At 45.7% G+C, this 57,671-nt stretch carries 49 protein-coding genes (1 of these 49 running past the window's edge); 28 read left to right on the top strand and 21 right to left on the bottom strand.

The window, feature by feature from the left end; all coding sequences use genetic code 11:
* From QUA44_RS04610 to QUA44_RS04595, 4 genes are all read left to right on the top strand, one after another.
* Positions 1 to 685, top strand: the 3' portion of a protein-coding gene (locus tag QUA44_RS04610) for a DUF1997 domain-containing protein (protein ID WP_333248723.1). It extends 29 nt beyond the left edge of the window; 685 of the gene's 714 nt are visible here — the last part of the coding sequence; its start codon lies beyond the left edge, outside the window; it ends in the stop codon at positions 683 to 685.
* A 492-nt stretch (positions 686 to 1,177) separates the two neighbouring features.
* On the top strand, positions 1,178 to 1,441 hold the full coding sequence (locus QUA44_RS04605) for a hypothetical protein (protein ID WP_333248725.1): 264 nt from the start codon (positions 1,178 to 1,180) through the stop codon (positions 1,439 to 1,441).
* A gap of 169 nt (positions 1,442 to 1,610) precedes the next feature.
* The gene (locus QUA44_RS04600; RefSeq protein WP_333248727.1) at positions 1,611 to 3,824 is read left to right on the top strand and encodes an ATP-binding protein; all 2,214 of its coding nucleotides are present in this window, start codon (positions 1,611 to 1,613) and stop codon (positions 3,822 to 3,824) included.
* A gap of 223 nt (positions 3,825 to 4,047) precedes the next feature.
* Positions 4,048 to 5,520, top strand: a complete 1,473-nt coding sequence (locus tag QUA44_RS04595; protein WP_333248730.1) for a response regulator — start codon at positions 4,048 to 4,050, stop codon at positions 5,518 to 5,520.
* Between the two features lie 141 nt (positions 5,521 to 5,661).
* On the opposite strand, the gene hisG is transcribed toward QUA44_RS04595, so the two are convergent.
* Complete coding sequence (hisG, locus tag QUA44_RS04590; RefSeq protein ID WP_006633153.1) at positions 5,662 to 6,306, bottom strand: ATP phosphoribosyltransferase; 645 nt, start codon at positions 6,304 to 6,306, stop codon at positions 5,662 to 5,664.
* A 183-nt stretch (positions 6,307 to 6,489) separates the two neighbouring features.
* Between hisG and QUA44_RS04585 the strand changes: the two genes are divergently transcribed.
* The 3 genes from QUA44_RS04585 to rppA all read left to right on the top strand — a co-directional run bounded on the left by QUA44_RS04585 (position 6,490) and on the right by rppA (position 8,287).
* Complete coding sequence (locus QUA44_RS04585) at positions 6,490 to 6,753, top strand: hypothetical protein (RefSeq protein WP_333248732.1); 264 nt, start codon at positions 6,490 to 6,492, stop codon at positions 6,751 to 6,753.
* A gap of 137 nt (positions 6,754 to 6,890) precedes the next feature.
* Entirely contained in the window at positions 6,891 to 7,541 is a 651-nt protein-coding gene (locus QUA44_RS04580; RefSeq protein ID WP_333248734.1) for a glutathione S-transferase family protein, read from the top strand.
* Positions 7,542 to 7,600: 59 nt separating this feature from the next.
* Entirely contained in the window at positions 7,601 to 8,287 is a 687-nt protein-coding gene (gene rppA / locus QUA44_RS04575) for a two-component system response regulator RppA (protein WP_333248737.1), read from the top strand.
* Positions 8,288 to 8,408: 121 nt separating this feature from the next.
* Here rppA and QUA44_RS04570 read toward each other — a convergent pair whose 3' ends face one another.
* The 4 genes from QUA44_RS04570 to tmk form a co-directional block, all read right to left on the bottom strand.
* Positions 8,409 to 9,245 (bottom strand): metallophosphoesterase, encoded by an 837-nt coding sequence (locus tag QUA44_RS04570; RefSeq protein WP_333248739.1) that lies wholly within the window; start codon positions 9,243 to 9,245, stop codon positions 8,409 to 8,411.
* A 707-nt stretch (positions 9,246 to 9,952) separates the two neighbouring features.
* On the bottom strand, positions 9,953 to 10,426 hold the full coding sequence (gene msrA, locus QUA44_RS04565) for a peptide-methionine (S)-S-oxide reductase MsrA (protein ID WP_333248924.1): 474 nt from the start codon (positions 10,424 to 10,426) through the stop codon (positions 9,953 to 9,955).
* Between the two features lie 39 nt (positions 10,427 to 10,465).
* A complete protein-coding gene (locus QUA44_RS04560; protein WP_333248741.1) occupies positions 10,466 to 11,428 on the bottom strand; it encodes a DNA polymerase III subunit delta' in 963 nt (320 codons plus the stop codon).
* 345 nt (positions 11,429 to 11,773) lie between these two features.
* A complete protein-coding gene (gene tmk, locus QUA44_RS04555; protein ID WP_333248743.1) occupies positions 11,774 to 12,451 on the bottom strand; it encodes a dTMP kinase in 678 nt (225 codons plus the stop codon).
* 105 nt (positions 12,452 to 12,556) lie between these two features.
* Between tmk and QUA44_RS04550 the strand changes: the two genes are divergently transcribed.
* The gene (locus tag QUA44_RS04550) at positions 12,557 to 12,904 is read left to right on the top strand and encodes a hypothetical protein (RefSeq protein WP_190659999.1); all 348 of its coding nucleotides are present in this window, start codon (positions 12,557 to 12,559) and stop codon (positions 12,902 to 12,904) included.
* Positions 12,905 to 13,105: 201 nt separating this feature from the next.
* Here the strand turns inward: QUA44_RS04550 and QUA44_RS04545 are convergent, their stop codons facing one another.
* Complete coding sequence (locus QUA44_RS04545) at positions 13,106 to 15,739, bottom strand: heavy metal translocating P-type ATPase (RefSeq protein ID WP_333248746.1); 2,634 nt, start codon at positions 15,737 to 15,739, stop codon at positions 13,106 to 13,108.
* Between the two features lie 301 nt (positions 15,740 to 16,040).
* On the opposite strand from QUA44_RS04545, the gene QUA44_RS04540 reads away from it, so the two are divergent.
* Positions 16,041 to 16,247: a DDE transposase family protein gene (locus tag QUA44_RS04540; protein ID WP_333248749.1), complete on the top strand. Its 207-nt coding sequence runs from the start codon at positions 16,041 to 16,043 to the stop codon at positions 16,245 to 16,247.
* A gap of 134 nt (positions 16,248 to 16,381) precedes the next feature.
* On the opposite strand, the gene ctpC is transcribed toward QUA44_RS04540, so the two are convergent.
* The 4 genes from ctpC to QUA44_RS04520 form a co-directional block, all read right to left on the bottom strand.
* The gene (gene ctpC, locus QUA44_RS04535; RefSeq protein ID WP_333248751.1) at positions 16,382 to 17,737 is read right to left on the bottom strand and encodes a carboxyl-terminal processing protease CtpC; all 1,356 of its coding nucleotides are present in this window, start codon (positions 17,735 to 17,737) and stop codon (positions 16,382 to 16,384) included.
* A 414-nt stretch (positions 17,738 to 18,151) separates the two neighbouring features.
* On the bottom strand, positions 18,152 to 19,375 hold the full coding sequence (ispG, locus tag QUA44_RS04530) for a (E)-4-hydroxy-3-methylbut-2-enyl-diphosphate synthase (protein ID WP_333248754.1): 1,224 nt from the start codon (positions 19,373 to 19,375) through the stop codon (positions 18,152 to 18,154).
* 332 nt (positions 19,376 to 19,707) lie between these two features.
* A complete protein-coding gene (locus tag QUA44_RS04525; RefSeq protein WP_333248757.1) occupies positions 19,708 to 21,063 on the bottom strand; it encodes a response regulator in 1,356 nt (451 codons plus the stop codon).
* Between the two features lie 12 nt (positions 21,064 to 21,075).
* The gene (locus QUA44_RS04520) at positions 21,076 to 23,496 is read right to left on the bottom strand and encodes an MASE1 domain-containing protein (protein WP_333193951.1); all 2,421 of its coding nucleotides are present in this window, start codon (positions 23,494 to 23,496) and stop codon (positions 21,076 to 21,078) included.
* 620 nt (positions 23,497 to 24,116) lie between these two features.
* On the opposite strand from QUA44_RS04520, the gene QUA44_RS04515 reads away from it, so the two are divergent.
* The 7 genes from QUA44_RS04515 (at position 24,117) to QUA44_RS04485 (ending at position 26,744) form a co-directional block, all read left to right on the top strand.
* Entirely contained in the window at positions 24,117 to 24,455 is a 339-nt protein-coding gene (locus tag QUA44_RS04515) for a type II toxin-antitoxin system RelE/ParE family toxin (RefSeq protein ID WP_172192304.1), read from the top strand.
* Positions 24,448 to 24,798 (top strand): helix-turn-helix domain-containing transcriptional regulator, encoded by a 351-nt coding sequence (locus QUA44_RS04510; RefSeq protein WP_216670776.1) that lies wholly within the window; start codon positions 24,448 to 24,450, stop codon positions 24,796 to 24,798. The genes QUA44_RS04515 and QUA44_RS04510 overlap by 8 nt, the downstream gene beginning before the upstream one ends.
* A 47-nt stretch (positions 24,799 to 24,845) precedes the next feature.
* On the top strand, positions 24,846 to 25,139 hold the full coding sequence (locus QUA44_RS04505) for a hypothetical protein (protein WP_172192306.1): 294 nt from the start codon (positions 24,846 to 24,848) through the stop codon (positions 25,137 to 25,139).
* Positions 25,129 to 25,350 carry a hypothetical protein gene (locus QUA44_RS04500; protein WP_333248761.1) on the top strand — a complete coding sequence of 74 codons (222 nt, stop codon included), beginning with the start codon at positions 25,129 to 25,131 and terminating at the stop codon, positions 25,348 to 25,350. The genes QUA44_RS04505 and QUA44_RS04500 overlap by 11 nt, the downstream gene beginning before the upstream one ends.
* 121 nt (positions 25,351 to 25,471) lie before the next feature.
* Positions 25,472 to 25,720: a hypothetical protein gene (locus QUA44_RS04495; RefSeq protein WP_333248763.1), complete on the top strand. Its 249-nt coding sequence runs from the start codon at positions 25,472 to 25,474 to the stop codon at positions 25,718 to 25,720.
* Complete coding sequence (locus QUA44_RS04490; RefSeq protein WP_333248766.1) at positions 25,714 to 25,989, top strand: type II toxin-antitoxin system PemK/MazF family toxin; 276 nt, start codon at positions 25,714 to 25,716, stop codon at positions 25,987 to 25,989. The genes QUA44_RS04495 and QUA44_RS04490 overlap by 7 nt, the downstream gene beginning before the upstream one ends.
* Before the next feature lie 251 nt (positions 25,990 to 26,240).
* A complete protein-coding gene (locus tag QUA44_RS04485) occupies positions 26,241 to 26,744 on the top strand; it encodes a DUF2243 domain-containing protein (RefSeq protein ID WP_333248768.1) in 504 nt (167 codons plus the stop codon).
* 97 nt (positions 26,745 to 26,841) lie between these two features.
* Here the strand turns inward: QUA44_RS04485 and QUA44_RS04480 are convergent, their stop codons facing one another.
* From QUA44_RS04480 to QUA44_RS04470, 3 genes are all read right to left on the bottom strand, one after another.
* A complete protein-coding gene (locus QUA44_RS04480; RefSeq protein WP_333248769.1) occupies positions 26,842 to 27,813 on the bottom strand; it encodes an Rpn family recombination-promoting nuclease/putative transposase in 972 nt (323 codons plus the stop codon).
* Positions 27,814 to 27,955: 142 nt separating this feature from the next.
* Entirely contained in the window at positions 27,956 to 28,318 is a 363-nt protein-coding gene (locus QUA44_RS04475) for a hypothetical protein (protein WP_333248772.1), read from the bottom strand.
* 147 nt (positions 28,319 to 28,465) lie between these two features.
* Positions 28,466 to 35,149 (bottom strand): translocation/assembly module TamB domain-containing protein, encoded by a 6,684-nt coding sequence (locus QUA44_RS04470; RefSeq protein WP_333248774.1) that lies wholly within the window; start codon positions 35,147 to 35,149, stop codon positions 28,466 to 28,468.
* 453 nt (positions 35,150 to 35,602) lie between these two features.
* Between QUA44_RS04470 and QUA44_RS04465 the strand changes: the two genes are divergently transcribed.
* The 3 genes from QUA44_RS04465 (at position 35,603) to QUA44_RS04455 (ending at position 39,507) form a co-directional block, all read left to right on the top strand.
* Positions 35,603 to 35,989: a DUF3110 domain-containing protein gene (locus QUA44_RS04465; protein ID WP_333248775.1), complete on the top strand. Its 387-nt coding sequence runs from the start codon at positions 35,603 to 35,605 to the stop codon at positions 35,987 to 35,989.
* A gap of 243 nt (positions 35,990 to 36,232) precedes the next feature.
* The gene (murQ, locus tag QUA44_RS04460) at positions 36,233 to 37,147 is read left to right on the top strand and encodes an N-acetylmuramic acid 6-phosphate etherase (protein ID WP_333248777.1); all 915 of its coding nucleotides are present in this window, start codon (positions 36,233 to 36,235) and stop codon (positions 37,145 to 37,147) included.
* A gap of 638 nt (positions 37,148 to 37,785) precedes the next feature.
* Positions 37,786 to 39,507, top strand: coding sequence for an EAL domain-containing protein (locus QUA44_RS04455; RefSeq protein ID WP_333248779.1), 1,722 nt, complete (start codon positions 37,786 to 37,788; stop codon positions 39,505 to 39,507).
* 176 nt (positions 39,508 to 39,683) lie between these two features.
* Here QUA44_RS04455 and QUA44_RS04450 read toward each other — a convergent pair whose 3' ends face one another.
* The 3 genes from QUA44_RS04450 to QUA44_RS04440 all read right to left on the bottom strand — a co-directional run bounded on the left by QUA44_RS04450 (position 39,684) and on the right by QUA44_RS04440 (position 42,908).
* The gene (locus QUA44_RS04450) at positions 39,684 to 40,904 is read right to left on the bottom strand and encodes a CAP domain-containing protein (protein WP_333309519.1); all 1,221 of its coding nucleotides are present in this window, start codon (positions 40,902 to 40,904) and stop codon (positions 39,684 to 39,686) included.
* Between the two features lie 659 nt (positions 40,905 to 41,563).
* Positions 41,564 to 42,238: a phycobilisome degradation protein NblB gene (gene nblB / locus QUA44_RS04445; RefSeq protein WP_333248786.1), complete on the bottom strand. Its 675-nt coding sequence runs from the start codon at positions 42,236 to 42,238 to the stop codon at positions 41,564 to 41,566.
* Positions 42,239 to 42,446: 208 nt separating this feature from the next.
* Positions 42,447 to 42,908: a CBS domain-containing protein gene (locus QUA44_RS04440; RefSeq protein WP_333248926.1), complete on the bottom strand. Its 462-nt coding sequence runs from the start codon at positions 42,906 to 42,908 to the stop codon at positions 42,447 to 42,449.
* 244 nt (positions 42,909 to 43,152) lie between these two features.
* On the opposite strand from QUA44_RS04440, the gene QUA44_RS04435 reads away from it, so the two are divergent.
* The 3 genes from QUA44_RS04435 to QUA44_RS04425 all read left to right on the top strand — a co-directional run bounded on the left by QUA44_RS04435 (position 43,153) and on the right by QUA44_RS04425 (position 46,247).
* Positions 43,153 to 43,479, top strand: coding sequence for a (2Fe-2S) ferredoxin domain-containing protein (locus QUA44_RS04435; RefSeq protein WP_333248788.1), 327 nt, complete (start codon positions 43,153 to 43,155; stop codon positions 43,477 to 43,479).
* Between the two features lie 181 nt (positions 43,480 to 43,660).
* On the top strand, positions 43,661 to 45,133 hold the full coding sequence (gene dacB, locus QUA44_RS04430) for a D-alanyl-D-alanine carboxypeptidase/D-alanyl-D-alanine endopeptidase (RefSeq protein ID WP_333248928.1): 1,473 nt from the start codon (positions 43,661 to 43,663) through the stop codon (positions 45,131 to 45,133).
* A 217-nt stretch (positions 45,134 to 45,350) separates the two neighbouring features.
* Positions 45,351 to 46,247: an alpha/beta hydrolase gene (locus QUA44_RS04425; protein WP_333248791.1), complete on the top strand. Its 897-nt coding sequence runs from the start codon at positions 45,351 to 45,353 to the stop codon at positions 46,245 to 46,247.
* Between the two features lie 263 nt (positions 46,248 to 46,510).
* Here QUA44_RS04425 and QUA44_RS04420 read toward each other — a convergent pair whose 3' ends face one another.
* The gene (locus QUA44_RS04420; protein ID WP_333036912.1) at positions 46,511 to 46,735 is read right to left on the bottom strand and encodes a helix-turn-helix transcriptional regulator; all 225 of its coding nucleotides are present in this window, start codon (positions 46,733 to 46,735) and stop codon (positions 46,511 to 46,513) included.
* Between the two features lie 29 nt (positions 46,736 to 46,764).
* The gene (locus tag QUA44_RS04415) at positions 46,765 to 47,238 is read right to left on the bottom strand and encodes a Coq4 family protein (protein WP_333248793.1); all 474 of its coding nucleotides are present in this window, start codon (positions 47,236 to 47,238) and stop codon (positions 46,765 to 46,767) included.
* Positions 47,239 to 47,855: 617 nt separating this feature from the next.
* Here QUA44_RS04415 and QUA44_RS04410 point away from each other — a divergent pair.
* Positions 47,856 to 48,575, top strand: coding sequence for a hypothetical protein (locus tag QUA44_RS04410; protein ID WP_333248797.1), 720 nt, complete (start codon positions 47,856 to 47,858; stop codon positions 48,573 to 48,575).
* Positions 48,576 to 49,058: 483 nt separating this feature from the next.
* Here the strand turns inward: QUA44_RS04410 and recA are convergent, their stop codons facing one another.
* Positions 49,059 to 50,198: a recombinase RecA gene (recA, locus tag QUA44_RS04405; protein ID WP_333248799.1), complete on the bottom strand. Its 1,140-nt coding sequence runs from the start codon at positions 50,196 to 50,198 to the stop codon at positions 49,059 to 49,061.
* A gap of 295 nt (positions 50,199 to 50,493) precedes the next feature.
* On the opposite strand from recA, the gene QUA44_RS04400 reads away from it, so the two are divergent.
* Positions 50,494 to 52,110, top strand: a complete 1,617-nt coding sequence (locus tag QUA44_RS04400; RefSeq protein ID WP_333248801.1) for a glycosyltransferase family 39 protein — start codon at positions 50,494 to 50,496, stop codon at positions 52,108 to 52,110.
* A gap of 228 nt (positions 52,111 to 52,338) precedes the next feature.
* A complete protein-coding gene (locus QUA44_RS04395; RefSeq protein ID WP_333248804.1) occupies positions 52,339 to 53,865 on the top strand; it encodes a peptide ligase PGM1-related protein in 1,527 nt (508 codons plus the stop codon).
* A 396-nt stretch (positions 53,866 to 54,261) separates the two neighbouring features.
* Here QUA44_RS04395 and lepB read toward each other — a convergent pair whose 3' ends face one another.
* On the bottom strand, positions 54,262 to 54,870 hold the full coding sequence (lepB, locus tag QUA44_RS04390; protein ID WP_333248809.1) for a signal peptidase I: 609 nt from the start codon (positions 54,868 to 54,870) through the stop codon (positions 54,262 to 54,264).
* Positions 54,871 to 54,959: 89 nt separating this feature from the next.
* Between lepB and QUA44_RS04385 the strand changes: the two genes are divergently transcribed.
* The 3 genes from QUA44_RS04385 to QUA44_RS04375 all read left to right on the top strand — a co-directional run bounded on the left by QUA44_RS04385 (position 54,960) and on the right by QUA44_RS04375 (position 57,032).
* A complete protein-coding gene (locus QUA44_RS04385; protein ID WP_333248812.1) occupies positions 54,960 to 56,282 on the top strand; it encodes a dihydroorotase in 1,323 nt (440 codons plus the stop codon).
* Between the two features lie 61 nt (positions 56,283 to 56,343).
* Entirely contained in the window at positions 56,344 to 56,685 is a 342-nt protein-coding gene (locus QUA44_RS04380) for a DUF433 domain-containing protein (protein ID WP_333248815.1), read from the top strand.
* A gap of 53 nt (positions 56,686 to 56,738) precedes the next feature.
* A complete protein-coding gene (locus QUA44_RS04375; protein ID WP_445243631.1) occupies positions 56,739 to 57,032 on the top strand; it encodes a DUF5615 family PIN-like protein in 294 nt (97 codons plus the stop codon).
* 40 nt (positions 57,033 to 57,072) lie between these two features.
* Here QUA44_RS04375 and tsaE read toward each other — a convergent pair whose 3' ends face one another.
* Positions 57,073 to 57,522 (bottom strand): tRNA (adenosine(37)-N6)-threonylcarbamoyltransferase complex ATPase subunit type 1 TsaE, encoded by a 450-nt coding sequence (tsaE, locus tag QUA44_RS04370; RefSeq protein WP_333248930.1) that lies wholly within the window; start codon positions 57,520 to 57,522, stop codon positions 57,073 to 57,075.
* Positions 57,523 to 57,671: the final 149 nt, after the last annotated feature.

Below are 57,671 nucleotides of genomic sequence, written 5' to 3'. Positions count from 1 at the left end.
TTTTGAAGCTTCTGACGAAAATTACTACCCAGATGCGAGTTTCCGACAGCCCGAAAGTGGAAGCGCGGATGCAGGAGAGGAAGTTGAGCCGATTTGGTTTCACACGCATTTTGAAGACAGCATGGAGATGTACGCCGATGCGGAGACGGTGGCGAAGCATTTGAACAACCACAAGACTTGGTTTTGCCAGTGCGCTTCGCCGATGAAGGCCCAGCCGCTCGGCGAAAACGGCTACGATTTATTAATCGGGCGTTTTGGGGCTTTCGGCTACCGTGTTGAAGCGAGAATTGGTTTAGAGTTGCTGCCGCCTGACACTGAAGGCTGCTATTTGATTAAAACTATTCCGGTTCCGGATTATACCTCGCCTGGGTATGAAGTGGATTTTCGATCGGCAATGAAGCTAGTGGAGATACCGTCTCAGGAGTTTGCCGCCGATTGGCCGAGCTCGGAACGTGCTAAGCTGCCGCCTGCGATTACCAGTGCTACGTGGAAGCTGGATTTGGCTGTGGGAGTTTGCTTTCCCAAGTTTATTCGATCGATGTCTCAACCTTTAATAGTAAAAACCGGCGATGCGCTTTTGGAAAAAATCATCAAACAAGTCAACCGGCGCTTGACTTATAAAACTCAGCTTGTTTTTCACGAAAGTTTGGGCATTCCTTTTCCGAAAAATCCTAAGAAACATTAACAATACTTACGCTCTAACTCACATTTGTAGGGTGTGCACTGCACACCTTACTCATAAGTGCGATCGTAATAACTCATACCATTGTAGATTTTCGACTTCGGCGTGAGCCCTCAGTCGAACTATTTTAGATCAAAGAAGTGGGAATAACTGATTGTGTATGGGTTGGAAACACGGGTCTACAGTTGCTTTTTTGAAACTGATATCATATCAATTCCTGTTGCACGAGCGAGATGACTGTTGACTGTTGACTAAAATTATGGTTGCGGGAAAACTGACTGTTTGAACATTTGAACAATACCGATGCCACCCAAAACGAGAGCACTTCCTTCGCGTGCTTATGGCGCACCTTACCCCTGTTTTATTGAATGCAATATTTGCTTGACCAGTTAATCGAAATAACCAAGTTATTGCTAATACAGTTTAAGGGTAAGGTCTTAACAGTTGACAGTTGACAGTTGACAGCTTGCCCTGAGCTTGTCGAAGGGTTGACAGATGAGTGCGAAGTTTTTAGGCAGGGGATTTAAGCCCCTGCCTAAAAACAATCCACCTAAAGGTGGGGGATTAAATCCCCTGTGCTTTGGTTATTGCATTTTGAAATATGCTCTTTTATTATCACAAAAATTAGTTTTTATTATAGGTCAATTGAACACAGGGTTGGGCACAATAGTTTCAAGTCAGATGCCATCAACTTCGACAGCATTGTTATTGAAAAATTCTGCTTCTGTCATAATGCTTTCCATCCTTATTGCCTCATGATTAAGCAGTGTAGCCGATGCAGTTCAAAGGTTGCTCCGATCGCCCTCCGAAACCAGCAAGTGTCTCAGATCACAAGGCAGATAGATCGCTCTCACTGCCCAAAAACTTAAAATTATGTAACATTAAGTAAAGAGTTATCAAACAACTCTTGCCATATCCCTAGAAAGTTATGACAACAAAACTAAGAGCTACAGACACAGAAAAAATGGAGAGAGACTGGCAGCAGTTGAGGGCAGACCAAGAACTGATTCTCAATCAAGTAGACAATGCGATCGCTCTGTTCGACTCGTCTGACTGCTTAGTTTTGTTTAACAAAAAATTGGCCGGAATCTGGGAACTGTCCCCAGAATGGCTGGAAACAAAGCCGAAGTGCCACTTGCTGTTTGCGGAAATTGTCGATCGGGGTTACTTGTCCGTTCAGCAGTGGCAACAGTTTCAGCAAGCACTGGAAAAATCTCAGGATGAAAGTTTATCATTTTATTTCGAGCAATCCAATGGGGTTTGTTTGGAGGTGTGCGCCACAATTACCAACAGCGGCGGACGGCTGTTTACCTTTCGAGACGTTACGGTATACAAAAACTCCCAAGCTAGCTTGAACGCAGAAGTCCGGCGGCTGACATTTCTGTTAGGTTTAACGGAACGGCTGCAAAACTCTGACAGTTTGCAAGAAATAGGTCAGTTTGCCCTCACCTATCTTGTAGAGGCAATGAATGCAGCTTTCGGAGACGTGAAAGTGATTAGTGGCAAGGGAAATGACCGGCAAGCGACGGCGATTTACAACCAAGTTTCTACTCAATTTCTGGCTAGTTACGGGGAACCAGTCGCCGCAGGAATGCAAGAATTGCTCGACAAAGGTATTCCCTACGGCACCGGTTTGCTGTGGGAAGTGGTGGCAACGGGTCAAGCTTTGTTTGTCGAGGATTATGCCCAACATCCCAATGCCGTGCCGGAATTTCGCCATCCGGGAATCGGACAACTGGGCATTTTTCCGATCGCATCTACCGACGGCACGATTATCGGAGTCCTGACGCTGGAGTCCCGCAACGTCAAAAAACTGCAAGCCTCCGTCCACCAAGAAGTGCTCTCGGCTGCTTGTCGGACACTGGGGGCGGCGATCGAGCGGGCTCAGACACAAGAAAACCTGCGCCAAGTTAACGAACAATTAGAGTATTCTTCTCAGTTAAAATCGGAGTTTTTGGCCTCCATGTCCCACGAATTGCGGACGCCTCTCAACAGCATTCTCGGCTTTTCTGACTTGCTGCTGCGGCAAACAGCCGGACAGTTGAGCGATCGACAAATCAACTATGTAGAATTGATCGAAAAAAGCGGCCAGCACTTGTTGCAGCTAATCAACGATATTCTCGATCTTTCTAAAATTGAAGCGGGGAAAATAGAACTAAACTTACAGCCTGTTCGCGTTCAAGAACTCGCGACAGACTGTCTGAAGATGATGCAGCCACGGGCAGAAAAAAAGCGGATAGCTTTATCTTTAGAACTCGACTATCGCATTACTAAAGTTTGGCTCGACGAACGGCGAGTGCGACAAATTGTGATTAATTTACTTTCCAATGCCATCAAATTTACCCCCGAACAGGGACAAGTTAAACTCAGCGGGCGTCTAGTCTACGGCAGTGAAATAAACGGCGACTACCGGCCGGATTGTTCTCCTATAAATGCCAGCACTCCTTATTTTTGTTTTGAGGTACAAGACTCCGGCATCGGCATTCCTCAAGACCGCTGGCACTTGCTATTTCGACCTTTTCAACAGGTGGATTCTTCCCTGACTCGGCGGCATGAAGGTACAGGTTTGGGTTTGGCTTTAACTAAGCGTCTGGCAGAATTGCACGGGGGAACTGTTTCTTTTCAATCGGTTTGCGATCGGGGAAGTCTTTTCCGCGTTTTGCTGCCGTTGACGGAGATGCGTCAACAGTTGGGAAACTTTGCTTCTTGTGCTTTGGATACCAAGTTAGTTCCTGCTTCTGCGATCGCATTACCACTTGGCAGCAAGCGAATTTTGGTTGTCGAAGACCAGCCTTTTAACCAAATGTTAATTTCGGAGGTGATGGAATTGGAGGGGTTCGGGGTAGAGATTCTCGCGGATGGGAAGGCGATGGTCGATCGTATCCTTGCTGCCTCTACTGCGCCGGAGTTGCTGCCGGATTTGATTTTGATGGACATTCAATTGCCGGATGTTGACGGCTTTGAGTTGATGCGGCGAGTTAAGGCAGATCCTGTATGGGATTCGATACCGATGATTGCGGTGACGGCGATGGCGATGGCTGGCGATCGCGATCGATGTTTGGAAGCTGGCGCTTCGGCTTATTTGAGCAAGCCGCTGGATCTGAATTTGGCGATCGCTACTATCCGTTCTTTTCTCAGCTAACAATAATTATTTGCAGTTCCAGCACTGCCATTGATTACAGGTTATAACCAGAAAGGTTAAACTCAATAGTAGATAAATATCTATAGGACTTGCGTACACTTGCCTCCGAAACCCGGTTCCTAAGAAAAATATCGAATTTAATAACCAGAAATACACGAATCAACCAGGTTTCGAGCATCTACACGCGCCAGTCCACAGCTAAATTCAATATATATCATATTCCATGTCAAACAAGTCGCCCTGCATCATGTTGGTTGATGACGAGCCAGCTAATCTGATTTTACTGGAAGAGTTATTGCACCTGAATGGATACGCCACAGTATCGGCGCCATCTGGCGATGAAGCGCTCTCCCTCGCCCGCGCCTCTCGACCCGATTTAATTTTATTAGATATTATGATGCCGGATATGGACGGTTTTGATGTGTGCGATATCCTGCGGAAGGATACGGCATTGCAAACTGTACCAGTGATTTTTTTAACTGCCCTCGCTGACGATATGTCTCGCATCAAAGGGTTAGAAATGATGGCCGATGATTATTTAACAAAGCCTTTTAACAGTCGTTTGTTGCTGGCAAAAGTGGAAAATATTTTGCAGTTGAGTCAAATGCGATCGCAAGCTGTAACTTCCCAATTCCACCAGCAGGTAAAAGAGCAAAGCAAACGCCAAATCGCCGCAGCTTGGGAAGCCAACGAATATCTTTCAGAAAAATTTCAGCTATTTGTGCCAGAGCAACTTCTCGGACGAATTGCGCCACAGGGAATAGAATCTATTCAGTTGGGCAATGTCACACAAGAAGAGTTGACTATTTTGTTTTGCGACATTCGCGGGTTTACTACGATCGCAGAATCTCAAGCCGCACGCGAAACCTTTGAATGGTTAAACGCTTTTTTTACTAAAATGAACGAGTGCATAACGTCTCACGCCGGGTTTATTGATAAATACCTAGGCGATGCAATCATGGCAGTATTTGACAAGCCGAATTCTCACGCTATGGATGCGATCGAAGCCGCAGTAGCAATGCAAGAAACTTTGCAAGAATTTAATGCCAGTCGCCACCAATACAATTTAGAATCTCCAGTCAATATTGGTACGGGAATTAACACAGGTATCGGCATGATCGGCACTTTGGGTTCCGATCGCCGCATGGACTCTACAGTCATCGGCGATGTGGTAAATACAGCTTCTCGGTTAGAAAATTTAACTAAAATATACGGCTGCCAAATTATTGTTAGCGAAAATGCCATTGTTCATGCGAGAGAATTTCTAAATGGCATAAGTTCCAACTCCCACTCAAAAGAAAGTCTATTATTAAAGTGCGACTTGGAAGTGGACACACAGGAGAGTATTATTTCTACTTCTGGGGCGACTGCTGCTGACTCCCCTTTGCCCAGCAACAATTATTACTATCGCTGGATCGATCGAGTAATCCCCCGCGGCAAGCAGCAAGCTATTGAAATCTACGAAATCTGGGCTGCCTCCAGTCCCGACTCTGAAGCAAAGCAGCTTACCCAGGTTTTATTTGACAAAGGAATTCAAGGATGGCAATCCGAAAGATTTGTCGCCGCCTTGGGATATTTTCAGCAACTAATCGAACAAAACCCTGCCGATACAGTCGTCAGTTTTTATATAAACCGTTGCCAGGAAAAACTAGGTTTTCTACCTGCAAATACCAGCTCAGAAAGATTTAACTTTTAGGGCGGGCTAGAAGCCCACCCCACAATAGTTTAGATCTCTTAAAAAAGTCGCTAACTATCGTGCATTGTATCTGCGTTGCGTCTGTGCTTTCCCTATGAATGAAAGATTTATCCAATAAGTCTACTCTAATTGGAGTTAGCATCAAACAGTCGTCAAAACTTGCTCTCTCAACTTCCCGATCAACTCATTAACCCCCCCCGTATTCAAACGGTAACTCAGAGGATGACCGATTAAATAAGCTGAACTTTCAAACAAAACATCAATTTCCACCAAACCATTTTCTCGCAAAGTTTTGCCAGTCGAAACCAAATCCACAATGGCCTCCGACATACCCGTAATCGGCCCTAACTCCACAGAACCGTAAAGTGGCACAATTTCCACCGGCAAATTCAAATTGTGAAAATATTCCCTTGCACAGTGTACGAACTTAGAAGCAACTCTACCGTGAGGAGGCAAATCCACAGTTCGTCGATAAGAACTAGATTCCTTCACCGCCACCGACAGCCGACATTTCCCAAATTTTAAATCAATTAAATTGGCCACTTTCGGCTTTTTTTCCCGCAAAACATCATAGCCAGCAATCCCCAAATCTGCTTGACCGTATTCCACATAAACAGGTACATCATGCGTCCTTACTAGCAAAGCTTTGGCAGTGCCTGTCGGGTCATAAATTTGAAGTTGTCGGTTAGAGGAATCGAGAAAAGCACTGAAGTCTAATCCAACCGATTTAAACAGCCGAATACTATCTCCTAACAATCCGCCTTTGGGAAGTGCAACAGTAATCATGTCAATTCTTAGAGGGTAAATTTCTTAATTGGGGAAGGTGGCAATCGCGGTACAAGCAGAAACAGCTTTTACCAAACTCAGAATAACACATAGAGTTCATAACGAAAAATAAATTTCGGGTAGTGCTCGATCCTTTGTTTGGGTATATATTATATTTAGTCAGTTTTTTCAAGGGCGGTCAGTATGGAAAACAATCAAGAGTTTGAGAGTCAAGAATTTGACGGAGAATTTCACAGTGTAGACCCGGATTCCCTGAAAATTACAGTAGATGAAATCCTCTCAGGCCGTGGTGTAGAGGCCGAGGAAATGGATTATACAGTAGCCGTACCTACCGCTAACGATGTCAAACTCGACCGACACAGATCATTCAATGCCAAATCAGGTGTGTTCGATCAAGCCCCCCGATCGCCGTTTGCAGAAAAACGCGGAACGCTGGGAGGCTGTTAATGTAAAATGCTTGCAGAGGCTGGTGCTGAGAACTGGGCGATCCTCTTCGAGGATCGTCATTCAGTCTCACGTCTTTGTGTATTCAAATCTAAAACTTAAAATTGCACGGGCGATTGCAAATAGCTAACAGCTACATTATGACCAAATTGACTCTGGTAATCGGCAACAAAAATTATTCCTCTTGGTCGCTGCGCGCTTGGCTGGCGATGAAACAAGCTGGACTGGAATTTGCCGAGGTGAGAATCGCCTTAGACTGGCCTACAACGCATGAAGAAATTCGGCGCTATTCTCCCTCGGGAAAAGTGCCAGTTTTAATCGACGGCGACTTGAAAGTGTGGGAATCTTTAGCAATTTGCGAATACGTTGCCGATCGCTTTGCAAATGATTTGTGGCCGACAGATGTAGCGGAACGGGCGATCGCCCGTTCCATCTGCGCCGAAATACACGCGGGGTTCCAAAATTTGCGCCAAAATATGCCGATGGACTGCCGCAACCGCTATCCGGGAGAAGGGATGACTCCCGGTGTAGAAGCAGAGATCGATCGCATCTTTAGCATTTGGCGCGAATGCCGTCAAAAATTCGGAACAGGCGGCAATATGTTGTTCGGAAAATTCACAGTTGTTGATGCTATGTTTGCCCCAGTTGTGATGCGTTTGGTCACCTACGGAGTCAAATTAGATTCAGTAGCAAAAGCTTATGCGGATGCGATTTTTGCCTTGCCTGCAATCCAGGAATGGGTAGCAGCAGCTTGCAGCGAATCGGAAAGTATTGCCCACTTGAAAATTTAGCACAAATCAGTTTACTTAACTTGAGATCTCAAATTTCAAGTCTCAAATATGAAATCAGGATGCGGATTCTTTTAGTTGATGATGAAGTTGAATTGACTGACCCTTTGAGTCGAGTTTTAACCCGCGAAGGTTATATCGTTGATGTGGCATTCGATGGAGAAAGTGGCAGCAATTTAGCCATGCAGGGCAATTACGATTTGCTAATTTTGGATTGGATGCTGCCGACACAAACCGGACTAGCAATTTGCCAGAAGTTGCGATCGCAAGGACGGAGTACGCCAGTGCTATTTCTCACCGCCAAAGATACCGTAGACGATCGCGTACAAGGACTCGACGCCGGTGCAGACGACTATTTAGTCAAACCTTTTGAACTGCGAGAACTGCTAGCCAGAGTCCGCGCATTACTGCGGCGGCCTCCTACTTTTGATGCCGAGGTTGCTGTCGGGCGGCTGCAAGTTGCAGATTTACAGCTAGACTACGACAATCAATTAGCTTATCGGGGCGATCGCACAATTGATTTATCAGAAAAAGAATGTCAGTTATTAGAATACTTAATGCGCCATCCCGGTCAATTGCTAACACACGAACAAATCCACCAGTATTTGTGGAGTGAAGCAGAAAAACCCAGCAGCAATGTATTAGCAGCTCAAATTCGCCTGCTGCGCCGCAAAATAGAAGCACCGGGCGAATCTGTGCTAATTCACACAGTCTACGGCAGAGGCTATCGCTTTGGAGAAGCCAGCTAATAATAATAGAAATTGTACCCAATTCCTTTTTTTTACCCACTCGCGAAGCCGAAGCTCCTTCTTGCTTCTGCCCTCTGCTATATTATCTATTATCGGGAAAGTATGCACCCTAAACCAGCCTTTACGTATCTTGACAAACCAAAGTAATTACTGTCACCTCCGGGGGACAAAATAGCCTTCCCGGCGAATAAGTTCCCAAACCCCGATTCACGTACAGCAAATTACTCCCCACCTGATGCAAACCGCTAGCCCATTCCCAGTGAGTAACTACTCGATCGCCAGCCGACAGAAAAGGAATCAACTTTCGGATTGGTTGAGGAATCAAATAGCCAATTTTTCTGACCCAAGCGTACAAAGGCCCGATACCGGGAATAACAATTTGGCCGCCGTGAGTATGCCCAGACAACTGCAAATCAATCCGCCAATTTTGCAGCTTTTCAGCAGTATCAGGATTGTGAGACAATACAATCCGAGGAATCGCGGGATTTATTGATGCCATTACAGGTTGAGGCGCAAAATCGCCCGACCAAAAATCTGCCAACCCAACTAAAGCCAATTCTGACCCCAAGGGATAGATTGCTTCGTTGTACAAAACCCGAATCCCAACGCTATTTAAAGCATTAGCAACCTCTTTTTTTGCCCCCGGCCAATAGTGGTCGTGATTGCCCAAAACCGCGTAAATTCCTACTCGACTTTGCAAGTTTTTCAATCGCTGCACTAAGCCGTAAATAGGTGCGGGATCGTAGGTAATAAAGTCACCAGTTAAAAAAATCATGTCTGGTTCGGCTTCATTTGCCGCCGCAATCGCCTCTTCTAGCAACCATTCCGACAGCCGAACCCCGTCATAGTGAAAGTCAGTAAGCTGTACAATTTTAGTAGCGGATAAATTTGCTGGAAGATTAGCGATCGGTATTGTTAAATACTCTATTCGCAGTTTCCCAGTTAATAACCTGTGCATAAATCTAAGGTTTATTGATGACAGAGCGCCACCTCTAGCTTAGCAAATAAACAGGCAAGACTGCAAAAGTAGATATTCTTCCCTTTTCCTCCTGTCATCTGACTAATGACTAATAATTGCTGACTAATGACTACAATTATAGATGCAAAAACTGGGATTACGTCAATAGAATTTAAACATAAATTCCCGATCTTCATTTAGGATTGATTGCAAAATTGTTTGGGTTTTACGTCCCCAACTACTACAGCATTTTTATAATATTATGACTTGCGTAACAATCTGTTTAAAACGCTATCAATCCTCCTCAGACTGCGATTACCAAAAAAAATTGGTTTAAAGCCGGAACCCATAAGCGGGAGAAATTAAAAGAAGACTATTCATTACTCCAATCCTCTTCCTTCCAGGTAGAGGTCGCTATCTTGCGGTCAACTGTCAACTGTCAACTGTCAACTGAACCGCCCCGCATCTATATTCTTTTAGCGTCAAAGCTGAAATTTGTCTCGCATCCCCATCGCATAGGCTTACCACGGGGGGGGATTGCTCCTACCAAACACTATCTCATCACTAATGATTTATTACTGAGTAGGTGGAAATAAACATGGCTTGGGGGAGACCGGGTTTTGCATTAATAATAAACTGTGGCTAGTATATATTATTGCCTTAGCCGCCCCTAATATCTTTTATTTTTGGTCGCGTCTGCCTACTTGTTAACTAATAACTTTTGACGAATCTCGCTTCTTCTCAATATATTGCTGGTGGTAATCCTCTGCTATATAAAATTCAGCAGCAGGTTTGATTTCGGTGGCAATATCTTTGTCGTATTTACCGGAAATTTGCAATTTTTGTTTGGATGCGCGAGCGGCTTTTTCTTGTTCCCAATTGTGATAAAAAATCACAGACCTGTACTGTTCGCCTCTGTCGGGGCCTTGGCGATTGATTTGGGTTGGATCGTGACAGTTCCAGAATACATCTAGCAGTGCTTCGTAACTCACCTGCGATCGATCGTACTCCAAGAGCACAGATTCAGCGTGACCAGTGACTCTGGCGCAAACATCCAGGTAGCAGGGATTCGGCCAGTGACCTCCTGTGTAGCCCGCAGCAGTCGAGACGACACCCGCAACGGCGCGAAACTTGTGTTCCACTCCCCAAAAACAACCGGCGGCAAATGTGGCTTTTTCCATTGTGTTATTCATCGTATTGGGATAAAACTTGGCACTAAATTATGCTTGACATATTCCCATTAGTGTGCATTCCCAAACTAATCGCGGTTGTACGTAGTTTAGCAAATATTGTCGTGCTTTTTCCAAGGGTTCTAAGGGCGATCGGCTAATTCCCCCTGCCAAAAATTGCTGCCAGTAACAGTGTTGTAAATAATCGATTAACCACAACTGAGATTCAGTATCTAAAGTTTTATCAATTTCCTTGGCCAATTCCAAAGCAGACAGCAGATTTTGAGGCAACTGCTTCACCTTTTGCAGCAAATCATCGGGTATTGATTGCAGTTGCTGCCAAATAGCAATTGCCTCCCCAGGACTGCCCTGAGCCATCCCCAGTACCTCGGAATGATCCAAAATATCCGCGAATCCCGCTTGCTGTAAAACTTGTGCCATTGCTTCGGGATTCAGCCGAGAAAATTGGATTTTTTGACAACGGGAAATCAAAGTTGGTAGCAAATTTTCCACTGTCGGAGCAATTAAAATTAGCGCTGCTTTTCCCGGTTCTTCCAATGTCTTCAATAAGCCGTTAGCGGCTCCCTCACCCATTGTTTCTGCTTGTTCCAAAACTACGATAGAACGCGCCGCTTCTAGTGGCGGTCGGCTGAGAAAATTACCAATTTCTCGAACTTGTTCTAAACGAATTTGTGGTGGTGCTTTCCGCTTTAAACCGGCTTCCTCTGCTTCCTTTGGTGTAAGCCGTTTGCCTTGGTTCATATAAGTTGGTTCTACCCAAAGTAAGTCTGGATGATTGCGCTGCTGCACGCGATTTTGTACAGAGGCTATGAGTCTGGTTTCGGGAAGATTGGCTGAGAATAAAAGCTCGATGAAACACTGAGCAGCTAAACTTTTGCCGATGCCGTTAGAGCCGACGAATAAATAACCAGGAGCAATTCGGTTTTGCTCGACTGCTTGTGTTAGCAATTCTACTGGTCGCTCTTGTCCGATTAATGATGTGAAATAATCCATGTGACAGTTGACAGTTGATAGTTGACAGTTGATAGTTGACAGTTGACAGTTGATAGTTGACAGTTGACAGTTGATAGTTGACAGTTGACAGTTGATAGTTGACAGTTGACAGTTGACAGCTTGCCCGAAGAGCGCAGTCGAAGGGTTGATAGTTGACAGTATTCAGTTGACAGAAGGAAGTTATTGTAGGGTGCGTCAGGGGCGCTGAATGTAATGACTACCTATTCAAGAATTTTGCCCTGATCACTACCCTATGGTGAGTTATTTACAACGAAGAAACCGGGTTTTTCCTCGAAGTTGAGGATTTTTAGCAAATATTTCGTAAAAAACCCGGTTTCTGGCTATCTATGTAAGCTTATTTTCAGAATTGGTATTATTTAAATATCCCCAAGCTTCTAACCTACGAGTTACAATAGTTTGAATTTCCTGAGCGACTTCATATTCAGGCCGATCGCCATTTATGCGGACAATTCGAGATTTATTTGACTCGGCTAACTCCGCAAAACCTTGCTGCACAAGGTGGTGAAACTTCAAATCAGCTTGCTCGATCCGATCGCGCTCTCCCCTAGCCTTTACCCTCGCCAAACCCGCCTCCACATTAATATCCAGCCACAAAGTCAGATCGCTTTCCAAGCCGCCGGTGGCAATGTCATTCAACTGCTTAATTAAATTTAAGTTAAGACCGCGGCCGTAGCCCTGATAAGCGATCGTAGAATCAGTAAAGCGATCGCATAAAACAATCGTTCCCTTCGATAACTCGGGTTTGAGAAAAGTTTCGACGTGTTGAGCGCGATCGGCAGCATACATGAGTAATTCTGCTCGATCGGATACAGATTCGCCCCCATCTTGTTTCAGCAACAAATGTCGCAGTCCCCTTCCCAACTCAGTACCCCCCGGTTCGCGAGTAGCCACCAAGCGGACTGTCAAAAAGTAACTTGCTTGCAGGAACTGTATCAAGCGCTGCATTTGCGTAGTTTTACCCGCACCTTCTACCCCCTCAAATACGATAAGTTTGCCCTTCATTGCCCTAACTTTCCATCTAAATAAAATAAATCCATATTGTTCTGTTCATCTGTTCTAGGTTCGGTATGATAATAAAGTCTAAATGCCTCACGGCTGGAGTTTTTTATGGCTCGCTATACTGGTTTTTTTATCGTTGCCGTTCCGATCGACCGTCTCCGTCAATCCCTGATTGAAATTTTAGAGTCATGCAATCTTGATATTATCTACAATACAGGAGATTCCGTCATGGCTCGCGAGCTTCCAGGTCAAGTTTCGATTGCTAAACTTGTCACTGCAGAAGTCCTAATTGAGAAAAACACGGCCAGCGACTCAGAGGTTCGCATGAACTTCGTGATTAAAAACGAGGAACTACCGCTGCAAACCAATAACCACTGCCGTCAAATGTTCGAGCTAGTGAGTCGTTCAATTATGAACAACAATAACTGGCGACTCTTGGAAAGTATGGCACTCTAGCGATCGATCAGTCGATTTTAGATTGTAGATTTTAGATTGACTCTCGCATTGAATCAGGATCTTCTAACTAACGTCGAAACTTATGGGCTATCGACTCCTGGTGTGAGTGAGGGGCTGGTATCCGTATTGGGATGAGGTCATCTATCATTAGTTTCTCGCTAATGATAGATGACCTCCGACTTTTATCTGCAATCCCTAAATTTAAGCTCGAAATCCCCGGCGCAAAAACAAAGAATTTGTAACCACGCTAACAGAACTAAACGCCATAAATGCTCCGGCCGCCGCAGGACTGAGTAGAATTCCGGTTGCAGGCAGCAAGATACCCGCTGCAACCGGAATTCCCAGAGTATTGTAAGCAAAAGCCCAGAATAAATTTTGGCGAATCTTATTAAAAGTAGCGCGCCCCAGCTCGATCGACTCAACAACATCCATCAAAGCATTTCGCATCAACACAATTTGAGCCGTCTCAACCGCGACATCAGTGCCACAGTGCAAACCGATACCGACATCAGCTTGAGCCAAAGCCGGCGCATCATTGATACCATCTCCCACCACAGCCACTTTACAACCTTGCGCTTGCAAACTGGCGATCGTCCTCGCCTTCCCATCCGGGCGCACTTCGGCAAAAACGTCAGCCGTCGCCAAACCTAGCTGCTGCGCCGTCGCCGCCGCCGCAGACGCCGTATCCCCCGTCAGCATCATCACCCGCAATCCCATACCCCGCAAACGTTCCACCGCCGCCTTAGCATCCGGTCTCAGAGTATCTTTTAGCCCGATTACCCCCAGCAAAACGCCCCCAGAAGCCACGTAAACCGCCGTTTTGCCTTTGCAAGACCCCGACAATTCCGCAGCCACAGCGACCCCCTGCTGGCTCATCCACTCAGCATTCCCCGCGAACACCCGGCGGCCTTCCACCAAAGCAGAAACCCCGAATCCCGGTTCCGTGTAGAAATCTTCAGCAGCCAGCAGTGGCAAACCTTGCTGTTGCGCTTCCAGCAAAATCGCTGCGGCGATGGGATGACACGCGCCCCTTTCCACCGCCGCCGCAATTTGCAGCAGTTTTGAGTCAACCCTGCCAGAAACTCCATCAATTGTGGAACAAACATCTTGTTTGTCTCCAGAAACTCCATCAATTGTGGAACAGGCATCTTGCCTGCTGCCAGAAACTCCATCAATTGTGGAACAGGCATCTTGCCTGTTGCCAGAAACATCATCAATTGTGGAACAGGCATCTTGCCTGTTGCCAACATTAATATCCGAGTTCAAATCCAACTCAGAATTCTGGAAAATCGGCAAATAATCTGTGAGTGTGAGATTTCCGGTTGTCAGAGTGCCAGTCTTGTCAAAAACCACCGTATCTAATTGATGCACCCGTTCTAAAACATCACCACCGCGAATTAAAAGGCCGCGCTCCGCCCCGATGCCAGAACCCACTAAAATTGCAGTTGGGGTAGCCAGTCCTAAAGCGCAAGGACAAGCAATAACTAAAACTGCGATCGCCAATTTCAAACTTAACAGCAAAGGCGATTGATAATGAATAATTGGCAATTCATTTCCCATATTCATTGCCTCGTGTCCCATATTCATTGCCCCGTGTCCTAAAAGCACAGAAGGCCAAATATGAGTGCCGGCAAAATACCAAAATAGGAAAGTTAAAACCGATATCGCCATTACCCCATACACAAAATATCCCGCGACAGTATCAGCTAAATTTTGAATCGGCGCTTTGCGAGTTTGGGCTGCCTGCACCAAAGCCACCATTTGAGCTACAGTTGTTTCCTTACCGGTGCGAGTTGCGCGCATCACAACTGCCCCGGATTTATTGATAGTTCCCGCCGCCACTGTATCTCCTGGTTGCTTCAAAACCGGCATTGATTCGCCAGTCAGCATCGACTCATCTATCGTTGTTTTGCCTTCGCAGACTTCACCGTCTACTGGTATTTTTTCCCCGGGCAAAACTTGCAGCCATTCTCCGACTCGGACGCGATCGGCGGGAATTTCAATATATTGTGGATCGTAGACCTCTGATGTCGAGTTTAAAGGCAATTCTTGCGATCGCAAATCTAAACTCGGGAGTTTAAAATCAACTAAGCGGGCTTTCGCCGGTTGCAATGCGATTAAAGCTTGCAAAGCTGATGCAGCGCGCCGTCTGGCTTGCTGTTCCAGAGTTTTGCCCAACAAAATAAAGCCCAGCAGCATCACCGGTTCATCAAAAAAGCACTCCCATCCCATCCGTGGGAACAGCAGCGCCGCATTGCTAGCGGTGTAAGCTGTAACAGCGCCTAAAGCTACCAAAGTATTCATGTTGGGTGCATTTCGCCACAAACTGCGGCACCCGTCAACGATAATCGGGCGGCCCGGTACCAGCAAAGCTAGGGTGGCGAGTCCCCAGTGAAACCAAATATTGCTGAGAATTGGGGCTTTTGTGCCGAGTACGTGACCTAAACCGGATAGAATAATTAGGATCAGGGCGATCGTCAATTGCTTGATTTGCTGTCGAATTTCTTGCTGTCGCCGTTCAATTGTTGCCGCTTCTGCTTCCCGCTGATTTTCACCTGAACGAGACTGAGAGGGAAATCCATTATCAGTCAACTTTTTTGCTAAAGCCTCTGCATCGACAGCCCCCGGTTCACACTCAACCGTCGCGACTTCTACGGCCAAGTTAACGCAAGCTGAAATTACGCCTGAATACTGCATGAGTTGGCGTTCCACAGCTTTCGCGCAGCCGGCACATTTCATCCCCCCCACATCGAAAGTAACAAGTTCTGGCGGTGATTCTTTAACTGGTAGGATTTCTGGTTGAATTTCAGGGATTGTTTTGGGCAAAAATTGCATGGTTTTTTTTGGTATTGATTAGAATATTTCGGTGCTTGTGAAATGGTTTAATGCACTGTTTAGACAAATGTCTATATTTTTATCATAGATAAATATTGTGGCATCTTCCGAAAGTGTTAGTTTTTTTTAATTCTTATTAGTGGCAGGCAGTTAAATCCGCAGCCCGACAGGGGTTTCAGCCACTACTAAAATGCGAGTTTAACGCTAAGACACGTCTTGGACACGGCAGTGCCGTTTCCCTATTTGATATAATGAGCCAATTGCCTAGTTAGTATCCAGCTTTTATTTGACGAATTTAGCTATGACAGAAACACCCAAATTTTATATTGTCAAACGTCCTGCTGGTAATTGCGAAATTTTGCCGTTGGCGGAGCCCTCGCAGACGATCGCCCAACTCGAAGAACAAAACCCCAGTATTATTGAAAAGTGGGGCCCTTACGATTCGCCCGAAGATGCCATCGCCCGCCGCATCGGATTAATTCGCGCCGGCAAATGCCAGCCCCAATGAGGGATTGCGAAAGCTAAGGTGACTCGCAATGACGGATAGCAAAAAATAGCGAAGCATTCGAGTTTAAAATCTTGGCTTTTAGCCGTAAATCTTTCCCCGAATGCTTTTTTTAACTGAAACCCAACACCGGTTTTCTACTTAGATTTAGCCGGTGCCGGACTCGGTTTTGCCTGCGCCGCAGTCGGCTTAGGTGGCGCAGCATTCGGTTTCGACTCCGCCTTATCGTTCCCTGTTTTACCAGTAACTTGCTTTGTCAAAACTTCCATAGCTTTCGCGTACTGCGGATCGGCTGTGGTAGCAATTTTATCGCGATCGCGCCTCAATTCCTGTTTTTGAGCGTCGGTGAGTTCTACCTTAAAATCCGGTTCAATCCCGGCGTGGTTGATATCAGTGCCGTTGGGAGTAAAATACTTGGCAATTGTCACCGCCAAACCGGCACCATTTCCCACGCCGCGTACTGACTGAACTAAACCTTTACCAAATGTCTTTGTTCCCACCAAAACCGCGCGCTTGTTGTCTTGCAAAGCACCGGATAGAATCTCGCTAGCACTTGCTGAACCGCCGTCTACCAGTACAACTAACGGTTTGTCTGTGAGCTCTGCCTTATTTGCAGTTTGTTTATCGGCCTCACCGACTCGATCGACTGTCGAGACGATCGTACCTTCTTTGAGCCACATCCGAGCAATTTCAATACTTCCGTACAGCAACCCACCGGGATTGGAACGCAAGTCTAAAATATAGCCCGTTACCTTTTTCTGTTCCAAATCCTTAATTGCCGATCGCATTTCCGATGCAGCATTGGCACTGAACTGATTTAAGCGAATATAGCCGACTTCTCCGATCGGGCTTTTCTGCACTGACTGTCGCACCGGATGAATTTCAATTTTAGCGCGTTTTAGCTTAAAATCTATTTCCTTTTTGTCCCGCAAAATAGTCAGAGTCACCTCACTATTTACCGGGCCGCGAATCAAAGTTACCGCTTGATTCGTATCCATACCTTCAGTGGTTTTGCCGTCAATCTTAGTAATGATATCTTTTGCCAGAATACCGGCGGTAAAAGCAGGGGTATCTTCGATCGGCGAAATCACCACCAACTTCTTAGTTTCCTCATCTTGAGTCAACTGAATCCCAACTCCTGTCAGTTCCCCAGAAGTGTCAACCTGCATATTTCTGAACTCTTGAGGGTCCATAAACCGCGTATAAGGATCGTCCAGCTTCTTCAGCATTTCCCGAATTGCTTTGTAAGCTTCGTCGTCGCTGGTATAAGTCCGGTTCAAATATTCATTCCGCACCGCTTTCCAGTCAACCTGGTTAAAAGTGCCATCCACATAACTTTTGTCAATAATTTGCCAAACTTCATCAACTAACTCTTTAGGGCTTCCCCTAAAAGAAGCCAGAGATTTAGAACTGCAACCAGTGTTTGCAAGAGTTACGGCAGTGAGTACCACCGCTGCTGCACTTAGAACAAGCCCTCGTTTTGTTATAACCATTTGTGTGACGCGCGGGAGGAAAAGAGTTCAGAATAATCACGCCCAATCTAACACAGGCAAGGCTTGGTCGGATTTTGGATACATATTTATTCAACTTTGCCGAGTTTTGTTCCCGAAGCCGAGGCTGCCGCGCCTGAATGCGGACGCGGGTGTAGGAAGTTGATTTGCGAATGCCTAAATCCTTTGTATATCTGCTGCACAAGTCTCGATCCCCCTAAATCTCCCTTAAGAAGGGGGACTTTGAGAAGACTTTCTTGTCCCCCCTCTTCTTAAAGGGGGCTAGGGGGACTTCGATCGCTCTTGTCCCCCCCTTCTTAAGGGGGGCTAGGGGGGATCTGGCCTCAGATAGAAGCGAGATTTTTCAAAAGTTGCAGTCTCTGTGTTGACACCAATCCCATCGTGCCCGCCCCAAACCTATTCAGGTTCAAACCAGCGATCGTCCGACTTAATCAAATCAATCAATTCTGCCACACCTTCAGACTCAGGAACCTTCTTAATCTCATCCCGGCCGCGGTACAGAGAAATATAACCCGGTTGCTTCCCAACATAGCCATAATCAGCATCAGCCATTTCTCCAGGCCCATTGACAATACAGCCCATAACTGCAATATCCAAACCAGTGAGATGCTTCGTCGCCTCTCTCACTTGATGCAAGACTTCCTCTAAATTAAACAAAGTCCGGCCGCAGGAAGGACAAGCGACATACTCAACCATCGTTTTCCGCAATCCCAAGGCTTGCAGAATGCTGTAGCAAACGGGAATTTCCTTTTCTGGGGCCTCTGTCAGCGAGACGCGGATAGTGTCGCCGATGCCGTCAGCCAACAGCGGGGCGATGCCAGCCGTGGATTTAATGCGGCCGTATTCGCCATCGCCAGCTTCCGTGACACCCAAATGCAGCGGGTAATCCATGCCCAGTTCGTCCATCCGGTGCGCCATCAAGCGGTAAGCAGCCACCATCACGGGCGCGCGGGAGGCTTTCAGGGAAATCACGATGTTGCGGAAGTCGAGGGATTCGCAAATTCTGATAAATTCCAGGGCGGATTCTACCATGCCTTCGGGGGTGTCGCCGTAGGTAAACAGCATCCGTTCGGCGAGGGAACCGTGATTAACTCCGATTCGCAAAGCTTTACCTTGATCGCGCAGGGAAATCACCAGAGGTTCTAGGGTTTCGCGGATTTTTTCGCCAATTTCCGCGAATTCCGCGTCAGTGTATTCGCTTCTGTCGGCTTTCGGCTTCTCGAACACGTAAAGTCCGGGATTGATTCTCACTTTGTCTACGTGTTTGGCGACTTCCAGGGCAATTTTCATCCCGTTGTGGTGGACATCAGCAACCAGGGGCACGGCTTGGTAGGTTGCTTGCAATTTTTGCTTGATTTCGGCTAATGCTTTGGCGTGGGCCATGCTGGGCACGGTAACGCGGACGATTTCGCAGCCAATCTCGTGCAAGCGCCGAATTCCTGCGACTGAACCGTCGATGTCGAGAGTGTCTTCGTTAATCATCGATTGTACGACGACTGGGTTGCCTCCGCCGATGGTGATGCTGCCGACTTTGACGGGACGGGTTTTGCGGCGTTTGATGCTGGTGTCGAAAATCGGCTGAGGGTTGGGGGTTTTAGTTGGATTCGGCAGAGTTTGCATAGTTGATTGGTAGAGTTTTGTTACGAAGGTCTATAAAATTGTGTCTGCTGTTTTTTAGGTTGCCACAGAAAGGGTCTGTTTGGGTAATGAGGTTTTGGGATTTAGGATTCTTAATGAGATTGCTGCGAATTTGTCGATCGAATTATGTCGGAAAAGGGCGATCGAACTAAAAGCTAGCCATCACCGGGAAGGCGAACTGAAGTTGGGCCCGTGGAACTAAACCGAACTTACAAAATTAAGACGTTCTGAGTTTTTGAAATTCGCTGATTCTATTCCCTTCTTCCCCTAGCCTAAGCGCCCCTAAACCGCCCTGGCGGTTGCTATAATTTTGGTTAATTTTTGAGAATCGGCAATTCCAGTATAAACTCCGTTCCTTCTCCTGGAGTAGAGTTAACTGTAATTGTCCCTTGATGTTTTTCTACTATGATTTGACGCGCGATCGCCATTCCTAAACCCGTGCCTTTCCCTACGGATTTTGTAGTAAATAAATAATCAAAAATTTTTTGTTTTACCTCTTCTGTCATGCCGATGCCATTATCGCTAAAACGAATTAAAACTGACTCGCGATCGCTCGATAGTTCAGTTTCGATCGTAATCCGGTTTGGGTTGGCTTTAATATCGGCAAAAGTACGTCCGTGATTTGATTCTTCTATTGCCTCGATCCCATTAGCCAAAATATTCATAAATACTTGATTTAATTGGCCCAAGAAGCATTTTATTTCTGGGATATCCTCATAATTAGTAATAACTTCAATTTCCGGTCTAAATTCCGAAGCTTTGAGGCGATGTTTGAGAATTAAAATTGTGCTATCAATACCTTCATTCAGATTCGCCTTCACTGGAAAATCGCGATCGGCTCTGGAAAATGTTCGTAAACTCGTGCTGATACTTTTGATGCGATCGCACCCCACTTTCATTGAGTCTATCATCTTCGGCACATCTTCTAGGAGATAGTCTAGCTCGATTTCTGCGGCATGATTGTTAATATCTGTTTCAGTCGCGCGATCGCCATATAATTTCAGATGTTCGATCAAATCTTGTAATGCTTGCCCAGCTTGGTCGAGGTTGCCATAAATAAACCCCACAGGATTATTAATTTCATGGGCAACTCCAGCAACTAAATTACCTAATGCCGACATCTTTTCACTTTGAATTACTTGCAATTGCGCTTGCTGGAGTTGACTGTATTGTTCTTTCAACTCTTGATTAGCTTTCTCTAATGCTTCATTCATCTGCTGGAGTTGGCAATTTTGTTCCGCTAATTTTTGAGCCTGAAGAGAATTTTCCTGTTTCAGGAGTTTTTGTAAGCGACTGAGTTCTAAATGAGTAGAAATCCGAGCTAAAACTTCCTCTGCTTGAAATGGTTTTGTAATGTAGTCTACGCCACCTACAGTAAAAGCTTTTAGCTTATCCATCATTTCATCCAAAGCACTGATAAAAATTACTGGAATATCCCAAGTCAATTCGTTAGCTTTGAGATGTTTACAAACTTCGTAGCCATCCATCTGTGGCATTTGAATATCTAACAAAATCAAACTAGGAGATGATTGTTCAATAACTCCTAGAGCTAACTTGCCGCTCGGAAATGCTCGCGGCAGGTAGCCATTTTCCTTAAGAAGACTGACAAGCAGATGTAAGTTTGCGGGCGTATCATCAATAATAAAAATTTGACCTTGACTGTCGTTCATGTTTTACTCCTTTTATGCTATAGTAGCCGCAATTAAGTTCAAAACCTTTTCATATTCAAAGTTGTGTAGAGAAGTTGCGATCGCCTCAGCTAAAGGCTCATTGTAAGTAGCTATTTTTTTCACCACCGCAGCAATTAATTCAGAATCGGAATACATTACGGCCTCTTGGAGTTGAGCTAATAGATTCCTCGGAATTTCTGCCAGTGCTTCTGTGGTTAGAACCTCTCTTGTTTGTATTTTATCCGTATTTTTGGGTGTTAATTCTTCATAAACATATTTCACTCCAATATGCTTATTCATCCCATTAAATATTTCTTCCTCTCGGAAAGGTTTCCTCAAGAAATCATCACATCCCGCCGACAGAACCACCGCTTTTTCTTCTTCTAGTACGCTAGCTGTCAAAGCAATAATCGCCGTTGCTTGACCTTTTGTCTGAGATTTAATAGTTTGAGTAGCGGTGTAACCATCCATCACCGGCATCCTCATATCCATCCAAATTAAGTTTGGCTCCCACCTCTCCCAAATGTCAACTGCTTCTTGACCGTTACTGGCTTCCTGAAGCTCAAATCCCAAGGGAGATAGCAGTTTAATTAACAATTGGCGATTGAGAGGTTTATCGTCAACTATTAAAATGCGATATTTGGGTTGATTGGGTTCTAGAGCGATGACTCTGCGAGAGGGTTGGTGTGTAGCAATGTCGCTAGCTTCTACTTCATTAACTTGAATATTAAATAAGAAGATTGTGCATTGTCCCACTTGGCTTTTGACTGTAATATCGCCTCCCATAAGATGCACAAGTTGGCGGCTAATTGGCAAGCCTAAGCCCGTACCTTCCTGAGCTTGTTTTCCGGTTTCTGTTTGGGTGAAGGCTTCAAACAAATTCCCAATTTCTTCAGGGGCAATTCCAGATCCTGAATCTTCAATTTCAAAATGTATGGTGTATGAATTGGTATCAGCCGCTGCCGCTGTTTGTTGGGAATGGACAGGAGTTTCTAAAACGCTAACTCTTACTGAAACTCCTCCCTCTTGAGTAAATTTAAGAGCATTATTAATCAAGTTAATGAGAACTTGACGCAATTTAACATCATCGGTACGGACGTAATGAGGCAGATTGCGATCGTATTCCAAGAGTAACTGTAAACCTTTCTCTTCAGCTTTCATTTGAAACATATCGTGTATGTCGTCAAGTAAGCGATGGAGATCGAAGTTTTTAGGATTAAGGCTGGTTTTACCTGCTTCGATTTTAGAGAGGTCGAGAACGTTGTTAATGAGGGTTAGTAGGTGTTCGCCGCTGCGAGAGATAATGCCGACGCTTTCTTGATGTTCGCGAGGGAGGGTTTGAGAGCGAGTCATAATTTGAGAAAATCCCATAATTGCGTTGAGAGGAGAGCGTAATTCGTGGCTCATGTTGGCTAAAAATTCGCTTTTGGCACTGTTGGCAACTTCGGCTTTTTCTTTAGCATGGGCGAGTTCTGCTGTGCGTTCCTCGACTCTACTTTCTAACTCTTCATTTGCTCTTTTTAGTCGGGCTTCTGCTTCTGTGTTTTCTGTAATTACCGCCGATAAAATCAAAGTTGTAATAGCAACAACACTCATAAAGGATTGCAATAGTAACAATGACTCATTGAGTGACGGACGAACAAATGGCCCTAAACCCTTAGCAGTTCCCACCATAGAAATGACTGACACGATGACGATTAGTAATGTTGAACCCTGTTGTCCGAATCGAAAGGCTGACCAAACTAAGAGGGGAATCAACATATACACGACAGGATATCCACCGCCAAAACTAATCTGACTGATGATAATTACTAGGAATAGTAACAGTGCTGCTTCTACAAATCTTTGTTTAAATAGTAATTTAATTGGCTGAAGTTCCCGACTCCATGCTAATAAGACTGGTCCAAAAACAAGTGTTCCGATCGCCTCCCCTGTCCACCATGTCCACCAAATTACTCCATAGATTGTCCAAGGTGCTTTGCCAAGCAGACACATAGTTGTTACACAAATCGTAGCGTGCAAAGCAGGAGCCAGCAAAGCCGCGAATAGTACAAAGGAGAAAACATCTTGAGCGCGATCGAGCAAATGACGGTCTCTGATAGATCGGTTTATTAGATATACTGCTAAGAGTTGGCTTAATGCGTCGGCAATTCCAAAGATAAAACTGAGCAGGATACTCGTAGGTGTTAACTCTTGAGTAGAAATATTACTGATGAACTGACCTAAAAAGATACCGGGCAAGAGCGGATATCCTAATGACCAGATAGCGGCAAAACCAAGACCAGAACCTATCCAAATTGGTGTTGCAGCTCCAGGCAGGTAAGCCAGTGAGAGTGATATCTTAGAGACACCGAAGTAAATAATAGCAAGTAGAACTATTTGCAATATGGTTTTGCGATCTAATGCGGTTGGAAGTTTGTATATCCTGTTCATACTTCATCCTTTAAGGTGATTTACTTTTTTATGAAGTCTGTTAAACCAACACTTCGGACAGTTTTCAACCGCTAAGGGTATAATGAGGGTTTCAGGCTTTCGTCAAGCTCCGATACAAACGGTACAATGACACTTTCAGGCTCTCATTCACAAACTGTCCGAAGTATTAAGTTAAGAAGTATTGAGTTAATTTGAGTTAGAAATAGTTTTTGCCTAAGATGCGGTCAAATTAATTTTTCCAGCTTTTATCGCCCGATCGCACCCCTGACCTACTGAATCTTCCTAGATGCGCTAATTATAGTGCAATTAAGATTTATTTATTTTAAGAAAATCTTAAATTTTATTTAATTTTGATAAAAAATCGGCAAAAACCTGGGGGGGATGACAACCCGCCCGAAATGCTTATCCCTCCTTTGTCACTCTCGGATTGTCGCTACTTTCCTGACAGTCTCACAACTGACGCACCACGGAATAAATGCTGCGTCAGTTGTGAGTTTCAGTGATAATTGAGAATTACCACACTGACGCACCCTACCGCTTCGATCGCACGCCATGACATACAAAATCGCAGCTACCAGAAATGATATCATTTGACACTTAGGCTTTTACTACATAGAGTCATGGAAGTCCACAAGCGTGAAATTCAAACCTATGAAACCTTAGAAGGAAAAATCCCTTTTAAAGACTGGCTTGATGCTTTGCGCGATCGCGAAGGGAAAGCTAAAATAAAAGGTAGACTTCAGCGGGTTGCTCTTGGTAATTTAGGAGACTGTAAATCAGTAGGAGAGGGTGTTTCCGAATTGAAAATTGACTGGGGCCCCGGCTACCGGGTTTATTTCGCAGAAAGAGACTCAACTATTATACTCCTCCTTTGTGGTGGAGATAAAAGTACCCAAGATCGAGATATTCGCAAAGCCAAAGAATACTGGATAGAATTCAGGAGTAGAGACGATGCCTAAAACGCACAGTTACCATGATTATCTGATTAACTCGCTTCAAGATATTGAAGAAACTGCTGCTTATATTCAAGCAATTCTAGAAGAAACAGCACCGGAATCCGAACTGTTACTGACGGTACTCAGAGATGTAGTTAAAGCTCAAAGTCAAGTCTCTATTATAGCTGAAGACGATTTACAAAATTGGGATCAACTTCAGGAATTGCTGAAAGCATCAGGCGGAGAAGAGATTTACCGATTTATGGGTTTGCTGAAGGCTTTAGGATTAAAGACAGAGATTGCAGCAAGTCAAAGCAAAACACCAGAAGTATCAATAAATTCTCGTGAAGTAGGGTGCGTCAGCTAGGGACAAGGATTTGGCGTTTTATTTCATCCAGCGTGGAGGACTTGATAATGCAAAATTTAACTCAATTAACTCAGCTTGAATTAGTGCTTCTTGCATTAGTAGCTAGAGGTCGAGGAAAGTGCAATTGGTATCAACTGGAAAAGCAACTTTCCTGTCTAGATGTACCACGAGAACCTGGCATGATGGTTGTCTTAAAAAAACTGGCTGCTGATGGCTTGGCTAAACGATATACCGAAACAGATTCGTGGCGCGACAGATGGGAGTTGACGGCAGAAGGGTCGATTTTGATGACAGACGCAACCGTTTATGAACTCACTACTTTATCCGAATATGAAGTTTAACTTAGAAACCAGATTTGTAGTTTGCATTAATAATCAAGACTATCAAGCATCATTGGAAGTGCGAAAAATCTACCAAATAATACCGAATAATCGCGCTGCGGAACATCAATTTATCCGAGTTATTGATGAATCCGGCAAAGATTATTTGTATCCAGTCGCATATTTCGTGCCCATAGAATTGCCGAAAGCCGTAGAAGCAGTATTTGCATAGACAAAGGTTATGTAAGGGCGGGTTCACCAACCTCTATGTTTATAAACAGCAATCTCAATAAACCCGCCCCGCCCAATATTGTGTTACAATAAATAAACCTGAGTGTTAACATCGCAAATGTATGACAGCCAAAATACACATCAGCAAATTAGGTAATTCCTTGGCTTTGCCAATACCAGACTACATAGTAAAGTTTCTCAACCTTAAAGCCGAAGATTCAGTAATTTGCAGCATAGAAAATGGGAAACTGGTCATAGAGCCTGTAAATAATAAAATATCAAAGTATACCCTAGATGAATTATTGGCAGGCGAAATAGAATCTAGCGAAGAAGTCTGTTGGGGAAAACCAGAAGGAGAGGAAGTTTGGTAAACTATATCCCCGAACGAGGTCATTTTATTCGCCTCAATTTTGATCCTCAAGCAGGACACGAACAAATGGGGACTAGGCCTGCACTGGTGGTGAGTCAAACTAAATTTAACCGAAAAATGGGGTTTGTGTTCGTCTGTCCCATTAGCAACACACAACGCAAAAATCCGTTTTATGTTCCCATTCCCGAAGGTGAAGCGATAACAGGTGTAATTATGACGGATCAACTCCGTTATGCAAGATTATCGCGCAAGGCAAGCAAGTTTTCTTAGTGAATGTCGATCAGATATAATTGAGGAAGTTTTGAGGCGAATTCAACCTATTTTGTTTGAGAATATGAGGGTTGATGAATAGTTAATCAAATTATAAACTAGATTTGTAGTTGGCATTAAGCATCAAGAGTATCCAGAAATCTCTCTCGCGGATGATGCGATCGCCCCTCCTCCCCAGCAAAACTAAAAAATGTACTGGCAAATCCCTTCACAGACCCAGGCTCAGCAGTTAAATAATCTGAGGTTTTCCATTGGACGATCGCACAAACTCACCCGCCACCGCTGTAAACAACCGCCGACCTCTAATTATCGCAGGAATTCTCCTCGGTATCGGTCAATCCGGATTTTTTGACGGCATTGTGCTGCACCAACTCCTCCAGTGGCACCATATGTTTAGCAGCATTAAAACCGATGCTACTGTTGCCGGTTTAGAATTAAATACCCTCGGAGATGGATTGTTTCACGCTGCGGATTGGTTGGTAACAGTGGCGGGAATCTTCTGTTTGTGGAGTGCTGTGAAGCGCAAAGATGTTCCTTTGTCAACTCAAACTTTTTTCGGTTCAATATTAATTGGTGCTGGATTGTTTGACTTTGTTGAAGGCATCGTTGACCATCAAATTTTGGGAATCCACCACGTCAAACCTGGTATCAACGAGTTAGCTTGGGATTTAGGGTTTCTCGCTCTTGGCCTTATTTTAGCGCTGTTAGGTTGGATACTGGTACAGAGGGAAGTTCCCGCAGATACTAAAGTTTAAATGAATGCAGAGATTGAGAATTATACCAAATCCGGGTTAAAAATCCCCGATGAGACTCGACCGTTTCAACCGTTGAGTCTCTTTTTAACTCATCAGTTCATCCCGCCGACTCCAACCACGCAATCAAATCCTCTTGACTCCTAAAATCCAACAAAGCCTCTCCCAAATCATCTAACTGTTCGGCAGATAATCCCTGGATGCGAGTTTGAACTTCCGGTGTAACCTCACCCACCCGCCGCACGAGTAGACGCATAATTAATCCTATTTCCCCCTCTATTTTCCCCTTTTCGATTCCTTGTTCGATTCCTTGTTCGATTCCTTGTTCGATTCCTTGTTCAATCCCCTGTTGTATACCAATTTCTATCCCTTTCATCACAGACCCGATTTGGTCTTGGATAAACATTTCTCGCTTGTCTACATCATTCAATTCGTCTAGGGTCAAATTTGCTCGGTTGGCAATTTCCAGCGCGGTATTAATCTCTTCAACAGACTCCAATGTCTCTGGTACTGCTTCCAAAGAGGGCGCGTTTTTCATAAAGTAAATCCATTTTTCCGGCAAAGTTTCGAGTTCATTCAATTCTTTTTTGAATTTTGGTAACTCGACAAACACTAACTTTAACTCGCAGTTGGGATAGACGAATTTCTCTTCAGTTTCTGTGAATTCAAACTTTGAAATTAGTTTTTCGGTGTTTTCAAATAAGATAAAATCGGTGATGGTTAAAGCAATGACTGGATTTAATCTTAAGTAACCGTCTCCAGCTTTGAGTTGAGTTGAATAGGTTTTAGCTGCATTGTAAACTACTCGTTTTTCAAAAGCGGCTACATTGAGTACCTGCATTTCCACAATCACGGTTTTGTTTCCGGTAATCTTGGCTTTGACATCCAGGTAGGTGTCTTTCAATCCTGTGACGCTTCCGGCTGAATAAGGGTCAATGATTTCTATTTCTTGGATTGTGGGTTCTCCGTTATACACCATTGCATTTAGGAAGCTGATTAAAATTTCTGGATGTTCGGAAGAAGCGAATATTTTTTTGAATGCAAAATCTGTTTTGGGGCTAATGAAGCGCATATATTTTATAGGAGTTTTTTTATGAACCGCAGAGGGCGCTGAGGACACAGAGGAGGAGAAAAGAGAGGAAGATGGATATTGACAAATATGGGAAGGGTTGGGTTTTGTTGTCTCAACCCAACCTATTATCTCAATGCTTTTATCAGCCTGTGGCTTGAGTAGTGGCAGGCGACATAACTAGCTTTCCAGTTATATCCATTGTTGCTAGCTTCAGCACTTCATTAAAAGCTAAACCCCGAATTTTGAGTTCCCACCGAATGCCTTTTGCTTTCATTCGCTTGGCTTTCCGCATATCGACATCAGCAGCTTTTTGATGCAAGAGCAAATATTTCATTGCTGCTGTAGCTTCTACTTTTGTGGGAAATGCAATATAAGTGATAAATCCGCCGTCCCAGTGATTGGCGTTGCGGACGCTGCTGATAGTCGCAACTCTCGGACTAAAGCGGTTCCAGTAAAAGTCGCTGTAGCCGATCGACTGTGTTTTAACTTGGAGTTTGTTTGCCATTTGACTTAACTCCTATAATCTTGTGTGCGGGGCTTTGCAGTACCAATTTGCTGCTGTTACTATTATAGCAAATTTTTGGGAATTGGGAATTGGGAATTGGGAATTAGAAAAACAACAGACAACTGCCAACTGTCAACTGCCAACTGACTAAAACCTCAATTCATATTCAGCAGTGACGCGGTTGTCTCCTTGAAAATTACTCGAACCCCTGAGTAAAATTTTATCGCTCAATCGATAGCGCACAGTAAATTCTGTCGGTTGATTTGCTGACAAAACTCGAATGATTGAGGCTGAAATATTGCGCGTGATGTCAAACCCAACTTCTAAACCTAAACCGAGAGAACCCGCACCAGAACTGGAACTAGCAGTTTGTGCTTCGTTGCCTCTAATCCGAGTAGGAAATAAGCGAAATTCGCTCAATCCTGTGGCGTTAGTAATCGCAGATTGAATGTTGTTCAATAAACCCGCACCGGCTAAATTTGCGATCGCCAGTGTACTGTCTCCCTGTCCCAAAGTCTGCACGAAACTGCCGCCCAACAGCGCTACAATCTCTGTTTCCGATCGGCTTGGAGAGCTCCTCAACTCCAGACTTTCCGCCAACTGAGAAGCCCTTCCCTGCACTAACGCTTGAATTCTGACACTCCGCACGCTGCCGAAACTTGTCGGTTCATCGGCTATTTCAGAGGCGACAGATGTTCCCGGAGTGCGGAAGCGCGTTACTTCCTGTACCGAAGTTGCTAACCTCACATCCAGCGTCGGATCGAGTCCTTGTCCTGGTATAAAGGTAGCAGTCTGCGGGTATCCTCGATCGAGTCTAAACTGCGTCGTAAACAAATTCACCGACCCGGAAGTCAACCGAATCGTACCCTCCGGGCGAATATCGTCTAAAGTTCCGTTCACCGTCAAACCCCCAGTCGCCTGGAAACTCAATATCGGCGCACTTGTTACCCGAATTCCTCTGCCCAAATTCAGCCGCAAATCGTTCAATCCAACTTCAAAGGAAGGGGTAGTCGGAGTTGCAGGAGAAGGAGAAACCTCAGTTGTAGGGGAAGCAGAAACCTCAGTCGCAGGGGAAGCGGAAGATGTGGAAGGAGAATCAGAAGCAGAAGAGGAAGAAGCTAACTCTGTTGTGCCGCCGCCGGGACTCCGCAGAAATACTTCACCGTTGTACAGTTCAATATTACCGCTCAACTGCGGGCGCCTAGCCGTGCCCCTTGCCTGCACTTGACCGACTACGCCGCCGCGGTACAATCCTCTGAGATTTAGGGCCAACTTGTCTAAATTCACAGCCAAAGGATTAGCCGCATCGACATCGCCCTCCGCAAAAGGCACAGACAGCGGAATCACGCCAGCGGCCACAACTTGTCCCTGACTCAACTGTCCCCGAATTCCTTCTACCCGAATACGATCGCCCTCAAAGCGCATCGTCCCAGTCAGCCCTGTCAGCGGTTCTGGGAAAGCTTGCGCGCGGACAGTTGCATTTTCAAAATTTGCAATTCCTTGCGCTACAGGCTGTTCCAGCGTTCCTCCCACGCGAATTTGCACCTGTCCCTTGCCACTGACCCACGCAACTTGCGGAGTCAATACATTAATAATTGCCAAACCTTCATTTTGCAAATTCGCCCTCAAATCGATTTGATTGCTGTCAGCTTTCACGGCTGCAAACGGCAACTCAAAAGGCAAACTTCCCTGCACTTCAATCGGTTCGGTTTGAGTTACCAAAGCGCTGCCGCCAAAATTCAGGCGGGCGTTGCTGTAACTGAAACTACCGTCGGCTTGTTTAATCGGTTCTCCGTTTAGCGTACCCTCAACCAAACTCAATTCCCCGGTGGCCTGCGGATTTTCCAAACTGCCGGCTAAGTTCGCCCGCAAATTCAAATTTCCGGTGACATCGACAAAGGGCAATTCTACCAGTTCGGCTAACTTTTGCACCGGCACATTTTCGATTCGCAACTGCCCGGATTGAGCTTTTTGACTTAGTTGTCCCGAAAAGCCGATCGTACTTTTGCCCGATCGAATTTCCAGAGGTAAAATAGTTAAAACCCCGTCCTGAAAACCGCCCTCAATGCTGAACTTTTCAGCGACATATTGGCCCCACTGCCAATTATCGCCCTCAACATTAAATTTAGCTTGCACACCGGTTCGCAAAGAACCGGCAACAGCAATTTCTCCGCCAAAAGTCCCCTGCAATTGAGATAGCGGCGGCAATTTTTGCGATTGGGCCATCACCTCCTGCCGCTGCTGCAAAAGCACTTCAATTTCTGCCAAACGGCGCAACTGTTCGATTAACGGGGCTTCCGGTTCTCCGACTGCGACAGTTTGCACGTCGGCGGCGTTAGCGTAAACGGGAGGTTTGAGGCCTCTGGCTAAATCGCCTAAATTGAAATACTGCAAAGCGACTAAAATCTGCTGCAAGTTGCCCTGCTTGATGTTAACTTTCCCGGCAAATTCCGGGTTTGCGCCTGTTTTCACATTGCCGGAAATTAAGTATTCACCCGTACCTTGGCGGAAGATGCCGTTTGTCAGAGTGGCGCTGCCGTTAGCATAGCTAAATTCGGCTTGAAAACTATCACCTTTAATGTAGCCGATCGCCGGTTGCGCGATCGCAATTTGTCCGTTTGCTTGCAAAGTCTGCGGATTTAACGGCATCTTCCAGCCCGGTACATTCACCTGTCCCGAAACCGTACCAGTTATCGGCCCCAAACCGGCATCTTTACCGGGCGACAGATTCAAAGCAGCGAGGGGAAAATCGCTTAAATTCACTCGCAAAGTTTCTCCCTCAGTTTCGCCGCGGGCTACAGATTCCCCGCGTTTAACTAAGAAAGAAGTCGGCAGAAAAGATGAATTTAAAGCTAATTCAATTTTGTCGCTTGCGCCGGCCAAACGCAAGTTTACACTTTTATCGGAATTCGCACTCACAATCCCCGCCAGTACAGGATCGAATTCAACTTGATTTACTGCTAAATTCCGCACTTCCACATCGCCAACTAAACTGAGGGCGGAGAGATTTCCGGTGAGGCGGCCCGTGAAATCGACATTGCCGCGAACAGGCTGATTTGTTTCTGAAGCGTTGTTGACATTCCCTGCTTTCAAAAATGCCAACTGTTCAGTTGGTAAGGCTGCGAGGTTAAAATTGGAGAGTTTTATATCCAAATCCAAATTTTCAATTGATGGCAATCCTTTACCTTCGAGTTCGACATTCACAAAACCGCTGGCTGTCAAACCCGGAGTTGCAGCTTTTTCTATTTCTACCCGCTTTCCGTCCCAGTTAAATACTGCGTCAAAAGGTTGTTTCAAAAACGGCAATTCGGAGATGCGGAAAATGCCGCCGGCGCGAACATTTTGTAGGGGCGGTGCCCCCGAAGCAGCGGCTATCGGGCCGGATAAATTGACATTGCCGTTAAATATGCCTCGCAATAGCGGGAGATTTTGGGCTTGGGAGACTAAACCGCTGGCTTGCAAGCTTTGGCGCTGGGCTTCAAAGGCTTTCTGGAAGCGACTTAAGGCAATTTGGTCGCCTTCGATTGAGGCGCGCCAATTCCCGGAGGCGGCGCTACCTGTGGCGTTGACAACTCCGCCACCGTTGGCGAGTCGAATTTGTCCGTCGCCCTTGGCGGTGATGCCGTTGGCAGTTAAATTATCTACACTGCCCAAAATTCGGACTTTACCGTCGAGGGTGCCGGCTATTTCTGGCGGTAAATTGGCTGTCAGCAAACCTGTTTGTTTGAGGGTTTGTTCTAAGTTGCTGACTGTAACTCCGTTGGTTTCTAGCAATGCTTCTAAGTTGCCGTTTTCCAATGTGGCTGCAGTATCGATCGCCCCTAGTCGATCGACCAAAATCACTCCTTCTGCCTTAGCACTAATTCCCTTTGCTGTCAAGTTATTCAAACTGCCCGCTGCTTCCAGTTGGCCGTTAACTCTGCCGTCAAATCCTTTGGGCAAAGTCGCCGTCAGGGTAAATAGTTGGGTATCGCGGATTGTTTGTTCTAAGCGGCTGAGAATAACTCGATCGGCATCAGCGAAAACTTGCAACCGTCCACCATCTAATTTACCTTTAAAATCAACCGTACCGTCGGCAATATTGAGTTGGCCGCTGCTGTTGGCTGAAATATCGGCGGCGGTTGAATTATTCAGATTTCCTGACGCTTGAATTTGATTGGATATTTGTCCGTCTAGCGATTTTAGATTTTGGATTTTAGATTTTATATTGTTGAGATTGGCGACTGTTTGGGGGTTTTCAGCAACGAAGGCGGAAGCGACATCTAACAGCGGCAATCCTAAATCTACCAGGCGGGTGATGGAAGTGCGATCGGTTTCTGCGATTCCTTGCCAATTTCCCTCTGTCAATTCTCCTTTAAAATTGACATTACTGCCGGCAAGATTGAGTTGCCCTCTGCCGCTGGCATTGATGCTGCTAGCGGTCAAATTGTCAAGACTTCCCGATGCTGTAAATTGACTAGATAGCTGTCCGTCAATCGATTTTAGATTTTGGATTTTGGATTTTAGATTGTTGAGATTGGCAGATTGTTGATTTTCGGGATTGAAGGCGGAAGCGACATCTAACAGCGGCAATCCTAAATCTACCAAGCGACTGATGGAAGTGCGATCGGTTTCTGCGGTTGCTTGCCAATTTCCCTCTGTCAATTCTCCTTGCAAATTGACATTGCTGTCAGCAAAATTGAGTTTGCCGTTGGTCTTAATATTGATGCCGCTAGCGGTCAAATTGTCAACATTTCCCGTAGCTAAAACTTCACCTGTTAGCTGTCCGCCCAGGGACTTGAGATTTTGGATTTTGGATTTGATATTGTCGAGATTTGCTGAGGATTTTAGGTTGACAAACGGTAAACCAATATCAATTAATTGATTGACAGCAACTCGTTCTGTATTGCCATAAACTTGCCACCGGCCGGATTCCAGTTTGCCGCGAACATCTACAATACTGTCAGCAATATCTAGTGTTCCTTTGGCGTTAGCGGCGATCGCATTTAAACTCAAATCGTCCAGAGTTCCCGCAGCCTCGGCGGTTCCACTGAAGAAACCTGTTAATTGCGGAGGTAAATTAAGTTCTGGCAAGACTTGCTGCAAACTATTAATAGCTATGCGATCGCCCCCGATCAACGCTTCCCACTGACGATCTTTTACCGCTGCATCCACATTTACATTAGTGTCGCCAATTTTGACAACTGTATTTTGCAAATTCACCGTATTGCCTGCGGCGATAATTTCACCGCTTGCGGGAAAAGTTCCTTGCTGTGCTTGCCATTTAACTCTAGCTTGGATGTTGTCAAAAGGGCCGAAAAGTTGAGCTTTGGCGGAGATATTGCCAATTTTAACAGTAGCAGGAATCTGGACAGCGTAAATTTGGGCGATCGCATCTCCCGGTACATTTTCAGCTTGCAAATCAAACACCAAACCCGATCGCGAATTCCCGCTCGATAAAGCTATATCGACTTCACCTTTACCGCTAATTTTACCACCGGCAGCCGGCACTATCAACATATCGCTCAAAGCCAAACCTAGAGAGGAAAATGGGGGAATAGAAGATTGAGTTTTGGGAGTTGTGGTTTGAGCCATTCTCCTCGGTTCCAGCTTAAAATTAGTGCTAATATTGTTTAATTGCAGGCGATCGACCACAGCGGGTTTCGTGGAGGCGATCGTACCTATCAGCAGTGGATTTGCAACGGTTCCAGTCAGTTTAACATCGGCCTTAACTTCCCCCGCAACTGCGATCGGCAATACAACTTTCTTCCCTAACTCTGTTTCCACCGCACTGACAACATTTGCCACGGCTACCGGCTGCACGTTAGTTATTAGATTGAAGCTAGCTCGCTCTAGATTAAAATTTTCTCCTGTTGCCACTGTTCCAGCTATTTTAACTGGAATTATACCGTAATTAGCAGTCAAACTATCCACAATCAAATTAGTTCCCTGAAACCGCAATTGACCGCTGCTATTTTGGATTGTTTGTTTCAGCGGCTTGATATTTGCCTGCAATCCGGCAAAACTAGCAGTTCCAGTAAGTGCTGATAATTTATTATCTCGCAATTGCACGGTTAAATTGCCATTTGCTAGACCTTTTTGTAAAGAAATTCCCGGCAGTTTCAGCAAGCGGGCGAGGTCGGACAAAGGTAAGTTTTGACCTTGCAACTGCAGGTTAGTTTGAGCCGCAGGCAACAGAGAATCTGCCTTTACTGCAAAATTATCATTATTAGTAAACTGACCGTTTACTTCGTAGAGGATGCGCTGATTTTGCTCGCGAAATAAAGCACTGCCGTTGTTCAGACTTACAGAAATTGGAACCGATCTTGGCTGTCCGATGGGGGGATTTGGCACCAAAACTGCGCTGACATTTTCAACGCGCAGGGCATCAATTTCTGTTTTAAATAAACCTGGTTTTTTGGGTTCTGAGGTGGGAATATTAATCCAGCTACCCTGCTTGTCCTGTTCGATATAAACGCTGGGTTTAATTAAGGTAAGATCTAATTTTAGAGTGCGGTTGAACAGCAGTGGCAAAATTGAAAATTTTACTTCTACTGCTTCTGTAGATGCGTAATCTGGATCTGTAGGAGTTGCAGGTAAAGTCGATCGGCCAAACCGCAAACTTGTCGGAGAAAATCTCTCCAAACGTCCGATTTGCACAGGCCGCTTCAGCAACTGACTGACTTCAGTTTCCACCAAAGGAGCTAACTTTTCCCGCACCCACTGGTATCCTACCGCCGCCCCCACCAAAGCGAGAATACCCAATCCCGTACCGCTAAGCAGCAGCAGACGCCACCAGCGGCGGTGGGGACGGGGTGCGAGTTGATTTTTGTTATCGTCGGAGTTAGTCATGGGTGTTTCTCAGAAATCAGAGAATTCAGGAATTAAGGGAATCAGCCAATTTTAGACAGGTATAATTTCTGTGATTCGCCAGTGTGCCTTCTGCCTTTGGTAGACTCAGAAGTGAGGTCGGAAGTGCCGATCGCGCCCAACGAAGGCCGAAGGCACGCCCCACTCCAGGGTAGACTCCAGAAACCTTTACCGAACTTAATCAAAACACGCAACATCACCTAAAACCAAGTCCTCCAACTCCCCCAAATCCTCTGGGTTTCCCCCGCTGTGCAGGATCGGTGGTCAATCTAAAATCTAAAATATCAAACCAAGTCGTCCAAATACCCCAACTCCTTTCGATCGCGCCAGTGCAGGATCGGTGGTCAATCTAAAATCTAAAATATAAAATTTAAAATCGGTTGCCCGATCGCTCCTAAGATAAAAAAACGGTGGTTAAGAAGGTCTTTAAAACTTATGCGAGTGTTCGTCTTACTCTTCAATGCCCGCACCGAGAATGAGGGAATTCATACCATTCAACTCGGCGATCGCAACAAAGTTCTGATGTTTGAGTCAGAAGACGACGCGACACGCTTTGGCGTGATGTTGGAAGCCCAGGATTTCCCCGAACCCGCTGTCGAGGCGATCGACGATGAGGAAATTAAGGAGTTCTGCGACAGTGTTGATTATGATTGGGAACTGGTACCGGCGGGCGCGCTGGCGATCCCGCCAGAAGACAATGTAACACAGACTGAGTGGCAAGCAGAGGGGCAGTCGCAACCGGAGTCACAGCCGGAGTCGGATTCTGATGTTTCCCAAGACGAACTGGATTCTATGCGCCGCCGACTCGAAGGACTTTTGTGAGAGTCAGTTGACAGTTGACAGTTGACAGTTGACAGTTGGCAGTTGGCAGTTGGCAGTAGTCAGTTGACAGTTGACAGTTGACAGTTGACAGTTGACAGTTGACAGTTGGCAGTTGGCAGTTGGCAGTAGTCAGTTGACAGTTGACAGTTGGCAGTTGGCAGTTGGCAGTAGTCAGTAGTCAGCAGTCAGCAGTCAGTAGTCAGTAATCGGTACTCATTAGTAGATAGACTTGAATTGCAAAATATGAAGAATTTGGAAGAACGGGGGCATCTGCTGACGGAACAGGTGAATCCCAACAGCGAGAATTTAGACCAACTTAGCTCGATCGAATTAGTGGACTTGTTCAACCGGGAAGACGCCCAAACCTTAAGCGCGATCGCCCTGGCCCGCGAACAGTTAGCCCAGGCGATCGACATCGGCGCCGAATCTCTACGTCAAGGCGGTCGTCTGTTTTACGTCGGTGCGGGTACTTCCGGGCGTTTGGGGGTGCTGGATGCCGCCGAGTGTCCCCCCACCTTCTGCACGCCGCCAGAACTCGTACAGGGCATAATTGCCGGGGGTGCGGGGGCTTTGGTGCGGAGTTCGGAGGATTTGGAGGATCGGGCCCAGGATGGGGCGGAGTCGATCGCCCACCGTCACATTACCAACTTAGATGTGGTTGTCGGGATTACGGCTGGGGGCACAACGCCGTTTGTAGCGGGCGCTTTGCACGCAGCGCGCCAGCGGGGGGCGAAAACAGTGTTTATCGCCTGCGTACCAGTCGAACAGGTGAGTTTTGAGGCTGATGTGGATATTCGGTTGTTGGTTGGCCCGGAAATAGTCGCAGGTTCGACGCGCTTGAAAGCGGGCACGGTGACTAAAATGGCTTTGAATATTCTTTCGACTGGCGTAATGGTGAAGCTGGGGAAGGTTTACGGCAATCGGATGGTTGATGTGGCGGTTACTAATCAGAAATTGCGCGATCGGGCTATACGGATGTTACAAGACTTAACTGATTTGAGTCGGGATGAAGCGGGTTTTTTGCTGGAAAAAAGCGGCAAGTCTGTAAAGCTGGCTTTGATGATGCACTGGACTAATTTGGAGAAGGAAGAGTGCGATCGAATTTTGGGCGAGTTTCAAGGTAATTTGCGATCGGCTGTGGCATCAATTAGTCAGTAGTCAGCAGTCAACTGTCAACTGTCCACTGTCAACTGTCAACTGTCCACTGTCAACTGTCCACTGTCAACATCGATTCAAAAAATTGTGAAATCTCTTCAGTGGATCTGATGTGATAAACACTTTTGGTATTTTGAGCGCGATCGACATACTCGCGATCTTTGGGAGTCTAATACTTGTGACACAACCAAAGAACACGGTAACTATTAATGGAACTCTTCAAAATTGCGCTCTTTTCCTGCCAGCCTTCTGGCGGTTTAAAGCTACCTGCAATCATCCGTTTGGTAATTTAGTTATTAGTTATTAGTCATTAGTCATTAGTTATCAGTAGCGGACTAAAAGCTGAAGGTTGATCGAATTTGTAGCTTTAAAAAAGTCAATTTCGGTGATTTTTGACGTGGATCATTGACGTTTTTGAGAAATGCGATTAGCGTCAGTATATATATTTATTGTTTGGCGATCGCTTGGATATTTTATCAGACAAGCGAGCGCGGCCCGGTATTGTCTATCGATCGCTTTGTAAAATATCTGTCAAATCTAAGGCGATCGCTCCTTAGTTAAAAAAGCAGTTTCTGAAGCCAACGCACCTAGTACGAGACTGCTGGATACTCTACCCACCTTGAAAATTAAAACCGAGTCCTATGCAACCAAAACCTAACGTTAACCTATACTCATTCTTGGGGCATATCCCCTGGCTGAAAAAAAGCTACACTGCCAAAATTATGGTGGTTGCATTTTTAGGCACGCACGTTCCTTTGCTCACCTTAATGGTCTGGTTTCTCACCTCCAACGCTTACTCTATAGAGACATCAGTCCGGGTTCTGGTGATTGCTCTGCTGGCGACATTAGCGGGTACGGCAGCAACGCTTTATACGCTACGCCACCTCCTGGTTCCGGTAATCTTAACCTCGGAGGCTCTACAAAACTACCTCGATACCAGAACATTGCCGAACTTACCCACAGAGTTTACTGATGAAGTCGGTACGCTGATGGCAAATTCCTCACAAACGCTTTACAAACTAGATGAATTGATTCATTACATTACCCACTACGATGAACTGACTGGATTGCCAAATCGTGACTTATTCTGCGATCGCCTGAATGAAACCCGATCTCAAAATCACTCACCCTTGGTGGCAGTGCTGGTATTGGGTATCGATGATTTCACAGGGATGCGCCATGCGTTGGAGCCTCGGATATGCGACTTACTAATTAGAGCCGTTTCCCAACGGGTGGTACAGTGCATGGATCCGTCAGATGTGTTGGCGCGTTTGGGCGACGGTGAGTTTGCGATCGCTCGCAGCGAACTCCCCTCCCTGGAGAGTGTGGTCAAGCTATCCCAACTGCTGCTGAGTACGCTGATCAAACCTTTCTCTATCAAGGGCAACCCGATCCACATCACCGCCAGTCTTGGCATTACATTGAACCATCTAGAAAATACGAATTCTGTAGGGAAACTTCTTCAGCAAGCCGACTTCGCACTTCATCAGGCAAAGCAGCAAGGGCGGAGTCACTATCAGTTTTATTCACCCGAAATGAACGTTAATTTACAGGAGCGACTGGCCCTAGAAAATAGCCTGCGCGGAGCCCTGGAGCGCAACGAACTACTGGTTTACTATCAACCGCTGATCGACCTGCAGGGCGGACGGGTGACAGCAACGGAGGCGCTGGTTCGCTGGCAGCATTCTACAGAGGGTTTGGTCTCTCCGGTAAAATTTATTCCGATCGCCGAAGCCAATGGCGAGATCGTGCCCATTGGTGAATGGATCTTGCGAACGGCTTGCGCTCAAAACCGTCGCTGGCAACTGGCTGGGCTGCCAGCCCTGCGGATTTCGGTGAATCTGTCGGCTCGACAATTTGAGCAAACGAATCTGGTTGAGATGGTTCGCCAAATTTTGGCAGAGACCGAACTCGAAGCTGCCTATTTAGAACTGGAAGTGACTGAAAGTGCCTTGATGACTGACATTGAGCGATCGGTCACAACCTTAACGCAACTGCGAGAACTTGGCGTGTCCCTCGCCCTAGACGACTTTGGCACAGGTTATTGTTCCCTCAACTACCTGCAACGGTTTCCGGTTAATATGCTCAAGATCGATCGATCATTTGTCAAAGATGTACTGTCTAACCCGGACAGCGCCACCATTACTGATGCGATCATTGCTCTGGCAAAAAGTCTGCGGTTAACGATCACCGCAGAAGGCATTGAAACCAAGGAGCAGCGTGACTACCTGCAAGCGCGAGGCTGCGATGAAGGTCAAGGGTTTTACTTCAGTCGCCCTGCTAACGCTGATACAATCACCAAACTGCTAAAGGACTCGCTTGAGTCTGATGCAGAATCTATCGCTATTGCCACACACTTTTAACTTAATTGGCGTAAGTCCCACGCTGTAATTGTACTCAATTCAGCGCTGCGATATAAGCCAAACAAAGTCTGTGAATTTCTCACAAAAAGATGGTATTTCACGCTGAACCACTAAAGCGCTCTTGTTTTTAGATTCCCGACTTATCCAAAATGTCGGGAATCTCGATATGCTGTTTTTTAGGCGTTAACAAAAACAGCAGATGTAAGCTGACTTTGACTGACACCCTGCACGATTCCTAAATAATTACTACCAGACTTAATCGCCGTAGAAGCGATGCTTGCGCCTCCATCCAACTGCAAACTCACATCTTCAAAAGTCAAGTTTGCAAATCCGATACCGTCAGTCAAACCAATTTTATCCCCGATCGCAAAATCGGCGATCGCATCCGCACTTACTAAAGTAGCCGAAGCAGACACATCTCCTGCTAAGATAAACGTATCATTTCCAGCACCGCCGATCAGAATGTCTTGGCCGCGATCGCCCCCCAACAAATCGTCCCCGTTACCGCCAATCAAGATATCGTTTTCTTTACCGCCGCGAATAGTATCATTACCGTCAGATCCGATTAGTCGATCGTTATCGTTATTGCCGCTGATAAAATCATTGCCAACACCGCCATCAATTGAATCCGATTCTTTGCCACCCAATAAGCTGTCATTCCCACCTGCGCCATTAATTGTATCAGCACCTTGCATCCCATTAATAATGTCAACACCATCTCCACCGGTGAGATTATCTTTACCAGAAAGAGCAAAAATTGGCAATCCCGCAGCAGTTGCAGGTATTTGAGAATCCCCACTATCTGATAGGAAATAATTGCCGCCGCTGGCTGTATTCTTGGGTGCTGGCGTCGGGCTGCCGTCCCCTGTAGCATTGGGTATTGGGGAAGTAATTGCTACCAATGTGTTGGGAGTTGGTGTGGGAGTTGGTGTGGGAGTTGGTGTGGGTGCGGGATTGGTAGTACCGTCAAGAGAAGTCGCAAAAACCTGCGTCCAATAGTGATTCCAATTTTCAGTGCCAGTATCGTTGGCTAAGAAATAGTAACCGATCCCAATTTCTTTGAGATTGGGGTTAAGAATATTAGTGCGGTGGCCGGGACTGTTCATCCACCCTTCTATGACTTGTTCAGGTGTAGAATATCCTACACCAATATTTTCCGCTGCAGCTCCATCCGCAAATTTATAGCCCGTTGTAGTAATGCGACTGGTGAATGACGAACCATCTTTGCCGGTATGATCGAAGAAGTCTTGCAGTGCCATGTTTTGGCTGTGAGTTTCCGCCGCATTTAGTAACTGAGTATTTAAGGTTAGGGGGGACAAACCTAATTTGTTGCGTTCTATGTTGGTGAGTTCTAAAACTTTATAAATAAAGTTTTGATTGGTTGAAGTTGGTGCCACTTGAAATGCCGAGCGCTCTCCTATTAAAATGTCCAAGGACTGAGAACCTGAATTTTGTAGTTGTTCAAACATGGGGATGATAGATAGTTTTAAGACTTGGTTTTGCTGGTAGATGGCTTACCGTCTTAACGATAGTTTCCCCGATCGCTAGCTAGTTGGGGACAATTCAATAATTGTGTGAATCCCTGCTACTGCTGTATCTATTTTGATTATAGCTTTTGTCAAAGTGCGGATGTCAAGGGATCGGCTCTGATTGGGTAAGGGAAGAGTGCGATCGAATTTTAGAAGAGTTTCAATGGAATTTGCGATCGCCCGTGGCATCAATACAATTTTAGATTTTAGATTTTAGATTTTAGATTTTTCCTGATCAGTAAGGTTTGCGCTACGCAACCAGCCCGCTGGCTGGCTGGCTAGAAACCCGGTTTCTACAACTTTTGCAGAGAGGAACCAGAAATATAGGAAGAAACCGGGTTTCTGAATTATGTGTGCGATCGCGCGCCAACTCGCGGGGGCGAGAAACCCGGTTTCTACGATTTTTACGTTTGGTAACGAGAAATCTCGGAAGAAACCGGGTTTCTGATATTAGCAATCGCGAACGTAGTTTTTAGTAGAATCCTCAAAAAAAATTCTAAATTAATTCAAAATTCACACCTCAAAACTCACAACTTTAAAATATTTTCTTGTCCGGCTCTAGCCTCCTGAGCAACTTGCTCAACCTCATCTTTGGCGAGAATTTCCAAAGCCGCCTCTGCTTCTTTACCGCCCAACCGCCCGAGAGCTTGAGCTACTCTGTAACGGATCTGCCAATCTGCATTGGAAGCGTAGGGAAGCAGCAGCGGCAGCGCCCGTTTATCTCCCAATTCACCTAATGCGCTGATGGCAATGGTTTGGATCAATTCGTTTTCAGAAGTCAGGGCATTTTCTAACATCGGAAAGGCTTTCGGATCTCCCATTTCTCCCAAAGCCGCAACGATGCTCAGTTGCACCAGCCATTCAGAGGTACTGCTATAAACTTGCTGCAAATCTTCTAAAGCCTCGGTTAATTTCAATGCGCCCAAAGCATCGGCGGCTGCTGCTTGCACGTCGGGTTCGGGGTCGTTGTTCAAGCTGTTTCGCAGTACCTCTAAAGCGTTCGGCAGATTCTGCGTGCCGAGGGTTGACATTTGGCTGACTGCTGCGTACCGAACCCGGACGTTTTTGTCGCCGATCGCAATTTGAATCAGTTTATAGGCGATCGCGGGTTCTAGTTGCCGCAGTTGGTTGACTGCTCGCAGTCTTTCGCCAAAATCCTCGGAATTCAGCAATTGTTCGACAGACTCAGGGGTAATGCTCATTCGATTTTAAATTTGATAATTGGTAATTGGAAAGAAGGAAGAAGAAAGAGGGAAGAAGGAAGAAGAAGCAAGAAAGCAAAAATTGCTCTGCGTCTATTCCTGACTTCCGTGTCGTGAATCTAGATAATTGGTAATTGCAAAAAGTCAGCGAGATTGAAAGAGCGATCGACTCATTTTCTGATACAGTCCTGGAACTGCAACAGTTAATTTAAGATTCGGCAGCCATCGAGCGAATAATATCTCCCCTAGTGAGGATGCCAATTACTTTGCCGGCAGTATCAAGCACCGGCAATCGGTGGATGCTGCGATCGTGCATCAATTTTGCCGCTTCTGAGAGAGATTTGTCTGGTTCGATGGTAACTGGCTCTTTACTCATCGCTTCTCCTACTGTTTGCCCTAAAGCCTTATGGAGTTCTCGCTCGTAACGACCGGGATTTTCGAGGTAAATCACGCTGTCGAGCACCATGATGTAAGCGGGCGGAGTGACGCCGGTTTCCCGCCACATCAAGTCGGTTTCGGAGATGACTCCTACCAACAAGTCATTCTCATCTACGACGGGAAGACCGCTAATGCGTCGATCGGCTAAAATTTTAATCGCTTCGTTCAAGGGCATTTCGGGTCGCGCCAAAATCGGCTCGCGGCTCATTACATCGGCTACTGTTTTTGGCATGATTAGCGGTTGATTGAGTTGTTGCTCTAAATCGATCATATAGGGAAAGCGTGACACAGACTGAACAAAGGCAGCTCTGCTGAAGGGATTCGTTAGAAGGTAGAAGGAAGGAAAAAGTTTGAATGCCAGAATTTTGCTGTTTTTTTCGATCGCACTATAAAATTCTGCCGTTTGCCGGACTCCGGCGAGCGATCGACCTGACAAGATTGTTAAGATATCTTAAAGAGCGGATAAATCCTTACCAATGCCAGAATCTCCAGCCAGAGAACCAGACTCCCAACCAGAAGCGCGCTGTGTATTGGTTTGCCAGTATCAATCTTGCCTGAAAAATGGTTCAGCAGCAGTGCTAGCTGCTTTTGAAGCTCAACAAGTTACAGGGGTGAAAGTGGAGGCCTGTAGTTGTCAGGGACAGTGCACCACTGGCCCGACTGTACGAGTTACCCCGGACGAAATTTGGTATTGTCGAGTTAAACCGAGTGATGTACCGTTAATTGTGGAAGAGCACCTCAAAGGCGGAAAACCTGTAGAGGCGCTGTTCAATCCGAGAATTCATGCGCGTTATTATTATTAGTCTTGACTTTATTCGGTGAGACTTCCAAGCTCTAGCGCATCTAATAGACCTCTTGCCTTCATTCGCTTTCCAATCAGGAACTTATCTGCGTTAATCTGTGTTAATCTGCCTGAAATCTGCGGTTTTTGTATTAATCAAAAATTCATAAAATCTTATCTATTATGGAAATTACGCTTTGAAAATTAAACGAATTGCAGTTAGTTTGTTAGTGCTAATTATCGGATACACTCCGCAGGTAGTAGCTCAAACGCCTGCGGTGGCTGGGGATATTTGTCCTGGGGAATTGGGGGCGCAAGTAGATGCGATCGCCAATCGTCCCGAATTTAGTCGATCGCGCTGGGGCATTTTGATTCAACCTCTATCTTCTACTACTACTCTCTACAGCCGCGACGCCCAAAAATATTTTATTCCAGCATCAAATGCCAAGCTGCTAACTACAGCCGCTGCTTTGCAGAAACTCGGTGCAGATTTTCGGATTAAGACATCGGTTTACAGCGGCGAAAATGGAAGTTTGTACGTTGCCGGCAGGGGAGATCCCAGCATTGCTGAGGCTCAGTTGAAATCTTTAGCGCAGCAGTTGAAGCAGCGGGGAATCAGTCAAGTTAACCAGTTGATTGGCGATGACAGCTATTTTCTAGGCAGTGCAGTTAATCCGAATTGGGAATGGGAAGACGCCCAAGCGGGTTACGGAGCGCCGATTAACAGTTTAATTTTCAATCAAAACGCGATCGACCTTCTCTTGTCCCCACAGGCTCTTGGGCAACCTCTGAAAGTTACTTTTGCCGAACCAAAGCTGGCAAATCAGTGGCAACTTCAGAACAATTCAGTAACAGTCGCCCAAAGCGAATCTGAGTTTATTGAAGTTGGTCGGGAGTTTGATCGACCTATAATTCGAGTGAGCGGACAGTTGAACGTTGGTGGCGAACCTGAATCAGCTTATGTCGCAGTTGTCAACCCCGCTAATAATTTTTTGCAGTCTTTTCAACAAGCCCTGGCGACTGAGGGAATTCCTGTTAAACAGACTTTAGTTGCATCGGCTTCTCGCAATTCAAATCAAGAATTAGCAACCGTTGAATCGCCGCCGCTGGCTGAATTGGTGAGAGAAACTAATCGCGAAAGCAACAATCTTTATGCAGAAGTTTTATTGAGATTGCTGGGAAAAGTTACAGACAAGATCCCCCTGCCGCCAACACTCACAGGCAAGATGCCAGTGCCACAAGAGGATACAGGTGAAAGCGGTTTGAAAGAGCTAAAGACAGTTTTAACTCAATTAGGAGTAAATCCAAACAGCTACAGATTAGCCGACGGTTCCGGCTTGTCTCGGCACAATTTAATTACTCCAGAAGCCTTAGTGGAAACTTTGAGATTTATGGCCAATTCACCTGCTGCATCGATTTACCGCGCATCACTGCCGATCGCTGGCGAGAGCGGCACTTTGAAAAATCGCTTTAATATTACACCAAACCGCGTAAATTTGCAAGCAAAAACAGGAACTATGAGCGGAGTTTCGGCGCTGTCGGGATATATCGAAGTTCCGAATTACGAGCCGCTGGTGTTTAGCATTATCGTCAATCAATCTGACCTATCGACTGCAAAAATGCGATCGGCAACTGACGAAATTGTGCTATTATTGAATCGCCTGCGCCGCTGTTAAAACAACAGATTTAAGGTGAAAAACTTGAGCTCAGTAGTTACACCTAAAAAACAGGACACCGAAAAACCCTACAAGTTTTAAGTTTAATTAGATTGCAGCGACGGGGAGCGAAAAGCAGCTACAATAAAAGTAGAAAAATTAAAACCACGGGGCCGTTTCAGCCTGCTACCAGTCGGCGGGTTGTGTACTTCCCGAAAATAAGTCTAACTTTCCAACTATGAATTCTTTAGATTCCGAACAGCAACACATCTTTGTTGAAACCAACAACATCCGCCTGCACTGCGTTTCTCAAGGAGAAGGCGAGCTCGTTCTGCTCCTGCATGGGTTTCCAGAGTTTTGGTACTCTTGGCGTCATCAAATCCCTGCCTTAGCGCGTCATTTTAAGGTTGTGGTGCCGGATTTGCGGGGCTACAACGATTCCGACAAGCCGACAAGCGGCTATGATTTAGATACGCTGAGCGCCGATATTCGCGGTTTGATTGCGAGCCTCGGTTATACAAAAGCTCACGTTGTAGGTCACGATTGGGGAGGGGCGATCGCGTGGCACTTAGCTCAAAAATTCCCCGAACAACTCAACCGCTTGGCAATTTTAAACGCTCCGCACCCGCAGCGATTCGTGCAGGAAATGGCGAGCAATTTAGATCAAATCCGCCGCAGTTGGTACGTTTTGGCGTTTCAGGTTCCCGGCATTCCCGAATGGTTGATCCGGCAAAACTTGAAAGATTTTGTACACAATGTTTTCCAAGGACAAGCTGTTCGCAAAGGATCTTTTAGCGCTGAGGAAACTAAGATTTATCAGACTGCTTTAGAAAAGCCGGGAGTATTAGCTGCCGCTATCAATTATTACCGGCAGATGTTTCACCCGCAGAGGCTTTGGAATTTGGGGCAGAAATTAGAACCTGTGACAGTGCCTACTTTGGTGCTCTGGGGAGAAGAAGATGCGTTTTTGAGCCACAAACTTGTAGAAGGTTTAGACAGATTAATTACGGCTCCGTTTAAGTTAAAATTAGTCCCTAATTGCGGTCACTGGATTCAGCAGGAAGCGCCGCAAACGGTGAATCGAGAATTGCTGAGTTTTCTGAGAAATTCTTCTGGTTCTGTGGCTTTGGCATAGAAAAAAATTAACGCTTGTAAATAAGAACGGGCAAGATGCCCGTTCCACAAGAACATTGAATTTTTGTGGAACGGGCATCTTGCCCGTTCTTAATATCTGACGCACCCTACTTATTGATCAATACGCTTGGGTTAAAACTGTTTATTCCTCGGAGATCCCTCTAAATCCCCCTTAAGAAAGGGGACTTTGAGTAAGTTCTTGTTCCCCCCTTAAGAAGGGGGCTAGGGGGGATCGGGCTTAACTGAAGCGTATTGACTTATTGATCAGTCCCAGAGCAAATTTTCTTGGATCAGCAGTGCAATCATCGCAGTTCTGGAACAAACACCGAGTTTGATAAAAATCCGCCTCACGTAAGTAGCAACCGTCCAGTGACTGATATTTAAATTTTTGGCAATACATTTGTTTGGCAGGCCTTGGGCTACTAATTGCGCGATCGCTCTTTCCCGTGGGCTCAGGCTAATTTCCGGTTTGTAACTTTTGCTTTGCATACTTTTGCAATGAGGTAACGAGTTAATATCTAATCAATGAATGGTTGAATTCCGAGTTTTTCTCGAACTTCAGATAAAGGAGTTTCCCAATCAGATGCAACATCCCAGTCAATTAGCCTAGTGGCTAATTTTCCATGTTTTAAGCCTTTGATAATTTGTCCGATCGCGCATTTGCCGCTGATCAGTCCAACTAACACTAAAATCGCACAAGAAGGACGAAATACTTGAGCACGAGTAAACGCTTGAAGTATAAATTCATCTTCTGTTGAAGCTGAAAGACCAGTCAGAACGTGCCAAACGTCGTGGTTTCGCTGAATCCAGTCTCCCGATGCGATCGGCTCAAACCCTTGTTCGTCTAAAAATTGCGCCACTGAGCACCCTAATGTTCCTGCTGGCAGTTGGCGCAATTTCGCCAAGTCTATTTCAAAATGTCGATCGCTCTCAATTTGAGGATTAATTGTTTGAGCCATCTTTAATATAACTTCTAATTGACCGTCAGCCATGATTTATTCTCCCTTCAACAATGAATTAATTTTCTCGCAAATTAATTTGTGTTTGTCAAGTTCATTTTTGCGCTGAATCAAGACGACTTTTTTTACCGACTCAGCTTAAAAATCGTACTTTCTGTCAAACCAATCGGCGATCAGGAGCTTTTACATTTCTTTACAAACAGCCTCAGAGGTGAAATCTGCCAGTTGCCAAAATCTGGCTAGTGTTACTTGCGGCAACTTGACCCACCCGGAAGTAGCCGTAAAATCCACAGTATCTAGCGGTGATTTGAACTCCCTTACTTACGTATATAAATTTATTCTGCTGCCAATAATTGGAACTTGCAATGAGTCAGAAGTGGAAACTTGCAGGCATCGTGATGCAGGTGCAGAAAAGTGAAGAGAGTTGAAGGGAGCTGAAGCAAGGTGAAGTTATGCAGAGTTGATTTTTCGGAATTACGCAGTAGTGCCAATCCCCCGTGGTTGCCGAATTTGTAGTAGCAATCCTGGGCGATTGCCCCTATGTCGTTAGAATGTCGCTCAAATGAGTGACACTCATTTGAGCGACTGGCTAAATATCTTCACCAACAGCTATAAATAAAATAGAGATTCATATCATACAAGGTGTTGCTGTGAAAAAACTTTCCATTTTGTTATCCACAGGAGTTCTGTCATTAATTTGGTGCGGTGCTGCTAGCGCTACGACTTATGTTAATCCTAACGGTAAAACTACTTTAAACCTTTCAGAAAAAGCGAACAATCCCAGAGGTTTTTACTTGACAAAAGTAGGCAATCGGGAATTTTTGGGCAATATTCAAATTACCCGTTCCGAAGGAGCAGCAGGCTCTTACTATTACAATGGGACTTTCAAAGACAGTGCGACCGGCCCTGGCAGAAAAATTGTTTGTTCTGGGGATATTACCATTGTTAGGCGTCAAGTTGGAAGGAGCAGCCAATTGGGAGCCGAAGTTACTTGGAAGGTGAAAGGAGGAGAAAATTGTCCTTCTATTGGCCAGACATTTAAAGTAAATTTAGTCGAATCTTTACCGCGTCCTAATGCAAGTGGCGACTATACTTCTAGCAATTCTAATACTTGGTTGACTGAAACTGCTGGTTCTGCAACTTGGCCTGCTTGGCGAGTCACGTCGCGAGATGGACAACTCAACTGCCGCAAGACGCCAAACGGAGCAATTCAACAAGTTTACCGCGCGGATAGAGATACAATTGCTGCTGAACTCAGGGGAGTAAATGCGATTACGATGGCGAACGGTCAACCCTGGTTGCGGACAAGACAAAACTGTTATGTGCGCGCTAATTCTCAATACTTTCAGCCAGTTTCTATGCCTGAATAAGCGATCGTAAGCGATATCAGTTCCGGTCAATTACCCTTCAGTTGACAGTTGACAGTTGACAGTTGACAGTTGACAGTTGACAGCTACCTCTACCTAGAAGGAAGAGGATTGAAGTAATGAATCGTCTTCTTTTAATTTCTCGCCTTTAAGGGAGAGGCTTTAAACCAATTTTTTCTGGTAAAAAAAAGTGTTTGATCGTTCGGACTTTAGTCCTCATCAAATCTGAGGACTTTAGTCCTCACTACAAACCAAAGGCAAAGGTTTAAATATCACCGGGTAAGGTGTACTTGCGATCGCACCGGGAGATTGCTAATCTATTAGCATAGCTGTCTCTGCTAACCCTTTGCTTTGAGTAACCTTCGGCTCCTCGAAAGATAAAAGCACACAGGCAGCACACGATCGCAACAGCAATAATACAATAGTAGGTTGGGTTTCTGTATTGAAACCCAACCTACTATTGCCAATGACTAATCACTACAAAATTTAGATTTCTTCCATATCTCCTACATCTTGAGCGTCATCATCAACATTATCAACATCATCATCCTCAACATCATCATCAACATCTACCTCAACAGGAGCGACAGAATTAGCAGAAACCACAGCACCAGTCTCAAGTTTCTTTTTAACTAGCTCCTCAATTTCATTTTTGAAATCGATGTTTTTCTCCATGTGCTGGATCACTTTGTCTCGTCCTTGAGCTATGTTCTCTCCGTTGTAGCTATACCAAGAACCTTTTTTCAGAATTACTCCCATTTCGTCTGCCAAGTCAGTCAGACAGCCTAAAGTAGAAATGCCTTTGCCAAATACAATGTCAAATTCGGCAATGCGGAAAGGCGGAGCAACTTTATTTTTAGCAACTTTAACTTTCGTGCGGTTGCCGTATTCTTCTGTACCTTTTTTCAAGCTTTGAATGCGGCGAATGTCGAGCCGCACGCTGGCGTAGAATTTGAGTGCGTTGCCGCCGGTTGTGGTTTCGGGGTTGCCGTAAGTTATGCCGATTTTCTGCCGCAATTGGTTGAGGAAGATGACGGTACAGCCAGATTTGCCGATATTGCCGGTGATTTTCCGCAAAGCTTGACTCATCAAGCGCGCTTGCAAACCCATGTGGGAGTCGCCCATGTCGCCTTCGATTTCGGCGCGGGGGACGAGGGCGGCTACGGAGTCAATTACTACGATATCGACGGCGACGGAACGGACGAGTTGATCGACTATTTCTAGGCCCATTTCGCCGGTATCTGGCTGGGAAACTAAGAGATTTTCAATATCTACGCCTAATGCTGAGGCGTAGGTGGGATCGAGGGCGTGCTCGGCATCGACGAAGGCTGCGATTCCGCCGGATTTTTGGACTTCGGCGATCGCGTGGAGCGCTAGAGTGGTTTTACCGGAACTTTCGGGGCCATAAATTTCAATAACTCGACCTTTTGGCAAACCGCCGCCCAAAGCGATGTCCAGTGTCAGGGCTCCGGTGGGGATGGTTTCTACCCTCATGCGAGTGGAGTCTCCCAATCGGACGATCGCCCCTTTGCCAAAGCTGCGCTCGATTTGGGACAGTACGGAAGTTAGGGCTTTTTGCTTTTCTGTGTTTTCAGTAGTTTTTGTAGAAGCTTCTTTTTTTGCCATTTTCGGTACGCGGGTAGACCCCTTGCGGAGCTTGTTGATTAACTGTACAACACGTATGTTAGCAGTTATTTTTGGGCTCTGGAGCTTCTGGGATGATCTGGCTGAAGATTCTTGATTTTGGGGGTGGTTGAGCCTGAGCCAGCTTTCAGAAGGCTCTGGTCTAGAAGGTATTCGGCATCCGGCAGAGGGTAGAATTATTGTCGGTTGGGGTATGGAGTTGGTATCAAGAGCTCTCGGAGTGAGGTCTAGGATGATCTACAGTTCCTCTCGGACGATCGCCACAATAAGGACAAGCATGGCATCTACAACACCTCAAGACACATCTGTTAATCCTAAAAATTCCCGCTGGCTGATGAACCTATTGGCGCTCGGCATTTTACTAGGAATCGGATTTCGGTTCTTCGATCTCGATCGCAAACTGTACTGGCACGACGAAGTTTACACATCTATCCGCGCCGCTGGTTTCACCCGCCAAGAAATCGACGACGCACTATTCCAAAACCGGATTTTTCCCGCACCAGAATTGCAGAAATATCAGCGGATAAAACCGGGAAGTACAGCAGCAGACACAATTCGTTCTTTAGCACTAGAAGACCCACAACATCCGCCTTTGTACTTTCTCATGGCTCGTTTGTGGATGCAGCAATTTGGCAGCTCTCTAGCAGCATCCCGCAGTTTGCCAGCAATATTGAGTTTGCTGTCGCTGCCTTTGATGTACGCTTTAGCTCAGGAACTTTTCGCCTCAAAAAATGTGGCCTTAGTAGCAACAGCACTGTTAGCTTTATCTCCCTTTGACATCTTATTTGCCCAGACAGCAAGGCAGTACAGTTTGCTGACAGCCGCAGTTATTGGTAGCAGTTGGCTGCTGTTGAGAGCAGTGCGGTTGCGGGGCTGGCAAAATTGGGTCTATTACTCGCTGGCGATCGCGATCGGCTTCTACACTCACCCTTTTTTCAGTTTAACACTCATCGGACACGGAGTTTTTATAATTTCTTGCTGGGTGTTTGTTAAAAAAAGAAAATTGCGAAGTCATCTCACTAATTCTCAATTTTTTTTAGCAGTAACAGCAGCTTTAATCTTGTATCTGCCGTGGATTTACGTGCTGGCAACCAACCTGGGACGAGCCTCAGCGACGACAGATTGGACGCGAGTATCTCCGGGTTGGCTGTATCTAGCAAAACTGTGGACGCTCAGCTTTACAGCCTTATTTTTTGACTTCGACTTCGGGTTTGATAATATTTGGACTTATCTGCTGAGATGGCCATTTTTGCTGTTAATTGCGGCAGCCCTTTACAAAATATGCCGCCTGGTTAGCACTTCTACTTGGCTGTTTATTTTAACATCAATTTTTGTGCCTTTTTTGATACTGGCATTACCGGATCTAATCCTAGGTGGCAAACGTTCCGCCGTCAGCCGCTATCTGATTTCTTGCTTTCCGGGAGTGCAGCTAGCAGTTGCTTACTTGCTCGCCAGTAACGTGAGAACTCAGCAGCGGTTTTGGCAAGTCATTTTAGCCTTGGTATTTACAGCAAGTGTATCATCCTGTACGGTCAGCGCTTTTTCTGATACTTGGTGGAGCAAAGACTTGAGCTATTTAAATGCTGAAGTTGCGAAAATTATTAACAAAGAGGCGATAGCTAACCGGTCGATTAAAGATACAATTGTAATTAGCGATCGCGGTAACGATTTTACTAACATGGGAGATTTGCTTTCTCTGAGTTATTTGCTTGACAAAGATGTACGGCTGATGCTGCTGAGCCAGTCGCCAGAGATGGAAATGCTGAACAAATATTCGGCTCCTCTGGTGTTCCGCCCTTCGGAAAAATTGCGATCGGCAATCAAGCAAAATCAACGCCGCTTAGAGCCTATATTGGAATATGCCAGACTTTTTCGAGTGCGGCGAGCTTCTTAAAGTAACTTGACAGAAATTTCCGAGCATCCCCGGTAGCGTGTCCCGGAAAAAACTGTTTGAGTTGCCTCAAATATTTGATCTGACGCACCTTAAGTCACTATTTGGACATTTTTGTCAATATTCCCGGTAAGGTACCCCGGAAAAAAATGTTTGAGTTGTCTCAGATATCTGGGCTGACGCACGCTACCTCATCAGCAATAATTATTTGAATACTTAGGATAAAACGCAATGCAAGAGTTAAATAATTCATCTTCCGAATCGGCGCAGAAGTTTCGCAATCTTCAGACAGAATTACGCGAACGTTGGCGAGCAATAGAAGAATTCGACAGCGGAGATTGTGACATTATTATTATTCCCTCTCTCAGCTTAGATCAGCAAGAAATGCAGAAAGTGGAGGGTGCTTACCACTACGAAGAGCGGCATTTATTTTCATTGATTCGCCTGCGAAATCCCCGCACGCGCTTAATTTACATTACTTCGGAACCGTTGCACCCGATGATTGTGGATTATTACCTGCAATTGCTGCCGGGAATACCATTTTCTCACGCGCGCGATCGGCTTTTGCTGTTCAGTGCTTACGATGCTTCTGCCAAATCCCTCACCCAGAAAATTTTAGATCGTCCCCGCTTGATGGAGCGCATTCGTCAAGCAGTGCGGCCGACAAAATCTTATATGGTTTGTTATAACTCGACGCCATTAGAACGCGAGTTATCTGTTAAATTGGGGATTCCTTTGTGGGCCAGCGATCCCGATCTGTTATACTGGGGAACAAAAAGCGGTAGCAGGCAAATTTTTAAAGAATGTGGCGTGCCTTATCCTGACGGTTCCGAGTTGGTTTGGAATGCGGAAGATTTAGCGGAAGCTGCGGCCGAGTTGTGGGCACGGCAGCCACATTTGCAACGGATCGTAATTAAGTTAAATGAAGGTTTTTCGGGGGAAGGGAATGCAATTCTAGATCTGCGTTCCCTGACAGGCAAAGCGCCTCAAGAAAGAGCGAAGGCAATTGGGGATTGCTTCCATAATTTGCGCTTTCAATCCACAGGCGAAACCTGGGAAAATTTTAGCAGCCGGATTCCCGAATTAGGGGCAATTGCCGAAGCATTTATCGAAGGAGAAGAAAAGTTCTCGCCCAGCGTTCAAGGCAGAATTGTTCCCAGCGGCGAAGTAGAAATTCTCTCCACTCACGACCAAATTTTAGGAGGCCCAGACGGTCAAATTTTCTTGGGTTGCCGATTTCCTGCGGACGAATCTTACCGGCTGGCGTTGCAAGAATTGGGATGGAAAGTGGGGCAAAACTTAGCCGGAAAAGGGGCTTTAGAGCGATTTGGAGTAGATTTTCTCGCTGTAAAGCAATCCGATGGGAAATGGGATATGCAAGCAATAGAAATTAACTTGCGGAAAGGAGGCACAACTCATCCGTTTATGGCGCTTAAACTGTTAACAAACGGTCGGTACGAGCGAACTACTGGATTATTTTACAGCCAGCAGGGTCGTCCGAAATATTATGTTGCTTCGGACAATTTAAAAAAAGAGCGCTATCGGGGATTGTTACCGAATGATTTGATGGATATTATTGCTGACAATCAACTGCACTTTGACAGCGGTACTGAGACGGGGAGTGTGTTTCATTTAATGGGCTGTTTGTCGGAGTTTGGCAAATTGGGATTGACGAGTATCGGCAACTCGCAGCAAGAAGCAGAGGATATGTACAACAAAGTTGTGAAAGTGCTCGATCGCGAAACTTCATTCAGTTGACAGTTGACTGTTGACTGTTGACTGTTGACTGTTGACAGATGAGGGCGACCTCTACCTCGAAGGAAGAGGATTGGAGTAATGAATAGTCTTCTCTTAATTTCTATCTACAATGGAGAGGCTTTCAACCAATTATTTCTGGTAAGTCGATTTCAGATTTTCCATTTTTTCCATTTGAGATTTACGGGCGAGAAACTCGGTTTCTACGAGTTTTGCTTTTGCGTTTGATAGGTAGAAATTTAGGAATAAACCGGGTTTATGAGGTCATAAATTTGTGAAAGTTCTCCCGAAATCTCCTATTAAATCTCGTTTAACCGTTGATTAGTTGATCGTGGGAAATGGGAATTGGTCATTTAAGCTGACAACCGCAGGTGGAAATCTGCGGGTTGTGCGTGGTAGCTAATTTTTAGCGGGATAAAGGGGCGTGGGGTCGATCGACCCTGTGCGGTTGAGTGGCCAAAAACGGACGATCGCCCTACCGATGATATTTTCTTTGGGTACAAAGCCCCAGTAATGACTGTCACAGCTTGCGTTGCGGTTGTCGCCGAGCACCAAGTAAGAATTTGGAGCTACAACTACAGGCCCGTAGGGATACTGCGGAATTTCTTCAATATATTTTTCCTGTAGCGGCTGCTTGTTAATAAAAACTTTTCCCTCTCTGACTTCCACACTGTCCCCCGGCAGTCCGATCACTCGCTTGATATAGGCATCTTTGATCGGTGGCGGCTGTCCCGTGCACAAACTAGCCGGGTCAGGAGGCATAAATACGATAATATCTCCTCGCTGGGGCTCTTGGAATCGATAGCTGACCTTATCTATAATTAATCGATCGTTAATTTGTAAGGTTGGGAGCATCGAGCCGGTGGGAATGTAGCGTGCTTCGGCAACCAGGGTGCGGATACCAAAGGCTAAAAATGCTGCTAAGCCGATCGTCTTAATTCCTTCGATCCAAGGATTTTCCGTGTCTTGCGGAGGTTTTTCGTCGGCTGACTTGTCTAGACGAGTCATAGGGTATTGTAGTGACTGAGCTGGATACGAATTATAAACTTAATAATGCTTCCATGCTAGCACGCTGTTTACTCAATTAATGATATCTTATGACTCCCAAATCAAGTTTGTTAATCCGTCGCGCTCGCATTCTTTTGCCCAATGGTGAGTTTTTGGTAGGAGATGTGCAAATCTGCGATCGCCAAATTGTCAAGGTTGCTGCGGAAATTGCCGAATCTGGCGATCGAGAAATAGATGCCAAAGGCTTAACTCTGTTACCCGGAGTAATTGATCCCCAGGTACACTTCCGGGAACCGGGTTTAGAACACAAGGAAGACTTGTTTACGGCTAGCTGTGCTTGCGCTAAAGGCGGCGTGACATCGTTTCTGGAAATGCCGAATACCCGACCTCTGACCACAACCCAAGCTGCCTTAGATGATAAACTAAGTCGCGCTGCCGAGAAGTGTTTGGTGAATTACGGCTTTTTTATTGGTGCAACGCCCGAGAATTTGCCGGATTTGTTGAGTGCGAATCCGACGCCGGGAATTAAGGTGTTTATGGGTTCGATGCACGGTCAGTTGTTGGTGGATGGAGAGGAAAATTTAGAGCGAGTTTTCTCAAAGGGCGATCGGCTAATTGCAGTACACGCCGAAGATCAAACTAGAATCAATCAGCGCCGTCAGGAATTTGCCGGCATTTCCGATGTTGCCGTGCACTCACAAATTCAAGACAATCAAGCAGCGTTGTTAGCAACTAAACTAGCCGTAAAACTTTCTAAAAAATATCAACGCCGACTGCACATCCTGCATCTTTCAACTGGCGATGAAGCCGAGTTTTTGCGCCAGGAAAAACCGACTTGGGTAACGGCGGAAGTGACGCCGCAGCATTTGTTGTTAAATACCAGCGCTTATGAAACCATTGGCAGTTTAGCTCAGATGAATCCGCCTTTGCGGGATACCCGCGATAACGAAATACTTTGGCAAGCTTTACTCGACGGCGTAATTGATTTTATCGCCACCGATCACGCGCCGCACACATTAGCAGAAAAAGCTCAAGAATATCCAAATACGCCGTCGGGAATGCCCGGAGTCGAAACTTCTTTGCCTTTGATGCTGACGCAAGCAGTAGAGGGAAGATGTACAGTGGCACAAGTTGCTAATTGGATGTCGGCGGCAGTTGCTAAGGCTTATAGAATTCCCAATAAAGGGAAAATTGCTCCGGGTTTTGATGCCGATTTGGTATTAGTAGATTTGGAGAAGTATCGCCCGGTTGTCGGAGCAGAAATGGCGAGTAAGTGCGGCTGGAGTTCCTTTGAAGGTTGGAGTTTGACTGGATGGCCAGTTGTGACTGTTGTTGGAGGAAAAGTTGTTTTTGAAAATGGGAAATTGGATACAACGGTTAGGGGGGAAGCTTTGACATTTGACGCTGAGTAAGCATGAATTTAACTCAAGTGTTATAATTGGGTATTCCTGCATCGCAAAGGCGATTTTACCCATGCTTCTCCAAGAACTAGAAACACAACTCCTGGCCTTAACTCCGACTGAGAAAGCTGAAGCCATCCGGCTTTTAACCCAAAGTTTAAACAATAGCTGGCCAGGAATTACCAAAACTCCCGACCTGTGTGGCGGCGATGCTTGCATTGCCAAAACTCGACTTCCCGTTTGGCTGTTCGTGAGTTGGCGCCGTCAAGGTTCAAGTGATGCTGAACTTCTACAATTTTATCCCCAGTTGAATGCTGCAAACTTAGTAAATGTCTGGACTTATGCGGAGGCTAACTCCGAAGAAATTGAAACAGCACTCCGAGAAGAAGCAGCAGCAATGATGCAGGAAGTATAATTTATGGCACGTCTCTATGCAGATGAACAGATGAACAGTTCCCGTTTCCTGTTGTGGCATTGCTGCGAAATTTAGGTCACGATGCCCTGACTATTCAAGAGGCAGGAAATGCCGGAGATGATGACCCCGAAGTATTAGCCTTTGCTGTGAATAACGATCGGGCGGTTATGACGCAAAATCGTCGGCATTTCATTCGCTTGCACACTCAACAACCAAATCATGCTGGTATTATCGTGTGTACAGACGAGAAAAATCTAGAAAGGTTGGCAACACGCATTAATGATGCTATTGCTGGTGAAGAAACTTTGAGGGAAAAATTGATTCGAGTCAACCGCCCGCCGCAGTAAGTTCGTGAAGCGTAGCTATCCCGTAGGGAATCGCCCTTTCTCAATTTTCCCATTGCCAATCCAATAACTCGCCATTACCAATTACTTCAGCTTGCCGCCCGTTATCGAGATAACTCAAAGAAATTTGCAAATAATTTTCTGGTTTGTACAGCAATCTTTCCGCCCATTCGATCGCCACAATTCCCAAATCCCTTTCTAACCCGTCCCAATAACTCTCTAAGTGCAAAGCCTCGGCTTCTTCGGGTTCCAGTCGATACAAATCTAGATGATACAGCGGAACTCGCCCTGCAAAATACTCGTTAATCAGGGTAAAAGTAGGACTTTCCACAGGTTCGGAGATTCCCAAACCTTCGGCGATACCTTGAACTAAGGTAGTTTTGCCCGCACCTAAATCTCCTTGTAATAAGATTACAGTGCCGGCGGGGAGCGATCGACCTAACGCCATACCAAACTTGCGCGTAGCCTCAAAATCTGGCAGTAAAGTTTTCATTTCATTCATTAGTCAGTAGTCATTAGTCATTAGTTATTAGCCTCCCCATCTCCCCATCTCCCACTCTCCCCATCTCCCCATCTCCCCATCTCCCCATCTCCCCATCTCCCCATCTCCCCATCTCCCCATCTCCCCATCTCCCCATCTCC

Source organism: Microcoleus sp. N9_A2 (genome assembly GCF_036701775.1).
Classification (GTDB): domain Bacteria; phylum Cyanobacteriota; class Cyanobacteriia; order Cyanobacteriales; family Microcoleaceae; genus Microcoleus.
The sequence above is the reverse complement of the archived record's forward strand: the minus strand, read 5'-3'. Positions and strand labels throughout refer to the sequence as shown.

Excerpts from the sequence above, each read along its gene's own strand:
- msrA (WP_333248924.1), bottom strand. The coding sequence starts at position 10,426 with ATGGAAAAAGCCACATTTGCCGCCGGTTGTTTTTGGGGAGTGGAACAC.
- recA (WP_333248799.1), bottom strand. The coding sequence starts at position 50,198 with ATGGCAAAAAAAGAAGCTTCTACAAAAACTACTGAAAACACAGAAAAG.
- QUA44_RS04395 (WP_333248804.1), top strand. The coding sequence starts at position 52,339 with ATGCAAGAGTTAAATAATTCATCTTCCGAATCGGCGCAGAAGTTTCGC.
- QUA44_RS04540 (WP_333248749.1), top strand. The coding sequence starts at position 16,041 with ATGACAGAAACACCCAAATTTTATATTGTCAAACGTCCTGCTGGTAAT.
- ispG (WP_333248754.1), bottom strand. The coding sequence starts at position 19,375 with ATGCAAACTCTGCCGAATCCAACTAAAACCCCCAACCCTCAGCCGATT.
- QUA44_RS04455 (WP_333248779.1), top strand. The coding sequence starts at position 37,786 with ATGCAACCAAAACCTAACGTTAACCTATACTCATTCTTGGGGCATATC.
- QUA44_RS04505 (WP_172192306.1), top strand. The coding sequence starts at position 24,846 with ATGCAAAATTTAACTCAATTAACTCAGCTTGAATTAGTGCTTCTTGCA.
- QUA44_RS04400 (WP_333248801.1), top strand. The coding sequence starts at position 50,494 with ATGGCATCTACAACACCTCAAGACACATCTGTTAATCCTAAAAATTCC.
- QUA44_RS04475 (WP_333248772.1), bottom strand. The coding sequence starts at position 28,318 with ATGGCAAACAAACTCCAAGTTAAAACACAGTCGATCGGCTACAGCGAC.
- murQ (WP_333248777.1), top strand. The coding sequence starts at position 36,233 with ATGAAGAATTTGGAAGAACGGGGGCATCTGCTGACGGAACAGGTGAAT.
- QUA44_RS04515 (WP_172192304.1), top strand. The coding sequence starts at position 24,117 with ATGGAAGTCCACAAGCGTGAAATTCAAACCTATGAAACCTTAGAAGGA.
- lepB (WP_333248809.1), bottom strand. The coding sequence starts at position 54,870 with ATGACTCGTCTAGACAAGTCAGCCGACGAAAAACCTCCGCAAGACACG.
- QUA44_RS04380 (WP_333248815.1), top strand. The coding sequence starts at position 56,344 with ATGCTTCTCCAAGAACTAGAAACACAACTCCTGGCCTTAACTCCGACT.
- QUA44_RS04425 (WP_333248791.1), top strand. The coding sequence starts at position 45,351 with ATGAATTCTTTAGATTCCGAACAGCAACACATCTTTGTTGAAACCAAC.
- QUA44_RS04580 (WP_333248734.1), top strand. The coding sequence starts at position 6,891 with ATGACCAAATTGACTCTGGTAATCGGCAACAAAAATTATTCCTCTTGG.
- nblB (WP_333248786.1), bottom strand. The coding sequence starts at position 42,238 with ATGAGCATTACCCCTGAGTCTGTCGAACAATTGCTGAATTCCGAGGAT.
- QUA44_RS04415 (WP_333248793.1), bottom strand. The coding sequence starts at position 47,238 with ATGGCTGACGGTCAATTAGAAGTTATATTAAAGATGGCTCAAACAATT.
- QUA44_RS04525 (WP_333248757.1), bottom strand. The coding sequence starts at position 21,063 with ATGAACGACAGTCAAGGTCAAATTTTTATTATTGATGATACGCCCGCA.
- QUA44_RS04385 (WP_333248812.1), top strand. The coding sequence starts at position 54,960 with ATGACTCCCAAATCAAGTTTGTTAATCCGTCGCGCTCGCATTCTTTTG.
- QUA44_RS04570 (WP_333248739.1), bottom strand. The coding sequence starts at position 9,245 with ATGCACAGGTTATTAACTGGGAAACTGCGAATAGAGTATTTAACAATA.
- QUA44_RS04585 (WP_333248732.1), top strand. The coding sequence starts at position 6,490 with ATGGAAAACAATCAAGAGTTTGAGAGTCAAGAATTTGACGGAGAATTT.
- QUA44_RS04470 (WP_333248774.1), bottom strand. The coding sequence starts at position 35,149 with ATGACTAACTCCGACGATAACAAAAATCAACTCGCACCCCGTCCCCAC.
- QUA44_RS04440 (WP_333248926.1), bottom strand. The coding sequence starts at position 42,908 with ATGCCAAAAACAGTAGCCGATGTAATGAGCCGCGAGCCGATTTTGGCG.
- QUA44_RS04465 (WP_333248775.1), top strand. The coding sequence starts at position 35,603 with ATGCGAGTGTTCGTCTTACTCTTCAATGCCCGCACCGAGAATGAGGGA.
- tsaE (WP_333248930.1), bottom strand. The coding sequence starts at position 57,522 with ATGAAAACTTTACTGCCAGATTTTGAGGCTACGCGCAAGTTTGGTATG.
- QUA44_RS04600 (WP_333248727.1), top strand. The coding sequence starts at position 1,611 with ATGACAACAAAACTAAGAGCTACAGACACAGAAAAAATGGAGAGAGAC.
- QUA44_RS04495 (WP_333248763.1), top strand. The coding sequence starts at position 25,472 with ATGACAGCCAAAATACACATCAGCAAATTAGGTAATTCCTTGGCTTTG.
- QUA44_RS04520 (WP_333193951.1), bottom strand. The coding sequence starts at position 23,496 with ATGAACAGGATATACAAACTTCCAACCGCATTAGATCGCAAAACCATA.
- QUA44_RS04605 (WP_333248725.1), top strand. The coding sequence starts at position 1,178 with ATGAGTGCGAAGTTTTTAGGCAGGGGATTTAAGCCCCTGCCTAAAAAC.
- QUA44_RS04420 (WP_333036912.1), bottom strand. The coding sequence starts at position 46,735 with ATGCAAAGCAAAAGTTACAAACCGGAAATTAGCCTGAGCCCACGGGAA.
- rppA (WP_333248737.1), top strand. The coding sequence starts at position 7,601 with ATGCGGATTCTTTTAGTTGATGATGAAGTTGAATTGACTGACCCTTTG.
- QUA44_RS04500 (WP_333248761.1), top strand. The coding sequence starts at position 25,129 with ATGAAGTTTAACTTAGAAACCAGATTTGTAGTTTGCATTAATAATCAA.
- QUA44_RS04560 (WP_333248741.1), bottom strand. The coding sequence starts at position 11,428 with ATGGATTATTTCACATCATTAATCGGACAAGAGCGACCAGTAGAATTG.
- tmk (WP_333248743.1), bottom strand. The coding sequence starts at position 12,451 with ATGAAGGGCAAACTTATCGTATTTGAGGGGGTAGAAGGTGCGGGTAAA.
- QUA44_RS04480 (WP_333248769.1), bottom strand. The coding sequence starts at position 27,813 with ATGCGCTTCATTAGCCCCAAAACAGATTTTGCATTCAAAAAAATATTC.
- hisG (WP_006633153.1), bottom strand. The coding sequence starts at position 6,306 with ATGATTACTGTTGCACTTCCCAAAGGCGGATTGTTAGGAGATAGTATT.
- QUA44_RS04595 (WP_333248730.1), top strand. The coding sequence starts at position 4,048 with ATGTCAAACAAGTCGCCCTGCATCATGTTGGTTGATGACGAGCCAGCT.
- ctpC (WP_333248751.1), bottom strand. The coding sequence starts at position 17,737 with ATGGTTATAACAAAACGAGGGCTTGTTCTAAGTGCAGCAGCGGTGGTA.
- QUA44_RS04545 (WP_333248746.1), bottom strand. The coding sequence starts at position 15,739 with ATGCAATTTTTGCCCAAAACAATCCCTGAAATTCAACCAGAAATCCTA.
- QUA44_RS04435 (WP_333248788.1), top strand. The coding sequence starts at position 43,153 with ATGCCAGAATCTCCAGCCAGAGAACCAGACTCCCAACCAGAAGCGCGC.
- QUA44_RS04510 (WP_216670776.1), top strand. The coding sequence starts at position 24,448 with ATGCCTAAAACGCACAGTTACCATGATTATCTGATTAACTCGCTTCAA.
- QUA44_RS04550 (WP_190659999.1), top strand. The coding sequence starts at position 12,557 with ATGGCTCGCTATACTGGTTTTTTTATCGTTGCCGTTCCGATCGACCGT.